Annotated in this window: 48 protein-coding genes, 1 tRNA gene and 3 pseudogenes; 31 read left to right on the plus strand and 21 right to left on the minus strand. The window is 72.7% G+C overall.

Features of this window, described 5'->3' with window-relative positions; all coding sequences use genetic code 11:
* Together ACH4ZA_RS23595 and ACH4ZA_RS23600 are read right to left on the minus strand one after the other, a co-directional pair.
* Positions 1–659: pseudogene (locus ACH4ZA_RS23595) on the minus strand (endonuclease); the annotation flags it as partial.
* Between the two features lie 118 nt (positions 660–777).
* Positions 778–1,287: a DinB family protein gene (locus ACH4ZA_RS23600; RefSeq protein WP_398431447.1), complete on the minus strand. Its 510-nt coding sequence runs from the start codon at positions 1,285–1,287 to the stop codon at positions 778–780.
* Positions 1,288–1,890: 603 nt separating this feature from the next.
* Here ACH4ZA_RS23600 and ACH4ZA_RS23605 point away from each other — a divergent pair.
* Positions 1,891–2,235: a MerR family transcriptional regulator gene (locus ACH4ZA_RS23605; protein ID WP_398431448.1), complete on the plus strand. Its 345-nt coding sequence runs from the start codon at positions 1,891–1,893 to the stop codon at positions 2,233–2,235.
* 33 nt (positions 2,236–2,268) lie between these two features.
* Here ACH4ZA_RS23605 and ACH4ZA_RS23610 read toward each other — a convergent pair whose 3' ends face one another.
* On the minus strand, positions 2,269–3,123 hold the full coding sequence (locus tag ACH4ZA_RS23610; RefSeq protein WP_398431449.1) for a DUF3592 domain-containing protein: 855 nt from the start codon (positions 3,121–3,123) through the stop codon (positions 2,269–2,271).
* A 74-nt stretch (positions 3,124–3,197) separates the two neighbouring features.
* Positions 3,198–3,620, minus strand: a complete 423-nt coding sequence (locus ACH4ZA_RS23615) for a hypothetical protein (protein ID WP_398431450.1) — start codon at positions 3,618–3,620, stop codon at positions 3,198–3,200.
* A 148-nt stretch (positions 3,621–3,768) separates the two neighbouring features.
* Between ACH4ZA_RS23615 and ACH4ZA_RS23620 the strand changes: the two genes are divergently transcribed.
* From ACH4ZA_RS23620 to ACH4ZA_RS23630, 3 genes are all read left to right on the plus strand, one after another.
* Positions 3,769–5,139 carry a hypothetical protein gene (locus tag ACH4ZA_RS23620; RefSeq protein ID WP_398431451.1) on the plus strand — a complete coding sequence of 457 codons (1,371 nt, stop codon included), beginning with the start codon at positions 3,769–3,771 and terminating at the stop codon, positions 5,137–5,139.
* Positions 5,139–6,551, plus strand: coding sequence for a hypothetical protein (locus tag ACH4ZA_RS23625; RefSeq protein WP_398431453.1), 1,413 nt, complete (start codon positions 5,139–5,141; stop codon positions 6,549–6,551). The genes ACH4ZA_RS23620 and ACH4ZA_RS23625 overlap by 1 nt, the downstream gene beginning before the upstream one ends.
* A 112-nt stretch (positions 6,552–6,663) precedes the next feature.
* Positions 6,664–9,612: a hypothetical protein gene (locus tag ACH4ZA_RS23630; protein ID WP_398431633.1), complete on the plus strand. Its 2,949-nt coding sequence runs from the start codon at positions 6,664–6,666 to the stop codon at positions 9,610–9,612.
* A 152-nt stretch (positions 9,613–9,764) separates the two neighbouring features.
* On the opposite strand, the gene ACH4ZA_RS23635 is transcribed toward ACH4ZA_RS23630, so the two are convergent.
* Both ACH4ZA_RS23635 and ACH4ZA_RS23640 read right to left on the minus strand, forming a co-directional pair.
* The gene (locus ACH4ZA_RS23635) at positions 9,765–10,625 is read right to left on the minus strand and encodes an oxygenase MpaB family protein (RefSeq protein ID WP_398431454.1); all 861 of its coding nucleotides are present in this window, start codon (positions 10,623–10,625) and stop codon (positions 9,765–9,767) included.
* A 207-nt stretch (positions 10,626–10,832) separates the two neighbouring features.
* Positions 10,833–11,969 carry a DUF2235 domain-containing protein gene (locus ACH4ZA_RS23640; protein WP_398431455.1) on the minus strand — a complete coding sequence of 379 codons (1,137 nt, stop codon included), beginning with the start codon at positions 11,967–11,969 and terminating at the stop codon, positions 10,833–10,835.
* Positions 11,970–12,281: 312 nt separating this feature from the next.
* Here ACH4ZA_RS23640 and ACH4ZA_RS23645 point away from each other — a divergent pair.
* The 3 genes and pseudogenes from ACH4ZA_RS23645 to ACH4ZA_RS23655 form a co-directional block, all read left to right on the plus strand.
* Positions 12,282–12,443: pseudogene (locus ACH4ZA_RS23645) on the plus strand (GNAT family N-acetyltransferase); the annotation flags it as partial.
* A gap of 318 nt (positions 12,444–12,761) precedes the next feature.
* Complete coding sequence (locus ACH4ZA_RS23650) at positions 12,762–13,253, plus strand: hemerythrin domain-containing protein (RefSeq protein WP_398431634.1); 492 nt, start codon at positions 12,762–12,764, stop codon at positions 13,251–13,253.
* A gap of 213 nt (positions 13,254–13,466) precedes the next feature.
* Positions 13,467–13,994: a hypothetical protein gene (locus ACH4ZA_RS23655; protein WP_398431456.1), complete on the plus strand. Its 528-nt coding sequence runs from the start codon at positions 13,467–13,469 to the stop codon at positions 13,992–13,994.
* A 15-nt stretch (positions 13,995–14,009) separates the two neighbouring features.
* On the opposite strand, the gene ACH4ZA_RS23660 is transcribed toward ACH4ZA_RS23655, so the two are convergent.
* Positions 14,010–14,771: a ZIP family metal transporter gene (locus ACH4ZA_RS23660; RefSeq protein ID WP_398431457.1), complete on the minus strand. Its 762-nt coding sequence runs from the start codon at positions 14,769–14,771 to the stop codon at positions 14,010–14,012.
* A 272-nt stretch (positions 14,772–15,043) separates the two neighbouring features.
* Here ACH4ZA_RS23660 and ACH4ZA_RS23665 point away from each other — a divergent pair, with 272 nt between their 5' ends.
* Both ACH4ZA_RS23665 and ACH4ZA_RS23670 read left to right on the plus strand, forming a co-directional pair.
* Complete coding sequence (locus ACH4ZA_RS23665) at positions 15,044–15,247, plus strand: cold-shock protein (RefSeq protein WP_009192932.1); 204 nt, start codon at positions 15,044–15,046, stop codon at positions 15,245–15,247.
* A 59-nt stretch (positions 15,248–15,306) separates the two neighbouring features.
* Positions 15,307–15,380 (plus strand) — tRNA-Met (locus ACH4ZA_RS23670).
* Between the two features lie 186 nt (positions 15,381–15,566).
* Here ACH4ZA_RS23670 and ACH4ZA_RS23675 read toward each other — a convergent pair.
* Positions 15,567–15,845 carry a GlsB/YeaQ/YmgE family stress response membrane protein gene (locus ACH4ZA_RS23675; protein WP_057577098.1) on the minus strand — a complete coding sequence of 93 codons (279 nt, stop codon included), beginning with the start codon at positions 15,843–15,845 and terminating at the stop codon, positions 15,567–15,569.
* Between the two features lie 348 nt (positions 15,846–16,193).
* Between ACH4ZA_RS23675 and ACH4ZA_RS23680 the strand changes: the two genes are divergently transcribed.
* Positions 16,194–17,021: a class I SAM-dependent methyltransferase gene (locus ACH4ZA_RS23680; RefSeq protein WP_398431458.1), complete on the plus strand. Its 828-nt coding sequence runs from the start codon at positions 16,194–16,196 to the stop codon at positions 17,019–17,021.
* A 28-nt stretch (positions 17,022–17,049) separates the two neighbouring features.
* On the opposite strand, the gene ACH4ZA_RS23685 is transcribed toward ACH4ZA_RS23680, so the two are convergent.
* Positions 17,050–18,150 carry an AI-2E family transporter gene (locus tag ACH4ZA_RS23685; RefSeq protein ID WP_398431459.1) on the minus strand — a complete coding sequence of 367 codons (1,101 nt, stop codon included), beginning with the start codon at positions 18,148–18,150 and terminating at the stop codon, positions 17,050–17,052.
* A gap of 297 nt (positions 18,151–18,447) precedes the next feature.
* Between ACH4ZA_RS23685 and ACH4ZA_RS23690 the strand changes: the two genes are divergently transcribed.
* A complete protein-coding gene (locus ACH4ZA_RS23690; RefSeq protein ID WP_398431460.1) occupies positions 18,448–19,377 on the plus strand; it encodes a UTP--glucose-1-phosphate uridylyltransferase in 930 nt (309 codons plus the stop codon).
* Positions 19,378–19,465: 88 nt separating this feature from the next.
* On the opposite strand, the gene ACH4ZA_RS23695 is transcribed toward ACH4ZA_RS23690, so the two are convergent.
* Complete coding sequence (locus tag ACH4ZA_RS23695) at positions 19,466–19,831, minus strand: STAS domain-containing protein (RefSeq protein WP_398431461.1); 366 nt, start codon at positions 19,829–19,831, stop codon at positions 19,466–19,468.
* A 175-nt stretch (positions 19,832–20,006) separates the two neighbouring features.
* Between ACH4ZA_RS23695 and ACH4ZA_RS23700 the strand changes: the two genes are divergently transcribed.
* A complete protein-coding gene (locus tag ACH4ZA_RS23700) occupies positions 20,007–20,477 on the plus strand; it encodes an ATP-binding protein (protein WP_398431462.1) in 471 nt (156 codons plus the stop codon).
* Positions 20,478–20,689: 212 nt separating this feature from the next.
* Here the strand turns inward: ACH4ZA_RS23700 and ACH4ZA_RS23705 are convergent, their stop codons facing one another.
* Entirely contained in the window at positions 20,690–22,057 is a 1,368-nt protein-coding gene (locus ACH4ZA_RS23705) for a pyridoxal phosphate-dependent decarboxylase family protein (RefSeq protein WP_398431635.1), read from the minus strand.
* Positions 22,058–22,230: 173 nt separating this feature from the next.
* Between ACH4ZA_RS23705 and ACH4ZA_RS23710 the strand changes: the two genes are divergently transcribed.
* Positions 22,231–22,716, plus strand: coding sequence for a MarR family winged helix-turn-helix transcriptional regulator (locus tag ACH4ZA_RS23710; RefSeq protein ID WP_398431463.1), 486 nt, complete (start codon positions 22,231–22,233; stop codon positions 22,714–22,716).
* 36 nt (positions 22,717–22,752) lie between these two features.
* Here the strand turns inward: ACH4ZA_RS23710 and ACH4ZA_RS23715 are convergent, their stop codons facing one another.
* Positions 22,753–23,142 (minus strand): DUF4333 domain-containing protein, encoded by a 390-nt coding sequence (locus ACH4ZA_RS23715; protein ID WP_398431464.1) that lies wholly within the window; start codon positions 23,140–23,142, stop codon positions 22,753–22,755.
* 412 nt (positions 23,143–23,554) lie between these two features.
* Between ACH4ZA_RS23715 and ACH4ZA_RS23720 the strand changes: the two genes are divergently transcribed.
* The 4 genes from ACH4ZA_RS23720 (at position 23,555) to ACH4ZA_RS23735 (ending at position 30,688) form a co-directional block, all read left to right on the plus strand.
* Positions 23,555–24,052, plus strand: coding sequence for a hypothetical protein (locus ACH4ZA_RS23720; RefSeq protein ID WP_398431465.1), 498 nt, complete (start codon positions 23,555–23,557; stop codon positions 24,050–24,052).
* Between the two features lie 145 nt (positions 24,053–24,197).
* Positions 24,198–24,710: a hypothetical protein gene (locus tag ACH4ZA_RS23725; protein ID WP_398431466.1), complete on the plus strand. Its 513-nt coding sequence runs from the start codon at positions 24,198–24,200 to the stop codon at positions 24,708–24,710.
* Between the two features lie 205 nt (positions 24,711–24,915).
* Positions 24,916–26,433 carry an NlpC/P60 family protein gene (locus tag ACH4ZA_RS23730; protein ID WP_398431467.1) on the plus strand — a complete coding sequence of 506 codons (1,518 nt, stop codon included), beginning with the start codon at positions 24,916–24,918 and terminating at the stop codon, positions 26,431–26,433.
* A 265-nt stretch (positions 26,434–26,698) separates the two neighbouring features.
* Positions 26,699–30,688 (plus strand): helix-turn-helix domain-containing protein, encoded by a 3,990-nt coding sequence (locus ACH4ZA_RS23735; protein ID WP_398431468.1) that lies wholly within the window; start codon positions 26,699–26,701, stop codon positions 30,686–30,688.
* 163 nt (positions 30,689–30,851) lie between these two features.
* On the opposite strand, the gene ACH4ZA_RS23740 is transcribed toward ACH4ZA_RS23735, so the two are convergent.
* Positions 30,852–31,964 carry a DUF3533 domain-containing protein gene (locus ACH4ZA_RS23740; RefSeq protein ID WP_398431469.1) on the minus strand — a complete coding sequence of 371 codons (1,113 nt, stop codon included), beginning with the start codon at positions 31,962–31,964 and terminating at the stop codon, positions 30,852–30,854.
* Positions 31,965–32,071: 107 nt separating this feature from the next.
* Entirely contained in the window at positions 32,072–32,941 is an 870-nt protein-coding gene (locus tag ACH4ZA_RS23745; RefSeq protein ID WP_398431470.1) for a hypothetical protein, read from the minus strand.
* A 161-nt stretch (positions 32,942–33,102) separates the two neighbouring features.
* On the opposite strand from ACH4ZA_RS23745, the gene ACH4ZA_RS23750 reads away from it, so the two are divergent.
* From ACH4ZA_RS23750 to ACH4ZA_RS23760, 3 genes are all read left to right on the plus strand, one after another.
* Positions 33,103–33,345, plus strand: coding sequence for a hypothetical protein (locus ACH4ZA_RS23750; protein ID WP_398431471.1), 243 nt, complete (start codon positions 33,103–33,105; stop codon positions 33,343–33,345).
* Entirely contained in the window at positions 33,345–33,722 is a 378-nt protein-coding gene (locus ACH4ZA_RS23755; RefSeq protein WP_398431472.1) for a fic family toxin-antitoxin system, toxin component, read from the plus strand. Before ACH4ZA_RS23750 ends, ACH4ZA_RS23755 begins: the two co-directional genes overlap by 1 nt.
* A 149-nt stretch (positions 33,723–33,871) precedes the next feature.
* Positions 33,872–35,404, plus strand: coding sequence for an MFS transporter (locus ACH4ZA_RS23760; protein ID WP_398431473.1), 1,533 nt, complete (start codon positions 33,872–33,874; stop codon positions 35,402–35,404).
* Positions 35,405–35,431: 27 nt separating this feature from the next.
* Here the strand turns inward: ACH4ZA_RS23760 and ACH4ZA_RS23765 are convergent, their stop codons facing one another.
* Positions 35,432–37,126 carry a dolichyl-phosphate-mannose--protein mannosyltransferase gene (locus tag ACH4ZA_RS23765; RefSeq protein WP_398431636.1) on the minus strand — a complete coding sequence of 565 codons (1,695 nt, stop codon included), beginning with the start codon at positions 37,124–37,126 and terminating at the stop codon, positions 35,432–35,434.
* Between the two features lie 285 nt (positions 37,127–37,411).
* Between ACH4ZA_RS23765 and ACH4ZA_RS23770 the strand changes: the two genes are divergently transcribed.
* Entirely contained in the window at positions 37,412–37,759 is a 348-nt protein-coding gene (locus ACH4ZA_RS23770; protein WP_398431474.1) for a PRC-barrel domain containing protein, read from the plus strand.
* Between the two features lie 156 nt (positions 37,760–37,915).
* Here the strand turns inward: ACH4ZA_RS23770 and ACH4ZA_RS23775 are convergent, their stop codons facing one another.
* From ACH4ZA_RS23775 to ACH4ZA_RS23785, 3 genes are all read right to left on the minus strand, one after another.
* Positions 37,916–39,574 (minus strand): pyruvate, phosphate dikinase, encoded by a 1,659-nt coding sequence (locus ACH4ZA_RS23775; RefSeq protein WP_398431475.1) that lies wholly within the window; start codon positions 39,572–39,574, stop codon positions 37,916–37,918.
* Between the two features lie 121 nt (positions 39,575–39,695).
* Positions 39,696–40,328, minus strand: coding sequence for a transcriptional regulator (locus tag ACH4ZA_RS23780; protein WP_398431476.1), 633 nt, complete (start codon positions 40,326–40,328; stop codon positions 39,696–39,698).
* Positions 40,325–41,530: a TetR family transcriptional regulator gene (locus tag ACH4ZA_RS23785; RefSeq protein WP_398431477.1), complete on the minus strand. Its 1,206-nt coding sequence runs from the start codon at positions 41,528–41,530 to the stop codon at positions 40,325–40,327. Before ACH4ZA_RS23785 ends, ACH4ZA_RS23780 begins: the two co-directional genes overlap by 4 nt.
* Before the next feature lie 347 nt (positions 41,531–41,877).
* On the opposite strand from ACH4ZA_RS23785, the gene ACH4ZA_RS23790 reads away from it, so the two are divergent.
* The gene (locus tag ACH4ZA_RS23790; RefSeq protein ID WP_398431478.1) at positions 41,878–43,167 is read left to right on the plus strand and encodes an acyltransferase family protein; all 1,290 of its coding nucleotides are present in this window, start codon (positions 41,878–41,880) and stop codon (positions 43,165–43,167) included.
* Between the two features lie 229 nt (positions 43,168–43,396).
* Positions 43,397–44,161 (plus strand): beta-glucanase, encoded by a 765-nt coding sequence (locus ACH4ZA_RS23795; RefSeq protein WP_398431479.1) that lies wholly within the window; start codon positions 43,397–43,399, stop codon positions 44,159–44,161.
* A gap of 154 nt (positions 44,162–44,315) precedes the next feature.
* Here the strand turns inward: ACH4ZA_RS23795 and ACH4ZA_RS23800 are convergent, their stop codons facing one another.
* Complete coding sequence (locus ACH4ZA_RS23800) at positions 44,316–45,569, minus strand: MFS transporter (protein ID WP_398431480.1); 1,254 nt, start codon at positions 45,567–45,569, stop codon at positions 44,316–44,318.
* A gap of 138 nt (positions 45,570–45,707) precedes the next feature.
* Here ACH4ZA_RS23800 and ACH4ZA_RS23805 point away from each other — a divergent pair, with 138 nt between their 5' ends.
* The 3 genes from ACH4ZA_RS23805 (at position 45,708) to ACH4ZA_RS23815 (ending at position 48,295) form a co-directional block, all read left to right on the plus strand.
* Positions 45,708–46,643 (plus strand): LysR family transcriptional regulator, encoded by a 936-nt coding sequence (locus ACH4ZA_RS23805; protein ID WP_398431481.1) that lies wholly within the window; start codon positions 45,708–45,710, stop codon positions 46,641–46,643.
* A gap of 166 nt (positions 46,644–46,809) precedes the next feature.
* Complete coding sequence (locus ACH4ZA_RS23810) at positions 46,810–47,745, plus strand: endonuclease/exonuclease/phosphatase family protein (protein WP_398431482.1); 936 nt, start codon at positions 46,810–46,812, stop codon at positions 47,743–47,745.
* A 34-nt stretch (positions 47,746–47,779) separates the two neighbouring features.
* Entirely contained in the window at positions 47,780–48,295 is a 516-nt protein-coding gene (locus ACH4ZA_RS23815; protein ID WP_398431483.1) for a DinB family protein, read from the plus strand.
* A gap of 115 nt (positions 48,296–48,410) precedes the next feature.
* On the opposite strand, the gene ACH4ZA_RS23820 is transcribed toward ACH4ZA_RS23815, so the two are convergent.
* Positions 48,411–48,836, minus strand: coding sequence for a DUF3592 domain-containing protein (locus tag ACH4ZA_RS23820; protein WP_398431484.1), 426 nt, complete (start codon positions 48,834–48,836; stop codon positions 48,411–48,413).
* Between the two features lie 173 nt (positions 48,837–49,009).
* A complete protein-coding gene (locus tag ACH4ZA_RS23825) occupies positions 49,010–49,690 on the minus strand; it encodes a hypothetical protein (RefSeq protein WP_398431485.1) in 681 nt (226 codons plus the stop codon).
* 429 nt (positions 49,691–50,119) lie between these two features.
* Between ACH4ZA_RS23825 and ACH4ZA_RS23830 the strand changes: the two genes are divergently transcribed.
* The 5 genes and pseudogenes from ACH4ZA_RS23830 to ACH4ZA_RS23850 all read left to right on the plus strand — a co-directional run bounded on the left by ACH4ZA_RS23830 (position 50,120) and on the right by ACH4ZA_RS23850 (position 55,891).
* Positions 50,120–53,239, plus strand: coding sequence for an AfsR/SARP family transcriptional regulator (locus tag ACH4ZA_RS23830; RefSeq protein ID WP_398431486.1), 3,120 nt, complete (start codon positions 50,120–50,122; stop codon positions 53,237–53,239).
* A 146-nt stretch (positions 53,240–53,385) separates the two neighbouring features.
* Positions 53,386–53,787 carry a YciI family protein gene (locus ACH4ZA_RS23835; protein ID WP_398431487.1) on the plus strand — a complete coding sequence of 134 codons (402 nt, stop codon included), beginning with the start codon at positions 53,386–53,388 and terminating at the stop codon, positions 53,785–53,787.
* Positions 53,788–53,797: 10 nt separating this feature from the next.
* The gene (locus ACH4ZA_RS23840; RefSeq protein WP_398431488.1) at positions 53,798–55,081 is read left to right on the plus strand and encodes an RNA polymerase sigma factor; all 1,284 of its coding nucleotides are present in this window, start codon (positions 53,798–53,800) and stop codon (positions 55,079–55,081) included.
* A 98-nt stretch (positions 55,082–55,179) separates the two neighbouring features.
* Positions 55,180–55,521 (plus strand): annotated as a pseudogene (locus ACH4ZA_RS23845) (MFS transporter); the annotation flags it as partial.
* A gap of 97 nt (positions 55,522–55,618) precedes the next feature.
* On the plus strand, positions 55,619–55,891 hold the full coding sequence (locus tag ACH4ZA_RS23850) for a DUF3253 domain-containing protein (RefSeq protein ID WP_398431489.1): 273 nt from the start codon (positions 55,619–55,621) through the stop codon (positions 55,889–55,891).
* Positions 55,892–56,042 lie beyond the last annotated feature (151 nt).

Genomic DNA, 56,042 nt, shown 5'->3' on the forward strand with positions numbered 1-56,042 from the left:
TTGGCGGCGGCGAACTCGGCGATGGTGTCGCCGGAGCGGGTGTAGCGGGTGTTGGTGTCGCCCATGACGACGACGGCGTTGCCCGCGGAGTGGGTGGCGATGAACCCGGTGAGCTGGGTGAGGTTGGCGGCGCGGGCGGCGAGGTCGTCGTTGTTGGTGCCGGCGTTGGCGTGCAGGTTGTAGAAGTCGACGTAGACGCCCTCGGCGAGGCGCTCACGCATGAAGGTGAAGCCCTTCGGGGTCAGGCAGTCGCCCGATCCGTAGGTGCAGGTGTTCCAGCGCACCCGCTCGAAGTCGTCGGCGTCGTACGGGAGTTTGGAGAGCGTGTTGAGGCCGCTGCCGATGGCGGCGCCGCCGCTGGTGGGGGTGCGGTGGGCGTGTGCGGTGTCGGCGGCGTAGAGGTAGGAGTGGTAGTTGAAGTCCTCCTGGGCGTGGACGACGTCGTAGGGCGCGATCCGCCGGCCGATGGCCGTGGTGCTGGTGTCGCGGGGCGTGGAGGCGCTGGAGATGATCGCGGGCAGGCCCGCGACGTTGTAGGACAGGACGCTGAAGGCGCCCGAGTCGGTGGCCGTCGCGGCCGTCGCGGGCGGCGCGGTGGCCGCGGTGAGCGCGCCGACGGCGGCGGCCGCGGTCGTCAGGCAGGCGAGAAGTCTGCGCATGGGGGGTGTCTCCTGGGGAGGAAAGCGGTTGTCTTGGCAACACGCCAGAAGTTACCGCCGGTTACCCCAGGTCTGTCGAGAGTGCGGACACGGTTTCCGCAGGGAGTTCCACGTCGGCTCAGGCGCCCACGGTCCCGTCGACGCCTTCGCGCAGGAAGTCCGCGTGCCCGTTGTGGCGGCCGTACTCCAGGAGCACGTGAACCATCACCATCCGCAGCGACACCTCCTCCTCCCATCTCGGCTGGTAGCCGGCCTGGTCCAGGGACTCGGCCGCACGCTCGACGCGGCGTGAGTGCTCCACCTCCGCCTGCCAGGCTCCGAAGGCCTCTTCCCTGGTCGACGCGCTCGCGTCGTAGGCGGCCTGGAAGTCGATCTCGTCCGACCAGACCATGGGGGCGTCGTTGTCCTCGAACACCCGCCGGAACCAGGCGCGTTCGACTTCCGCCATGTGCCGCACCAGGCCGAGCAGAGAGAGCGTGGACGGAGGCATGGACTGCTGCCGCAGCTCTTCGTCGGTCAGACCCTCGCACTTCATGGCGAGGGTGTCGCGGTGGTAGTCGAGGAAGGCCCGCAGGGTGTCTCGTTCGCTGCCGAAGCTGGGTGGTCCTGTGCGATCGTCGCGGGTCACTTGTCGTGCTCCTCGTTCCGCCGGTAGGGAGCGCCAGTATTCACCAGGCGTCGGAGTCCGTGACATGCGGCCGGACCGGCGCGACCGCGGCCCGGAGCGGCCGTCGGGCCGGATGGTGTGACGGCATTCTTCCGGATGTGGCCTGGTCAGAAGACCGGATCAGGTCGAACGAGAAAATCTGCACTGGCGAGAGTAGACATGGCCTGGTCGTCGAGCTACTGTTTCTCTCGTACCCAAGAAGTCGAGAGGGTGCGGCAGACACGAACTGCCGCACATGCGGTCCCCAGCAGGACGCGGCCCGCCGGGTCGCGAGCAGTACCCGCGGTATCCAGCAAGAGCAGTGCCATCGAGTAGCCGAAAGTAAGGAGCAGACGCCATCAGGATCGCCCGGGCGCGGAGGAAGTCCGCCCGGGTACCGCAGACCCCGGATTGGAAGGTGGTCCCCGGTCACGCAGCAGCGATCCCCACAGCCCCGCCCCTCCGGGCGGACCCTGTGGAACAAGGCGCCGGCGCAGTAAGCCGGCAGATGGTGTTGACAGCTCGGGGCCCGGGTGCCGGTACGGCACCCGGGCCCCCCGACGCGTCCCCCGGAAGAAGAGGTCTATGCCCCCACGCAGTACCCGCCCGGTCGCCCCTCTGGACGACGACGACTACCCCGCCTACACGATGGGCAGGGCCGCCGAGATGCTCGGCGCCACCCCCGCCTTCCTCCGCGCCCTCGGCGAACACCGCCTGATCACCCCGTTGCGTTCCGAAGGCGGTCACCGCCGCTACTCCCGCTACCAACTGCGCATCGCGGCGCGCGCCCGCGAACTCGTCGACCAGGGCACCCCCGTCGAGGCCGCCTGCCGCATCGTCATCCTCGAAGACCAGCTCGAGGAAGCGCAGCGCATGAACGAGGAACTGCGCAGCCGGCGCGACGCGCCACAACAGAGGTCCACCGCCTGACCGGGGCGCCGCCGCGTGCAGTGCGCCCCGCTGTCAGAGCAGGACCGCGCCCGCCGCGGTCGCGGCCACTCCCACCGCGAACAGCATGATCATCACGCCGACGGACCTCTCGTTGGAGCGGCGCTCGGCCGCGAGGCCGTAGGTGAACACGGCCGGGTCGGACGGGGCGTAGTGGACGGTGAGCTCGCGGCCCAGGGACACACGGGGTTCGCGGATCCCGTCCCGGGACAGGACGGTGACCTGAGTGCCCTCGTGGGTGGTGAAGCACACGACCGGGGTGTGGGCGACGACCTCCTCGCCCTCACCGTCGGTGTAGACGTCCCTGGCCACGGCCACGACCTTCGCGGGGACGGCCGGCGCCGAGGCCAGCAGGGTGTCGCGCGAGCGCACCGCGCGCAGATCGGGTCCGGCCGCCGTGACGACGGCGAGCAGCGCGCCGAAGCCCAGCAGCGCCCACGGATAGCCCCAGGCGACGGCCGCATGCACGATCAGCCCGACGAGCAGCAGGGCGACCGTGCAGTTCGGGACGGCCCGGCCCGTGTCGTCGTCGGCGGTGTGCAGCGCCAGACGGAACCGCTCCGGCCGCCCCCGCGGGTAGCGCACCGTCACCTCGCGGCCCACCCATGCCTGTTCGACCGGGTCACCGTGTCTGCCCACATTGCGGCGGACGAAATCCCGCCCGGTCGACGGGTCCTGGAACGTGACCGTCACCAGGATCCCCGGGTGTCTCGATGCCCCGTGCACCGGCTGGTGCACCTGGATGATCCGTGCCCGCACCCAGACCGCCCGCTGGGCCGGGGTGAGTCCCGACAGGGACAGCGCGTACCCGAGAATCGCCGATCCCGCGGGAACCGTCCACCACAGCTCCAGCATCGCGTGTGCGCTCACCCGCACCCCTCCTTCAGTGCCCGACGCGACCTTCCGAACGGAGCCGGACGCCGGCGCCGAGTACGCCGGTTCACTCAGGGCGTCACGCCGTCTCCGGCGTAGAGGTAACCGCCCGGGCGGGCGGGGTCGGCCACCAGGAGCACCTGGTCGCCGGCCCGGGGTATGCGCAGCTTGGACACGATGCTCTGAAGCGAGATGCGGTCGGCGCCGCCCGGGAGTCGGAGCACCAGGTCGACGACCGGGTCGAAGTTGACCAGCTTGCCCGTGTCACCGACCGAGACGACGGTGGCCGGCGTCGTCGGCGCCCCCGCGGCGAGCAACTGCGCGACCTCGACGGTGGAGTGGTACGCGCCGATCGACTGCTGCACCCTCGCGAAGTCCGCGCCGCCGAGGAACGCGCGTGTCGTGCGGCCGTAGAAGCCCTTGCCGCTCGCCACCTTGCCGACGATCTCGGCGGCCCGCTCCTCACGGCTCTTGCGCCGTCCGAAGATTCCCATGCCGTTCTTCCCTTCTGACGATGTCGGCGGATGCCGTCCGAGCGGACCGGGTGGCCGCTTCTGCCCGACGGCGTCGACGCTAGGCGGCCCCGAACGCCTACCGATCCCAGGTTCGTGCGCCCGCTTCCCCGCCGCGTACGCTCCTCACATGCCGTCTCCGAGCCAGCCGACCGGCGGGAGCCGCCCGCGTGCCCTGGTCATCGACCACGCCTGGCGCGGCCTCGGGGCCGGGTTGGAGCCGTTGAGCGGCCCCGACGGGGCGCCCTTGACCCGGACGGTCAAACTGATCGTGCTGCCGCTCATCGTCAGACCCGCGCTGCGCCCCGATCTCGCGGCCGACTTTCTCCCACCCGCGCAGGCAGGGGGTCTCGACGCCCTGATCCGGGAGTCCGCGGCCCTCCTCGCGGCGACGGCCCGGTGGTTCATCCTGCTCAAGAAGGCCCGCCGCGCACTCGGCGTCGTCGCCGGAAACCCGCAGGACCTGTACTTCCAGCGCTGCTTCGAACTGGCCGCCGAACACGGAGCGCCCGCGGCCGGTGCGGACGCGACGGCCCGGGACGTGGTCGAGGAGATCGCCCACGCGCCCGGCGGCCGCACCGTTCAGGCGCTGAAGGACCACGTGTCCGACGCCGTACGTCGCTCCCGGCTCGAAGCGGAGCTGGCCACGGCGTGGGGGAGCCGCTCCCCGGCCGACGCGAATGCGGCGCGCACGGCGATCGAGCGGGCCGCCGAGGTGCTGGATGCCTGCGGGGCTCCGGGGCGGGCGAGCGCCTCGCCGTCGTACGCCGCCATGATCGAGGCCGGCCACGGAGAGATGTTCGGCCGGGCCCTATGGGCCCACGCGAGTGGCCTGTGGGGCCGCGACGACCTGCCCGCCCCGCTGGGACTCACCGGGCGGCAGACACCGCCGCGTCCGGAGGTCGGCCGGGGCGCCTCGACCGCGACCCTGCCCGCACCGCTGGACCGCTCGCTCTTCGAACGGCTCTTCGTGGTCCTGCAGACGTCGGCTCACCGGGACGCGCTGCCGACCGTGGCGGAACTCGCCGCCCGCGAGGCCGGCCGCAGCTGCGCACCGCTCGGCCTGCACGACGAGAGCCTGCGCGTCGCCGTCGTCCTCGGCGGCAGGCTCGCGGTGGGCCTCGACCCCCTGGGCGCCGACCGGGGTGACGCCGGGCGCACGGCCGCCCACCGGGCCGTCAACGCCCGCTGGCGAAGGGAGGCTTCGGTCCTGCGCGCCCGCAGAATGACCGTCTCGCCCCGGCCCGACCCGGACGGCGGCGTCCTGGACGCGCTCGCCCAGGACCTGCGCACCCCGTGGACCGCCTACATGCGCCGGCTGTGGGTGCGGTTGCACGGGCGCGACGTCCGCGAGGCGCCCCTGGCCGACCTCGCCTCGGCATGGGCGCTGCTCGACGGGGTCGCCCGCTCGGTGATGATGGACCACCGCGCCCGGGTCCGTGCGGCGCTGCGCACCCTGTCGGCGGGGGCCGATCGGACGGCCGAGCGGAGGAGCGCGTGATGGGGAGCGCCGGCACCGACGTCCGGGTGAGCGGCGGCGAGGACGGCACGATCCGGATCACCGCCGACCGCGAACCCCGGTCCACCGACGCGTACGGCGATGCCGAGGCGGGCGGCGATGCCGGGAGTCACCGCGACCGCACGGCGGACGACCGGCTCGTCGCGGTCGGAGCGGACTTCATGTGGACCGTCCTCGATGTGGCGGGCGCCGTCCTGAGCCGTCCCGTCCTGGGCGCCCCAGGCCCGCCCTCGGCGCGGATCCACGACGTGGGGCGCGCCCAGCACTGGCTGTGGGCGCTCTACGGCGAACGTGTCGCCGCCGCCGTCCACGCACACTCCGCGGGGGAGTCCTCCGCCATGCGGGTGAGAGCGCAGGCCACGGACCTCGGCGGCGCGGCCGCCCGGCTCGGTCTCGGCCACTGGGCGGCCCGTTGGTGGCCGGCCTCGCTCTCGGACGGCATACCGGCGCTCCAACCTGATTTCCTCGGCCTGGAATTGGCCGCGCTCACGCACCGCTGCCAGCAGCTGTTCGACGGCGAGGACGATCAGCCCGACGACTGCGCGGCCGCACTGATCGAGGAGCATCGGACCGCCCTCGACGCGCTCGTCCAGTGGTGGCAGGCGACGCCCGGTGAGTCGGAGGAGGCCCGTCGTCTGGAGGAAGTCCTGCGGCTGATCGACGCGGCGGCGGACAGCACCGGACTGGACGGCCCGGCCCTGCGCATCCTCCGTACGGCCCTGGAGCGGCGCGGCCCGGGCGGCGGGCCGACGGCATCGGGCGGACCGGCGGCAGCGGGGCCGCCGGCCGCCTCCGAGGTTCCGGCCGGCCTCGGCCCACTCTTCGACCGGCGTGACGGTTACGCCCTGGCGGCGGGCGACACGCCCGGCCCGGCGGGCCGGGTGATCGCCCGCGGCCCGGGGACCAACGACTGGCGCCGCTACCCGCCCGGCTTCGTCGACGCGGCCGAGGACGCGGTGTCCTGGACCGCCCGTGCCCTCGGCGCACGGCGGCGCGTCGAGGCGGAGGCCGTCGCGCACCCGGCGGCGCCCTCCGCCGGCGTGATCCTCGCCGCCGAGGTCCACGTGGACGGCGCCGGCCCGTACCGGATCCCGCTCACCAGACGGGACGACGTGTGGACCGGTCACGTCGACCTGACCCCGCAGCTGTCCACCGGGGCGCTGTCACCGAGTGTCGAGGTCGGCGTCCTGCTGCCCGGTTTCGACCCCGGCCGCTCCGGCGCACCGGAGGCGGTGGCCGACCGTGGCCGGCGGGACGCCGTCAGGGCCCTGGCGCGCCGGAGGCTGACCGCCGCGGCGACCTCCTCCGCGGCTCACCACCGACAGCCCCTGGACGACTGCTCTGCTCCTTTCCTCGCCGAGACCGCCGCCGCTGCCACCGATGAGGACTACTGACGTGCCGGACCGACAGCCCCACCACCACGACGAGCGGGACGAGCGGGAACAGGACGGCGACGCGTTCGACGGCGACGCGTCGGACGGGCGGGAGCGGGGCGACGGGGCAGCGGTGACCCGGCTGTACGGGGAGCCCTTCGACAGCGGTCTGGCGCTGGCCGAGGAGCATCAGCGGGCCGCCGACCTCGCCGCCGCGCGCGCCGTGTACGACGAGCTGCTGGCCGCGGCGGAGTCCCTCGAGGACTCGCCCGACGTGCGCTTCCTGCGGGCGCACCTGCACGCCGACGTCGCGAGCGTCAGGCTCACCGCCACCGACCTGGCAGGGGCCGAGGACGCAGTCGAGCGCTCCCGGGGGCTGCTCGACGGCATCGCGTCCGTGCCGATGGGGCCCCGCGGCCGTCAACTGTGGCTGGAGGTCCTGCTGAAGACCGTGCTCGCCAGGGCCGACCTGCTGCGCAGGATGGGACGCCTGGACGAGTCACTGGAGTGCCTCGACGAAGCCGCGGCCACGCTCCACGAGTTCGACGACCCCGAGGGACTGCGCACCACGGAACTGGGCCTGAACCGGGTGCTCGTGCTGATGGACCGCGGTGAGTGGGGGGCGGCCGAGGAGCACGCGGAGGCGTTGCTCTCCACCGTGCGCACGACCGGGATCGAGACCGTGCCACGGCTGCTGACGGCCCTCGGCGTGATCTGCTCCTCGACCGGGCGTTTCGACCAGGCCGAGGACTGCCTCGCCCGCGCCGAGGAGCGCTACCGCGCACTGGGCGACACCGGGGAGCAGCGGTCCATGCTCGCGCACCGGGCTAACGTCGCGATGAACCGGGGTGAACTCGACCTCGCCGAGCGGCTGTTCGCCGAGGCGTCCGCCTTCTTCGAGCAGCAGCGGCGGCACGGCGACCTGGCGGTCTGCGAGCAGGCCCGCTCCTTCCTCGCCGCCCGGCGCGGCGACAGCGCCCGCGCGGGGGACCTCACGTCGGCGAGCCTGTCCCGCTTCGAACGGCTCGGCGCATCGATCGCCGCGGCCGACACCATGCTGCTGGGCGCCCAACACGCCTACGACCGGGGCGACATCGCCGAGATGCAACGGCTGGCCCAGGACGCCCGTGACGTCTACCGGGAACGGGAGGTGTACGAGCGCTGCGCGCAGGTCGACCTCATGCTCGCGACGACCCTCGAGGACAACCTGACCCGGACGGACCACGGCGAGCACGAGAGGCGGTCCGTCGACACCGCGCTCTCCCTGGCCCTCCCCGCCGCGCTGGCGCTGCAGGCGGCCCGCTATGACTTCGTGACCGCCCACGCGCGCCATCAGTGGCTGCGACTCGCCGACCAGGCCATGCAGTTGGCGTTCCGTCTCGCAGTGCGCCGGCAGGATCAGGGGCTGCTGTTCGAGCTGGTGGAACACCGTGCCGCGGGCGCCTCCCTGGCGCTGGACCGTACGCCGCTGCCGGCGCCCGGCGCAGGGCCCTACCGCCCCGCCGAAGCCGACCTGACGGTCTTCCCGCGGGCGGCCATGAAGTCGTACGGGCACGGCGACGGCCCGGCGGTCCTCGGCGGTGCGGCGTCGGAGGCCGCCGCTTCCGCGGGCCTGCGCGTCGCGCCGCCGCCGAAGGTGCGAATGGCGGCGCAGGGACCCGGCCGCGTCGCGCTGCAGGAGTACATCCAGGCGGCGGAGTCCCGGTACCGCCGGCGGATCGTGAACGATCAGGAGGTCCCGTTCTGGATCACCGAGGACCTCACGAGCCGTCCGGTGGTGCAGATCCGGCTGGCCGACGCCGGAGACCTGTTCATGACCTGGACGTGGGCCGGTGGGGCCACGGGATTCGGCACCGGCCACGGCCCGGCCGAGGAAGTCGGCAGGGCCGTGAGGGAGTTGACCGCCGCGCTGCCGGAGGCGGGCCGGGGAGCGGAGGGGATGCACCGTGCGCTCGGATCGGGCGCGATGGCCGAGCACCGGACGGAACGCCGGCTCGCCCGGCTGCTGGCCGAGGCCCTGTGGCCGCAGGGCCTGACGGCACAGATACGCCAGGTGTCGGCACGCGCGGGCCGCCCGCTGGTCCGCATCCAGCCGTCGCCCCGGGTCGCCCAGGTGCCCTGGGAGCTGCTCGCCGTGGACGGCTCGGGCGACGTACGGCTCATCGACCTGGCGGACGTCGTCACCACCGCGCCCGCGTCGCTGCGGCGGCCGGGTCCCACCGCGCACCCGGCGCCGGACGCGGACGCGGGCGCCGGAGCCGAGGCCGAAGAGGGCGCCGCGAGCGGCTCACCCGTGGACGACGCCGGCACGGTCGTTCTCGTCCTGGACCCCCGGGTCCCCGGGTTCCGCGCCGACTCCGGGCTCGGGTCGGTCCTCGGACCGCCCGGCTCGGACCCGGAGCTGCTCACGCTGGTGCGCCGCCGGCTGGACGCGGGCCCCGTCGCACCCTCCGTCGCCGCCCCGGCGGAGGCGTTCCGCCGCACCGACCTGGACCGGGACTGGCTCAGCGGCGTGCTCCGCGGAGGGGCACGCCGACTCCTGTACGTCGGGCACGTCAGCGGCGCGCCCGTCGAAGGCGGTCAGAGCGAGGACGGCACGCTGCACCTGTGCTGCGGTCCGCGGACCACCGGCCTGACGGAGACAGTCCGCACCCACCGCCCGCTCTCCGCCAAGGACCTTCTCCTGGGCACGCTGCCCCTGCGCGCCGACGGTGAGCCGGGCGCGCAGATCTGGCCCGCGCCGCCGCGGGTCGCCCTCATCGGCTGCGAGAGCGGTGGCGACCTCCGTTTCGCCGAGTCGTTCGGCCTGGCGACGGCCATGCTCCACAACGGGGCGGAACTCGTCACCGCCACGCGCTGGACGCTGCCGACCAGTCTCGCGTTCCACCGGCTGGCCGGACTGACCGAGTCCGTACGGCCGCTGACCGAGGCGATCGTCGCCGTCGACACCGCCCATGAGAGCCCCGACCCGGTCGCCCGGCTCGCCCGCTGGCAACGCGAGCGACTCGACCGCTGGCGCGCGGGGGGCGGCATCGAGCACTCGCCGCTGCTCTGGGCGGCCATGACCTGCATCGTCGTATGAGCCGCGCCCATCCGCGCTGATCCGCACCGCGCTGATCCGCATCGATCCGCGCCGATCCGCGCTCGTCTGCACCGATGCGCGGCGATGCGCCGGACGCGGTCGCAGGCGCCCGGACCCGCGAGGGCCGCGACGTCCGGCGTCCGGTGGCGCGCTCACACCGGCCGGGGGCGGGGCGGCGGCGTCATGGCCCAGCGGATGGTCCGGGTCAGGACCTGTCCCGCCGGCCGTACGGCGAACTGCTCGACGACCGGGACGCGGGGCAGCCACAGCATGCCGCGGGCCCAGTCCGGAAGCAGCGCGACGGCGTTCGCGGCCAGTCCGCCGTAGAGCGGCCGGACCGCGAGGGGCAGGGGAGGCTGGAACAGCAGGAAGCGGGCTGCGGCCCTGGCCTCGGGCGTCGCCGTGAGCTCCCGCCGGTAGGAGGCCAGACGGTCGGACAGTGCGCGGCGGTCGCGGGGCGGGTCGTTCACGCCGAGGGCCTCGGCGACACGCGCGGTGTCGGCGACGTACGCGTCGTAGCCGGCCGCGTCCAGCGGACCGGCGCCGTAGCGTTCGTGGGCGCGCAGAAAACTGTCCGTCTCGGCGGCGTGCACCCAGCCGAGCAGATGCGGATCCGCCGCGTGGTACGGCACGCCGTCGGCCGTCGTCCCACGGATCCGCTCATGGATGCCGCGGACGTGGTCCACCGCCCGCTGGGCGTCCGCGGCGGTGCCGTAGGTCGTCACGGCGAGGAAGGTGCTGGTGCGCTGGAGCCGGCCCCACGGGTCGCCGCGATAACCGGAGTGCCCGGCCACCGCCGCCATCGCGAGGGGGTGCAGGGACTGCAGCAGCAGCGCGCTCAGTCCGCCGATGAACATGGAGGCGTCGCCGTGGACGATGCGGATCGGGCGCTCCGGCGCGAACCAGCGCGGTCCGGGGGTGTCGTGGATGCGGGCGCGCGTCGTCGGCCCGTCGGGGCCGGCGACGCGGCGGAACAGGGCCTGCCCAAGGTGTTCGCGGACGGTGGTCAGCACGGTCGGCCTCCCCTCTCCTGCCGTCCAGTGTCCGCGACGCCCGCCCGAACGCGGAAGCGGTGGGAGGCCGAGCCGCCCGTGTTCGCTCGCGGCGGCCGCCTGCGACGCCCGGGCTGTCCGGCCACCCTCCGCGCGCCTTCGAGCACCCGGTGTGAAGGGAGGCGGTTCGTGCGGGGCAGCGCGGCCGATGCGAGAGCGTGTGCCGTCCTAGTCCGCGCCGGGGATCCGCGGCCGGATCTCCTCCACCTGCGGGTGCGAGACCTTGAGGTACTCGACGAGTTTCTTCGGCTGGTAGGCCGGGTCGGTGTCATGGCGTCGCAGGACCGTGTCCGAGACGAACTCGCATCCGTCGCCGGCCTCGCCGATCGGCCGGGGGACCGGCGCGATCCACCGGTACAGCCCTGACCGCGAGTCGTGGAGAGTGCCCATCACATCGGGCTCGACCCTGATGTCCGTGGAGTCGCCGGACGGCGGCGCTCCCGGCTCGGGCCTGCGGAACGCCGTGTCCTCGAACTTCAGGCCGCAGCGCGTCGCCTCCCCGACCATCCAGAGCAGGGGGATGTCGGACAGGGCCGACTCCGCGTAGCCGCCGCCGACGTCGCAGTGCACCCCCGTGAACCACACCTGCTTGAGTTCCTGCGGATTGCCGCCGCGCCGGCGTCGTGCCTCCTCGCTCTCCGTGGCCGTCCCCCGGTGCCACAGCGTGGGAGGGAACGGCGAGCGCTGTTCGTCCACGGCGATCGCGTGGAAGGCGCTCTGCACCCAGCTGCTCAACGTGGTGTCGTGGAACGCCCAACGGCGGTTGAACAGGTCCACGCCCGCGGCGAGCCGGGGCGACGGTGGCATCGGGATGCCCAGGGCTCCGACGGTGTCCCACACACCGATGAAGCGGATGCCCGTCTCGTGCGAGTAGGAGCGCCGGAAGAGAGTGGACGCCGTACTCGTCGGCTTCTCCGTCCGGCTGCGGTAGAGGGTCCAGGCCTCGCCGACCCGATCCCTGTACTCCCGGCGCAGGATGCCGGAGTTGCGTACCAGGCCGGCCAGACTGCGGGCGGTGAACGCACCCCGGCTGAACCCGAAGAAGTACAGCTGGTCCTCGGGTTCGTAGTTGTCGACCAGGAAGCGGTAGGCGTCGACGGTGTTGCGGGACAGTCCCACCCCGAACGCTCCGCCGCGCAACCGCTCCCGTCTGTTCGTGCCGACACCGCTGTGGTAGTAGACGCGTTGCGTCATGTCCCCGTCCTGCGGACGGATGGCCAGGGCCACCTTCGTGACGTTCGTCCTGCTGGGCTGGTCCGCGAAGTTCCATGTGCCGTCACAGCAGACGATCAGACGCTTGGCCATGTGGATCCCTCCTGGAAGGCGAGCGTCCGGGCCGCGCATCATGCGCGAGCATGGCCGCGCCGCCCGTCCTGGGCGCGAAGCGTCTCGATGCCACGACACCGCTCCTCCGGCGTGCACCCTCGACGTCGCAGCAGAGACGGGGGCCTCGCACCCCCTCGTTCCATGGTGGCACCGTCGTACCGGAACGGCCACTCACCGTGGCTGACGAAAGGCCCGGTCGGGAGACCCTGCCGGGGTGCGGTCGGGCGGCGCCCGGGTGGGGACGGCCGCACGCCGACCAGGCCCCGGCGCTCCTGTCCTTCGAGCCGTCCGTACGACTTCGTGAACGGCGCCGCGCAACTCGGCCACCGTGCCGCGCAGAAGGCCGCAGGCCGTGGCGTGGCGACCGCGACCGTGCGGGAGTTGTGCCGGCCGGCGGTCGCCCGCCACGGTGCGCGCACCCTGCGCGCGGCCACGACGTCGAGGAACGGCGCCTGCCGTGGGCGACGGTGGCCCCGGGTGCGTCGGGGCCGTGGTCCGGGCGTGTGCCTGACGCGGTCACGTGCCGCGGCCGCGTTCCTGCCGGGTCGGCGGGAAGAGAACCCCGTGCGCGGCCTCGTCGCCGCCGTCACCGAGCCTGCGACGGCCGTGTACGCGACGACGCCGCCGTCCTGTGCCTGGACCGGCACGGTCCCGACTCCGGAGCCCGCCGCGCGAACGCCGGCGCGGACGTCCGCGTTCCCACTGTTGAAGACGGCGGGCGGGGGTAGTCGGATCCGGCAACGTTCCCTCGTACGAAAGCGAAACCCGTCCATGGCCGAGACACGTGACGTCGTCGAACTCATTCTCCAGGACCACCGAAGGATGGAAGACCTCTTTCGTCTGATGCGCAGCGTCGAAGCCGACCGGGCAGCCGCGCTGCGGGAGTTCGCCGACCTGTTGATCGCCCACGCGCTGGCGGAAGAGGCGAAGGTGTATCCCGCGCTCAAGCGCTACAAGAAGATCGACGACGAAGAGGTCGAGCACGGCGAGGAGGAGCACGAGGAGGGCAACAAGGCGCTCCTCGAACTCCTGGAGGTCGACGAGGTCGGCTCCGAGGAGTGGGACGAGAAGCTCGAAGAGCTCGTCCAGGCCGTCACCCACCACGCCGACGAGGAGGAGCGCACGATCCTCAACGGGGCCCGCGAGAACGCCGCCATGGAGCGCCGCGAGGAACTCGGCGAGGCGTTCCTCGAGGAGCGGGAGCGGCAGCTGAAGGCGGGCTGCGGCGACGTGGACAACGTCCGCCGCATCGTTCACTCCTGACGGCGTGACGGCGTGACGGCGTGACGGCGTGACGGGACGACGGCGGGGACCGGGCCCGGGGGAGGCCCCTGAATTCCGGGTCTCCGCGCAGGTCGGCCCTACCGCACGAATTCATGTGTTTACGCGGGCCCCCGCAGGCGCGATCATGGGCTGACGTCCATCCGGCCGAGGCCGGCCGGACGGCCTGCGACACCGACGGGGGAGGGCCCACGTATGACTCAGCAGCAAACCGACGGGGCGGCACAGGCCGACCCGGCCCGCGCCTATCTCGAGGCGCTCCGGGGACGGCTGGCGACCGACGGATGCGAGGTGACCGCGTCCGCCTGGCGCGACTTCCCTGTGGTGATCGGCAGCCGGGCGGACCGCAAGGCGCGATGGTTCGGCACCAAGGTGGAACTGTTCGTCTTCGCCGCCGCCGTCCCCGCGGTGGACGAAGCGGCGATGGCCCAGTTCACGGGGTGGGCCATGGACTACGCGAAGAGCATCCGCAGCGGTCTGGCCGGCGCCCGCAACGCGGCGATGGTCCTGCCCGCCCTGGTCAGCGGCGCCGTCCAGCCGGCCGCGCGGACCTGGGTCGCGGCGGACGCCCGGATCCTCGGGACGTCCGTGATCGGCCGGCCCCTCACGGTGGAGACCGCCGGCTCCGGGGTGAGCCGGGTCACCATGTACCGGGGCAAGGTCATGTACGGCGGGATGTTCACCGGCCACGTCATGGACAAGGCCAAGCTGTACTTCACCTGAGGCCGGCTCAAGGGGTCAGGCATGGGAGAGGGCGAAGGACACGAGGAAGCCGCTCACGGTGATCAGACCGATGGCCAGATGGGCGTCCTCGAAGGCCTCGGGGATCATCGTGTCCGCGATCATGGCGAGAATGGCCCCCGCGGCCACGGCCGTCACAGCGGCGATCACCGCGGGGGAGAAGGCGCCCACGACCGTGTAACCCAGGACGGCCGACACCGTGCTCGCGGCGGCGATGGCTCCCCAGACACCGAAGACGTACGCCGCGCCCCGTCCCGCCCGCTTCATGCCCGCCGAACTCGACAGCCCCTCGGGGACGTTGCTGATGAACACCGCTGCCACGGTCACCAGGCTCACCGCCCCGCCGTCGAGCAGGCTGACGCCGATGACCGCGGACTCCGGCACCCCGTCGAGCAGCGCGCCCAGGGCGAGTGCCGTCCCGGAACCGGCCTGCTCCGCCTCCGACGGCTGCGCCGTGGTCCGCTCGCCACCCGAGCGCTTGCGGTGCCGGGCGCCCCGGCGGGCCAGCCACACGTTGCCCCCGGTGTAGGCCACGGCTCCGACGAGTGTGCCCAGGATGGTGGGAGCGAGCCCGGCCTCGTCGTAGGCCTCCCCGACCAGTTCGAAGGAGACCGCCGAGATCAGCACTCCGGCGCCGAAGGCCATCACGGTGGCGATCACCTTCTGCGGTACCCGCAGCCCGTAACCCAGCGCCGCACCCAGCAACAGCGCCGAGCCCGCGACGAGTCCCCACAGTCCTGCCTGCACGGCTTCCGTCATGCCATCGTGTCTACCCCGTGCCGATGTGGACCAACGGGGAACGAGAGGCGGGTCCGCCCGGGGGCGTTGCCGTCCGGGCCCACAACCCCGGACTGGGCCGTACGGCGGTCGCCCCCGTCACCCGCTCGGGCACACGACGCGCCGCGGCCGGCGCAATAGTCGGATAACCCCGCCGTCGGCGGGGTAGAACGGAGCCGGGTGCCTCCCGCTCACGGGCAGGCCCCGTACATGGACCAGCCGGGACTCCCGGCGAGAACTGAAGGACAAGCAGCATGGCCAGCGGCACCGTGAAGTGGTTCAACTCCGAAAAGGGCTTCGGATTCATCGCCCAGGACGGCGGCGGACCGGATGTCTTCGCCCACTACTCCAACATCTCCGGCAACGGCTACCGGGAACTGGTGGAGGGAGAGCCGGTCACCTTCGACGTGACCCAGGGCCAGAAGGGACCTCAGGCCGAGAACATCGTCCGCGGCTGACACCGCCGCGCGGTCACGTGCCGCCCCGCCGACGCCACCGTGTAGAGTGGCATCACCGACGCGGGGTGGAGCAGCTCGGTAGCTCGCTGGGCTCATAACCCAGAGGTCGCAGGTTCAAATCCTGTCCCCGCTACGAGAAGAAGGGGCCCGGCGCATCGCCGGGCCCCTTCGCTCTGTCCGTGGCGGGCTTCGCGTCGTGGATCTGCGGGACCGCCGCGCCGGGGCGGGAGGGGCGGGGCCGGACACGCCGACGGCTCCCACCCTGCGAGCACAGGGGGGAGCCGGTCACGCGCCACGGGGCGCGTACGTCATCGGCAGGTCACGCGTGGCGGTGCGAGTGACGGTTGCCGGTGACGAGGCGGTAGAGGGCGAGCAGGATGAAGGAGCCGACGATCGCGGCGATCCAGGTGGAGAGGTCGAAGAACCCGTCGATGGAGTCGACACCGAAGATCACCTTGCCGAGCCAGCCGCCCAGCAGGCCGCCGACGATGCCGATGAGCATGGTGACGATGATGCCGCCCGGGTCCTTGCCCGGCATCAAGGCCTTGGCGATGGCGCCGGCGAGCAGGCCGATGACGATCCACGCGATGATGCCCATTGTGCGTCTCCGCTTCCTCGTATAAGGACAGTGTTAGCTTCTCGTGTGCACCGTCCGCGCCCGAACAAACGTCTCTGTGCGGATTCCTTGTGAGGGTCCTTCACACCTCTTTCCGGCGCCCCTGGTCCGATCGGCTCAGACGCGGCGCGCCTCGTCCGCGCGCATGGCCGTCCGTGCGGGATCGTGAAGCGGCGGCCCCCGGGACGGGCCGCCGCCGCCCGGCACCGCCCATCGCCCGTAAAGAGGCTCGGCCATGAACCCGTTCGACTTCCCGCCCCTGCGGCTCCTCGCCGGTCGGCCCCCGGGACCCGGCAGGGCCTGCGCCCCCGGCCACACTCCGGTCACGACGTGAGTGCCGCCGCGCACGGGGACGCGCCGCACGGCGGGCGCTACGGCGAAAGCGTCTTCCGCCCCGAAGAGGCGGGCGAGGGCGAGCGCATCGACTTCGGCACCCTCGCCTACGACGACATCACCATGGCGCGGCTGCGGGCGCTCGGCGTCGGCCCCGGGTGGGACTGCCTCGACGTGGGCGCCGGCACGGGCACGGTCTCCCGCCGGTTGCTGGAGGAGGCCGGGGTGGCGAGCGTGCTCGCCGTGGACCGGGATGTGCGCTTCCTCGAGTCGCGTCGCATCCCGGGACTCCGCGTGCTGCAGGCCGACGTCACCGCCGCGGGCTCCGTCCCCGGCCGGTTCCGGCTCGTCCACGCCCGGTTCGTGCTGATGCATCTGCCCGAGCACGAACGAATGATCACCCGGCTGGCCGGACTCGTCGCGCCCGGGGGCGTGCTGGTCCTCAGCGACGCCGTCGACCTGACGAACGAGCGGACGCCCGCAACCCCTTACAGCACGGCGATGCGGGCGATGTGGCAGGGGCTGCGCGCCACCATCGGCACCGACGTCTCCTGGGTGCCGTCCTACCCGCACCTTCTGCGCGACACGGGACTCGTGTCCGTCGCCGCCGAGGTCCATGTGCCGCCGCTGCTGCCCGGCGGTCCGCTCAGCCGCTTCTGGGCCGACACGTGGGAGCGGAGCAGAGCGGCGATGCTGGCCACCGGCCTGGTCGACGACGCGGGCGTCGACGCGGCGATGCGGTACCTGGACTCCGGCGAGTGCGCCGCGCTGTCGGCCGGCATGCTCACCGCCTGGGGACGCAGACCCGAGGCGGACGCTCCCTGACCGTTCCGGGACGTGGCGCGGGCCGGACTCACCGGGGAGCGTCGGGACGATTCCGCAGCGCCTGGCGCACCGACCACACGACGGCCACCAGCGGTACGGCGACCACGGCGCCGATGACTCCCGCCGCGACCGCTCCGCCGACGACCGCCAGTGCGACCACCACCGGATGCAGCCGGACGGCCCAGCTCATCACGATGGGATGCAGAAGGTGGCCCTCGATCTGGCCGATGACCACGATCAGGGCCACGACCAGAGCCGCGACGAGGATCCCCTTCGACGCGAGGGCGACGACGGCCGCCACCGCCAGGGCGATCGGCGAGCCGATCAACGGGATGAACGCGGCCAGGAACTCCAGCAGCGCCAAAGGGACGGCCAGCGGCACGCCGAGGGCGAACAGCGCGATGCCCACGAGGACCGCGTTGATCACGGCCACGAGCAGGATGCCGTGCGTGTAGCCGGTGAACGTCCGCCAGGCCGCCTGGCCCATGACGGTGAACGTCCGCCGTGCCCCGTCGGGCAGCTGGTCGCACACCCACTGCCACTGCCGGTCGCCGGAGTGCGTGAAGAAGACCCCGCAGAACAGGGCCAGGGCCAGCACGGTCAGCACCTCGACGAGGCGGCTCGCCCCGCTGAGCGCCGTGCTGATGAGGGTGGCACGGTGACTCGACAGGAGCGAGCCGATCCGGGACTGGAGATCGTCGAACGCGTCCGGGGGAAGCCGGAAGGGAGGGTCCTCCAGCCGCCTCTCGATCCGGTCGATGCCCGCCACGAACTCCTTCTCCAGCCCGCTTCGCTGATCGGCCGCGGTCTCGCCCACCAGCGCCAGCACGCCGAGGACGAGGACGATCGCGCCGACGAGTGCCGTCGCCACCGCGAGCGGACGGGGCATGAACCGGGCGAGGACGCCGACCACCGGGCGGATCACGGCGGTGATGACGAGGCCGAGGAAGACGGCGACGGCGACCCGGTGGAACTGTCCGAGCACGGAGAAGACGACCCGGACGACGACGCCGACGGCGATGAGCCTCCATGCGTAGGCGGCAGCGGTCCGCAGCGGAGCGGGGACGCGCGGCCCGTCGCCGCCGCGCCGCTCGGGCGGAGCGGCGGGCCCATCGGGGGGTGTGGACATCTCATGCCCCTACCACGCGTCGAGTGCCCGATCGCGGCGTCGGACCGGAGTTCCCCCGAAGGCCTCACCGGCCGGGTGGAAGAGCCGGGCGGCCGGCCCGTTCGCGTGTTCCAGACCGGCCACGCGGATCCCGCCGGCGCCTGTCGGGTCGGTGACGTCCGACGGGACCGGCGTCGCGAATGTCCGACGGGACCGGCGTCCGGCGGCGGCGGGCGTCCGGCGGCGGTGGCGGGCGTTGGTAGCGTCGGCTGTGCCGTGCCGGCCGGTACGGTGTGCCGTTCGACCGAGAGAGACCTCATGTCCCCGACGATCCGCAGGGCAGTGATCCCCGCCGCCGGACTGGGCTCCCGTCTGCTGCCCCTGACGAAGGCGATCCCCAAGGAGATGCTCCCGGTCGGCGACAAGCCGGTCATCGAACACACCGTGCGCGAGCTGGTGGACTCCGGGATCACCGACATCACCATCGTCGTCTCCGGCGGGAAGAGCCTCATCCAGGACCACTTCCGGCCCAACCCCGCCCTCGTCGCCCAGCTCCGCGCCGACGGCAAGACCGCCTACGCCGACGCGGTGGAGGAGGTCGCCGAGCTGGCCCGGCAGGGCCATATCACCTACCTCGACCAGCAGGGCCCGTACGGCAACGGCACCCCCGTCCTCAACGCCGCCCGTGCCTTCGGCGACGAGCCGGTCCTGGTGCTGTGGCCCGACGACGTCTTCGTGGCGGACGTGCCCCGCGCCCAGCAACTGATCCGGGCCTACGAACTGACGGGCTGTCCGGTCCTGGCGCTGCTGCCGATGGACCCGGGCGACTCCCAGCGCTACGGCGTGCCCATCGTCAAGGAGGACCTCGGCGGCGGCACCCTGCGCATCACCGGGCTGGTGGAGAAGCCCCTGCCCGCCGACGCCCCGTCGTCCTACGCGGCCATCGGCGGCTACGTCGTGACCCCCGGCATCATCGACGAACTCCGCGAGCAGACCCGCCGCTGGTACGAGCACCGCACCGGCGAGGTCTACCTGACCGACGCGATCAACGCCTACGCCGCCACCCGCGCGGTGTACGGGCAGGTCATCCAGGGGCGCTGGTACGACACCGGCAACCCGGCCGACTACCTCGTCGCGCAGATGGCGTCCGCGCTCGCCCATCCCGAGTACGGGCCGGTCCTGCGGGGCCTGGTCGCCGGGCTCGACGCAGACGGCGCCGCCGGCCGGCGGCCGGAGCGCGACTCCTGATCCTCGACTCCTGGTCCGCGGCTTCGCGCCGGGGCCGCTCGCGCGCGGCGAGCGGCCCGGGGCCCGGCCGGCGGGGCCGGACCGTCGATCAGGCGGTGAGCGCCTGTTCGACGGTGCTGTGGCAGGAGAGCACCGAGTCGAGGCCGACGAGCTGGACGACCCGCGCCACCGACTCCTGGGCGGCGGCCAGACGCAGCCACCCTTCGGCGGCACTCACTTGCTGGTGGACCTGGACGAACACGTTGATGCCGCTGGAGTCCAGGAAGGTCACGCCGCTGAGGTCCGCCACGATCCGGTGCCCCTGATCGCCGTCCCGGGACAGCAGTGCCTCGCTCAGCGCGTCCTTGACATCGTGATCGATCTCGCCGCGCAGGCTCACGACACGGATGTCGCCGACGCTGGCGTGTTCGACGGACAGCCGGTCGGATCGGCCCGTTTCCTGGTTGTCAGTCACCGTTTCCTCAATCGCACCTAGGCTGCCGGGGGCAGCGTCTGTGAGGGCAATTCTGCCGCACGGTGTCAGCCGCACGCTCCCAACCGGCTGTGCCGAAGAACACGGCTCGCGACATGCATGACAACGTGGCGGGTACACGCACACCCGTGAGTGGGGAGCAGAAGGACGATGCCTGGTGGAATCGCGATCCGACGACGGCACGGGGATCGGCGCTGACCTGATCGAGGCGGGGTACGTCCTCTCAGGAGGTGACGGGTGCATCGCGCAGGCCCGGCGCGATGCCGCCGACTTCCTCGCGCGGGCCCGTGACGAACGCGGTGTGGACGTCTCCTCGCGCGCGATGGACCTGACCCAGCTCGTGGTCAGCGAGCTGGTCACCAACGCCCGCAAGTACGCGCCGGGACCGGCGCTGATGCAGCTGCGCGTCACCGGCGCGATGGTGGAGGTCGTGGTCCGCGACAGCGACCCCACGGTGCCGCTGGTGGGCGCCGCGGACCCCGCCCGGATCGGCCGGCACGGTCTCGAGATCGTCCAGGCCGTCGCCCACGACCTCGTCGTCGAGCGGCAGCCGGACGGCAAACGGGTCGTCGCCCGCATCGTGCTCGCGGACCCGCCCGGCCGGGACGCGGAGGCCCGCCGCCGGTGACGATCGCCCCGCACTCCGGGTGCGGAGCCGACCTCTCCCACGCGTCCCCTTCGCCGAAGCCGAAGCGGCGGTCCCCGACCTCCCGGGCCCGGCTCGGCGGCGTTCCCTCCTGTCAGGGTCTGCGGCGTGCGCCCCCGCGCATGTGCGGGCCCTGACCGCCGTCGGCTCGGCGCGCCCTGCCGCCGGCCCGCTGTGCCCGCGCGCCACCGCCGTCAGCGCGGCCGTGCGAGCTGTTCCACTCGGGCGTGGAGACGTTCGACGTGCTGTTCGGATTCCGGCTTCATCAGGACGCTGCGGAGGATGCGCGCGCCGTCGGCGTCCGCGCTGATCTCGGGACGGCGGACCGCGAACGCCTCGCGACCGGCTTTGAGAGTGCTCAGGAACACCGGGTCGCCGTCGTTCATCCCGTCTGTCAGGACCCGCGCGGACGCGGCGTCCACCGCCGACAGGGTGGCCGGTTCCACGGCCGGGAAGTACCCGACGATGTCCAGTTCGGGGCGCTGGTACAGCTCCAGAACGTCGGACTGCGAGATCAGGTCGGCCCATCGCAGGGCGGCCCGGCGGCCGGCCGCGAGCACGCGGCCGAGACCGGACGGGGTGGGCGGGAGGAGGCGGAACGTGAGCCACAGCGCGGCGGCCGAGGCGCCCGCCCGGGAGCACTCCAGGCTGATCTCGCCGAGGTGGAGCTCGGTGGAGGTGAAGTAGGTGTAGGGCGAGTCGTGCAGGTAGAAGCGCCCCACCTCGGGGTCGCGGAAGAGGACGGCCCCGCAGCCGTAGGGCTGGAGGCCGTGCTTGTGCGGGTCGACGACGATCGAGTCGCACCGGGCGATGGCCCGCCAGGGCTCGGGCGGCAGCCCCTCGGGGCCGTCGGCGCCGGCGAGCAGGGTGAAGAAGCCCCCGTACGCGGCGTCGACATGGAGGCGCACGCCGTAGCGGTCCCTCAGGGCGAGCGCGCGGTCGATCGGGTCCACGGCGCCGAGTCCGGTGGTCCCCGCGGTGAGGACGACGGTGCCGACGTCTCCGGCGCGAAGGACGTCCTCCAGGGCGGCGAGGTCCATGCGGCCCCCTTCGTCGGTGGGGACGGGGTGACCCTTCAATCCGAGGACGTGGCACATGCGGCCGTGGGTGTAGTGCGCCTCGGCGCTGTAGGCGACTCCTCGGCCGGGGTGGAGTTCCCGGGCGACGAAGAGGGCTTCGAGGTTGGCGATCGTGCCGCTGGTGGTGAGGTGGCCGAGATGGGTGTCGTAGCCGAACATGGCGGCGAGCTGCGCGACGGCCTCGCGCTCCATCGCCGCGGTCGCCGGGCCACCGTCCAGGGCGTGGTTGTTGGGGTTGATCAGCATGGCGGTGAGGTGGCCGACCACTGCGGCGGGGTGCGGGGGTTTGAGCATCTGGCCGGCGTAGTGCGGGTGGAAGAAGGGGTAGTTGTCCCGCGTCAGCCGGGCGGTGAGCTCCTCGAAGGCGGAGGCGAAACGCCCGTCGTCGACGTGCAGGGACGGGTGCTGCTCGTACGGGCTGAAGGTGTCGGCCCACTCCTGTATGGCGTGGGTGGCCCGGCCGAGCCAGTGCTGCAGGTCCATGGACATGTCCCTTTTCTCCGACTGGTGCGAGGTGGCGGACTCCATCCTAGGAGTTTGCTGACTGCTCAGCAATTGACTGCTCAGCAATTGAGACGTCGGTAGGTGAGCAGGCAGTAAAGTCGGGGGTGGACGGCCTTCGTCGGGGGGCCGTGGACGGGAGAGGACGTCGACAGGTGGATGCGGCCGACCGGCCGGGCGACGAGGCCGCCCGTGCCGCCAACAGCCCGCTCGTGCACGACTTCGGACTGCTGATCAAGGCCGCCACCCGACTGGAACAGCGGATCGACGGCGCTCTCAGGCGGGAGTGCGGAATCAGCCACACGATGTTCGAGGTCCTCATCAGGCTCTGCCGCCGGCCGGACGAAGAGGTCACCCAGCGCGTGCTGGCCGACGACCTCACGCTCACCAGCAGCGGCGTCACACGTCTGATCGACCGCATGGAGGAGGCCGCCGTGGTCCGCCGTGTGCCGTCGCCCGAGGACCGCCGCAGCGTGCTGGTCGAGGCCACCGACCGCGGTCGCTCCGTCTTCCTGCGGGCGGCGGAGGTCCACGCGCAGGTCGTCGAGCGGTACTTCGTCACGCCGGTGACGCCGGGCGACTACGTGCGGATGACCGGCTCGCTCGGCGAGATCCACCGGGCACTGCGCGACGACGACTGAGGGGCGCCGTACCGTCGCCGCGCTGCGCTCGTGGTGTCAACGGTCGAACGTCCAGGTGACCCGCGGTTCGGCGGGGTCTCCCTCGACGCCGGTCACCCGGACGGGAATGGAGATCCGTCCGCCGCCGGACCGTGCCGTGCACGTCTCGGCCGCACCGACCACCGCCTTGAGGTGGAACGGGCAGGAGACGTCGTGGATCTCCCGTCCGAGCCAGGGCAGCGGGTGGTACCAGCCCTGGATGCGCGCCTCGAGAATGGTGTCGGCGATCGCGAGGTGGCCGTCCGCCCGTACGTAGAGCCCCTCGGAGACGGGGTCGATCGTGGTGTGCTGCACATCCGTGGCCGCGCACAACCAGGTGACCACGCCGGCCACGGCGGCCACGGCGACCGCACCGCCCACGGCGCCGACGAGGAAACCGCGCTGCATCTCGTACTCCCAAGTTCGGGTTCTGGGCCTGTGAGCAACAACGATCGAGTGGCCGAGGTGACTGCCTCCACTCTCGCCCACGGACAGGGGAGTGCGCCTCGGCCGTACGGCTGGACCCCCACCCCGGCCACGCCGCCCCATCTCGGCCGATCGGCCGACCCCGCCGCCACACCGACTTCCCGGCCGGTCCTATGGCCGTCGGGGCGGGCTCGAGGACCGGCCATCGGTCGCAAGGGCACCGTGGAGGTGCTCGACGGCCAGGCGTTTCCCACGGCACGGGCAACGGGACAACCCCGGGAAACGCCTGGTCGTCCCGGTCCCGCGACGACAACGTGAGCATCGTCGATCCCCAGGGAGCGCCGTCGCACGGTGCGGCGGCCCCGGGGCCGAACTCACGTAGGGATACGCGCCAGTGATCAGTTGGAACAGTGTTTCGTCCGCCGTACGGCGGTCCGTCCGGGGCCGGGCCCTGTCCACGGCTGCGGCCGCGGCGCTGCTGGCCGGCGGTATGACGCTCCTCGGGCCCGCGGGCTCGGCGCAGGCAGCCGCCTCGGACTGCGAGGGCGGCAGGAACGGGTTCATCGACATCTCCGACAACGCGTACGACACCGCCGCACGGCAGGTGACGCTGTGGAGCGAGGGCATCGAGATCAGTGTCCAGTACGGCAACATCCGTGGCGTCCAGCGCGGTTGGGCACTCATCGCGGGTGACGTGCAGCCGGGCAACCAGGTGTGGCTGGACTGGACCCGGGACGGCGGCCGGACCTGGATCCAGTGCGGGCCCTTCACCTCACGGGGCGGCGAGAACAAGACGAGCGCGGCCCAGCGCACCAGCACCGACGCCAACTGGAAGTTCCGCGCGTGCGGTTCCACCCGGTCCGGCATCCACTGCACGGACCCGTGGTGGTAGGCCGACCCCGGCCGCACGTCCACCGCGCACGTCCACCCCGCGCACCCCGCCCGTCCACCGGCAGGTCCACCCGCTCTCGGGTGCGGTTCCCCACGACCCCCGTCCGACAACCGTGACGAACGACGAAACCCCTCTGGAGATACCCATGAAGAAGTCACGCGCCGTGCTCGCGCTCGCGACGGCCGCCCTCGTGGCGGCGCTGGGCAGTCCCGCCGTCGCCGCGCCGGCCCCCGTCGCCGGCAAGGCCGCCGGGCCGGCCCACTGCGTCCTCGTCCTCGACGAGGTGAAGGCCGGCGAGGACGTCTCCCACGTCAGCCTGCACCAGTGCTTCAGCGGTCCCGACGCCTCCGCCCGGGCGGCGGCCGCCGTACCGCGAGCGGCAGCGCAGACGGAGCTGATGACCTGGGCCGAGCACGCCGACTGGGGCGGCCAGTACACCAAGGTCTACGGCAACGCCGGGCCCTGCGACGCGGCGGGCTACAGCTTCAGCCCGAACAGCTGGTGGTCCACGCACCTGTCGTCGCTCCTGGTCGACGGTGGGTGCACCAAGGCCTTCCTCAGCGGCCCGAGGGGCAACGGCACTTTCGGACGCTCCATTTCCTACGTCGGCGACACGCTCAACGACGCGGTGACGTACGTCAAGATCTGGCGCGGCTGACCGGGACGGAGAGGGCTGGGAGCAGGTCGGATCAGGGGTTTCCCGGTCGTCGCGCCAAGAGGCAACGGGAAACCCCTGGCATTGGAGGCCCATCGAGGCCACGGTGATGCAAGTTCCGCTCCTGAGCCACACGGGGGCCTGATCGAAACGCGGTCCGGACTGTCGGCGCCACGACCACCTGGCACGGCCGCGAGAGGAGAACCGGATGAGAACACTGCGCCGGGGAGCGGGGCTGGTCGCCCTGATGGTGACCGCCCTTCTCCTGGCCCTGCTTCCGACGACGGCCGCCCAGGCGGCCGGCACGGGGGAGCAGAACTGGTGCTCCGCGCAGGGCATCACCTCGCCCGAGGCGCAGCGCGCCATCGACGCGGCCTGCGCGGAATGGCGTGCGCGCACGGTGTACACGTGGGGCGGAGGCCATGGACCGGCTCCCGGCCAGAGCTACGGCACCTGGGACCTCAGCAGCCCGAGCCACTTCGAGGAGACCGCGCTCGACCCCCAGACCCGCGGGTTCGACTGCTCGGGATTCGCGCGCTGGGCCTGGTCCAGGGCCGCGGGGTACGACATCCTCGGCGGCGGGACGGCCTACGCCATGTACGTCAACGCGGGGCGGAGCTACCAGCAGGTCCACGGCGCCGGCGGAGGCAAGCCGGCCGTGTCCGACATGCAGCCCGGCGACCTGGTGTACACAGCGGTCGGCGGTCAGGTGAAGGACATCACCCACATGATGATCTACCTCGGGGACGGCTATGTCGTCGAGGCCTACCAGTCGCAGCTGCCGATCCGCGTGATCGACATCAACTCGCGTATCAGCAACAACCGCCTGGTCGGGGTGACGCGGATGCCGCAGGGCAGCCCGTTCACGGAACCAACGGGCTACGACGGCACGCTGCAGGTGACCTGGGGCACGGGCGTCGCCGTGCGGCAGCACCCCAACCGCTCGGCCGGCCAGGTGACCCTGCTGTCCGGACCGGACATCGTGTACGCCAAGTGCCAGCAGCGCGGAGAGCGCGTCACCGCGGAGGGCTACACCAACGACGCCTGGACGTATCTGTCCAACCGCGGCGGCTGGATCAGCAACATCTTCCTGAGGGGCCCGGCCTGGCTGCCTGAGGTGCCCACCTGCTCAGGGTCCGACTACGACTCGCAGATCGGCCCCGGCGGCGGAGGCAACGCCACCCAGGGCGGCGCATACGGCACGTGGGGCACAGGCGTGGCGATCCGCTCCCAGCCGTCCACCGTCGACGGGACGACGGTCGCCCGGCTCGCCGGTCCCACCTCGGTCGCCGTCAGCTGCCAGATGCACGCCCAGAGCGTGACGTCGGAGGGCTACACCAACGACGCATGGTCCTATCTCCCGCAGTACGGCGGCTGGATCACCAACATCTACATGAAGGGCGACGCCTGGCTCTCCGGCGTCCCGGCCTGCGACGGCAGGGGCACCGCGACCCCCGTCGGCGCGCACGCCTACAGCACGTGGGGAACCGGGGTGACGATCCGCAGCACGCCCTCCGCCGGAGCGGGCGTCGTGACGCGGCTCTCCGGTCCCACGGGTGTGGCGGTCTCCTGCCAGAAGCACGCCGAGAGCGTGACGGCCGAGGGATACACCAACGACACCTGGTCGTACCTGCCCGAGTACCAGGGCTGGATCAGCAACATCTACATGAAGGGCGACGCGTGGCTGGACGGCGTTCGGAACTGCGTGGTTCCGGGCATGAGTTGACCGGCCCCGTCGGCTGACCCCACATCCACCGCCCCGGTAGGCAGACTCACGGGGGGCCCGCGTACCGGGGCGGTCCCATGAACCGGTCGGTGTCCGCATGTGCCGGACACCGACCGGTCTTTGTGATGCTCGTCACTTCCCGGCCTGCCTCGGATTCCGTGTTCGCCTCTCGGCTTACCATCCCCCAGACACACGGTCGCCGACCTGACCAGTCGGCGTCAGAAACGGCGCTCCGCGCACCGTTGGCCTCGGGGGCACACCACTCATGGACCACAGGGACGGCGGGCCGGCGCACCCGCCGGCCGCCGCTCGACAGCGGCCGCAGCACTCGTCGTTCGGCATCGCGCTGCGCGAACTGCGCCTGGAGCGCGGCCTGTCGCTGGCCGACCTGGCCCGGATCACGCATTACAGCAAGGGCTATCTGAGCAAGATCGAGAACGGCCGCAAGCCGGTCAACGCCGATGTGGCCCGGTTGTGCGACGACGCTCTGACGGCCGACGGCGCCCTGCTCGCCCTGCTGCCGCCGGCCCTGCGCGACGAGCCGTCCGTGCAGGGCGACGGCGAGAGCTGTCCGTATCCGGGCCTGTCGGCCTTCGGTCCGCGTGACGCCGGGCGGTTCTTCGGCCGGGAACGGGCGGTCGCCGCCCTCGTCCAGCGCCTCGCCCAGCGGTTCGGGAAGGGGCCGGTGGCCGTCGTCGCGCTGTCCGGGTCGGGCAAGTCCTCGTTGCTGGGCGCGGGCCTCGTCCCCGCACTCGCGGACGGCGGTCTCGTCGTCGGCCCCGACGAGCCACCCCCCGTCGGCCTCGACCTCGGCTTGGATCGCCATCGCGATCACCGCTACCTCGACCGGGTGCCGCCCGCCGACGTCGGAGCCGACGCAGACGCCCATGCCGACGCCGAAGCCGACGCGGGAGCCCACGCCCCGATCGTGATGTGCACGCCCACGGCACGTCCGCTGCCCGCCCTCCTGCACGCACTGCGCGCCGGGCTGCCCGCCGGGGTGCTCGACCACCTCCCCGACGACGGACCGCCCGGTGAACGGGCCGACCGGCTCGTAGCGGCCCTGCGCTCCTGGGCCGTCGCCGCGCGGCGGCCCCACGGCTGCGTCGTCATCGTGGACCAGTTCGAGGAGGTCTTCACCCTCTGCGACGACGAGACGGAACGCAGGGCCTACATCGCGGCGCTCGCCGCACTGGCCGGCGGCGGAGACGCAACCGAGGCGGACGGACCGGCGTTCACCGTGGTGCTGGGAGTGCGCGCCGACGTCACCGGTCGCTGCCTGGAGTACCCGCCGCTGGTCCCGGTCGTCAGCGACGGGCTGTTCGCGCTGGGCGCGATGACCACCGACGAACTGCGGGAGTGCATCGTCCGTCCGGCCACGGCGACGGGCACCTCCCTGGAGCCGGGACTGGTCGAGCTGTTGCTGCGCGACCTGGGTGCGGCCGACACGCCGGGTTCGGTGGGCGACGTCCCGGACCCGGCCGTCCCGATCGGCCGGCCCGGGGTCCTTCCGTTGCTCGGACACGCCCTGCGGGAGACCTGGCATCGGCGCACCGACTCCACCATGACCGTGGCCGGCTACCTCGCGACGGGCGGCATCCACGGCTCCGTCGCCACCGCCGCCGAGGACCTCTTCGCCGCGCTGTCACCGGTCCGGCAGGACGCCGCCCGCCGGCTGTTGCTGCGGCTGGTGCGCGTCGGCGAGGACAACGAGGCCTCCCGGCGGCCGCGCACCACGTCCGAACTGCTCGACGGGCTGCGGGACCCGGCCGCCGCACGCGCCACCCTGGACGCACTGGTGACGGCCCGTCTGCTGACGGTGGACGCCGACCGCGTCGAGATCGTGCACGAGGCCCTGCTGCGGGAGTGGCCCAGACTGCGCACCTGGGTCAGGACGACGCGGGCCGATCTGCTCCTGCACCAGCAACTCGGGGCCGCCGCGCGTGAATGGGACCGTGAGAACCGCGACCCGAGCCTGCTCTACCGAGGCGCCCGCCTGACGGCCGCGAGGGAGTGGGCGGCCGGTCCCAGCGGCCGGGACAGCGTGCCCACGCCCGTGGAGGCCGACTTCCTGCGCGCCTCCGACCACGAGGAGCACCTGCGCCGCCGCCTCGCGCGGCGCCGGGTGCGCCAGCAGCGGACGGGGGTGGTCGTGCTGACCGTCCTGCTGGCCCTCGCGCTCCTGGCCGGTGCGACGGTCTTCGAGCAGCGTACCTCCGCCGACGAACAGCGCAGGACGGCGCTGTCACAGGCCATGGCGGCGAGCTCCGCCCAACTCGCGTTCGGGCGGCCGGAGGCCTCGATGCTGCTGGCGGAGGCCGCCTACCGCACCTCGCGGACCACAGAGGCGCGCAGCGCTCTGCTCAGCACGCAGGCCGACGCCTTCGCGGGCCGGCTCACCGGCCACCACGGAGCGGTGAACTGCGTGGTCTTCGGGCCCGGCCGACGGCTGCTGGCCTCGGCGAGCTCCGACGGCACCGTGCGACTGTGGGACGTCGCCGCCCGACGGCCCGTGGCCGAGCTCACCGGTCATCGAGGTCCCGTGCGGTCCGTGTCCTTCTCGCCGGACGGGCGCACCCTGGCCTCGGCGAGTTCGGACGCGACGATCCGGCTCTGGTCGGTGCCCGACCGGCGTCAGATCGCCGTACTGACCGGACATCGCGGCCCCGTCCGCGCCGTGAGCTTCGCGCCCGACGGCCGTACCGTGGCCTCCGCCGGCCAGGACGGCACCGTGCGCCTGTGGGACACGCGGACCCACGACCAGACCGGACTGCTGACCGGGCACACCGGTGACGTCCTCGCGCTGGCGTACGCCCCCGACGGCTCCCGCCTGGCCAGCGCGGGCGCCGACCGCACCGTACGGCTGTGGAATGCGCACACCCACCGGGACATCGGTGTTCTCGGCGGCCACAGCGGCGACGTCCTCGCCGTGGCGTTCAGCCCCGACGGCCGGGTGCTCGCCTCCGGCGGCGCGGACCGCACCGTACGGCTGTGGGATCCCGCGGGCCGCCGGCAGACCGGCCTTCTGGCGGGGCACGACGACGACGTGAACGGCCTGGCCTTCGGACCCGGCGGCCACACGGTGGTCTCCGCCGGGGGCGACGGCACGATCGTCCGCTGGGACGTCCACACGCGCCGCGCGGTCGACTCGTTCTCGGGGCACACGGACTACGTGATGGCCGTCGCCGTCGCGGAGAAGGGCGACCTGCTGGCCACCGCCGGCTTCGACGGGACCGTGGCCCTGTGGGACCTCACCGGCCACACACTCAGCGCCTACCCGGTCAGCGAACTCTGGAAGGCCGCCTTCAGCCCGGACGGCCGGATGCTCGCCTCCGCGGCGACGGACGGCGCCCTTCAGCTCTGGGACGTGGCGCGCCGCACCCTCGTCCGCACCCTGACCGGCCACAGCGGCGCGGCCTACGCCGTGGCGTTCAGTCCGGACGGCCGGTGGCTGGCCTCGGCCGGGGCCGACCACACCGTGCGGCTGTGGCCCGTCACCGCCGACGGGCGCGCCCCGGTCGTGCTCGGCGGTCACACCCGGGCCGTGTTCGACGTGGCGTTCAGCCCGGACGGCCGCTGGCTCGCCTCCTCCTCCGCCGACCGCACCGTACGGCTGTGGAGGATGTCGCCCGCGGGCGTTCCGGCGGGGACGCGGGCCACGGTGCTCACCGGGCACACCGACTTCGTGAACTGTCTGGCCTTCAGCGCCGACAGCGCCACCGTCGTCAGCGGCAGCGACGACCTCACCCTGCGGCTGTGGAACGTCGCGCACGGCAGTCTCGCCACCGTCCTCACCGCGCAGGGCGGCTCGGTGCGCGCCGTGGCGTTCGCCCCCGACGGCCGCTCCCTCGCCAGCGCGGGCAACGACGGCGTCATCCGGTTGTGGGACGTGGCTGGGGCCCGGGTGACGGGGCAGCTCGGTCAGCACGTCGGCTCGGTGCGGGGACTGGCGTTCAGTCCCGACGGCCGCTCGCTCGCGAGCAGCGGCAACGACCGCACGGTACGGCTGTGGGACCCCGCGCGGCGACGGCTCGTCGCGACCCTGACCGGGCACACCCGAGCGGTGTGGAGCGTCGCCTACGCCCCGGACGGCAGAAGGGTCGCGAGCGCGGGCAACGACGGCACCGTCCGGCTCTGGGACCTGGGCATCACGGATCGCGTCGCGGCGCTGTGCCGTGTGGTGGGCCCCGTCGACCGCGAACGATGGCAGCGGCTGCTGCCCGGATACGCGTACTCGGGAACCTGCGCGGACTGACCCGCCGGACTGGCCCGCCGGACGGACCCGCCCCAGGGGCCCGCCGGAGGGGCCAGGGGGCCGGGCCACTGCCTGACCGGGGGCGCGAGCGCCGGGGTTCGAAGCCGGGGATGCCCCAGCGCCCGCGTCCCGGTCTTCGTCCTCGGCGCGGCCGGACGTCGCGTCAGACGGCGGGCGAGGCCTGGGGCGGGGTCGCGGCCTCGGCGGAGGGCGCGTCGAGGAGCCGCTTCTCGTTCCGCCAGGACGCCGCCCACGCGAGCACCGCGCCGCCCACCGCATAGGCGCCGAGCACCCAGACGGTCGTGGTGACGGCGTGGCCCGAGAAGTACACCGTGTTGCGGACCAGGGTGGTGCCCGCCCCCGGCGGCAGAGCCTGTCCGATCGCGCTCCAGAACGCGGGGAGCAGCGGCGCCGGGTAGACGCCGCCGGAGCTCGGGTTTCCCAGCACCACGAAGAGCAGGATGACCAGGCCGGTGCCCGCGAGACCCAGCAGGGTCTGCAGCGCCAGCGCGGTCGCCGCCGAGGCGAGGACCACCAGGGTGCCGATGCCGCTCAGAGCCCAGAAGTGGCCCCCGAGTGCGTCGAAGACGGGGCCCACGACGGCTGCTCCGGCGATCCCCGACGCGAGCGCGTACAGCACGAGCACGCCGAGACGGATCATGGTGCGCTGCCGGTTGGCGGGGCGTGCGCCTGCTGCCATGCCCATGATCGTGGCGGTGAGATAGCCGCCGATCACCCAGCCGAGCACGAGATAGAAGGACGTCATCCCGCGCCCGTCCCCGGCGTTGGGGGGCCGTATGTCGGTGACGGTGATCTGCCGCCTCTGCCCGGCCTCGATCTTCTGGGCGATCTGTGTGGCGGTCTGCGACACCGAAGGCCCGCCCGCCGAAGCGACCAGGAGGGTGTCCTCGGTGCCCTTCGGGTCGAAGAGGAAGGCGGCGTCGGCCTTCCTGGTGAGAACCCACTGCCGGGCGGCCGCCGCGCTCGGCGCCGCGGTCGCCTCGAGCGGGTCGCCGTCGAGCGCGTTGAGCTGGGCGACGATCTTCGCGGACGCCTGCTGCGGGGCGGCGACCGCCACGGGTATCCGGTGCGGCGTGGGGGAGTGGAAGGCGCCGACGTAGGACACGACGAAGGCGAGCTGGACGAGCAGGCCGCCGAGCACGAGCCCGAAGGCCCGCAGCGTGACGGCGTCCTTGAACTCGGCAGCGAAACCGGACGACTTGGGCTTGAACTCGGCGGGGGATCCGCCCGGAGCGGGGCTGGAGGGTGCGTTCACGGGCGCATGATCCCACAGCCGGGTGAATCTCCTGCTCCGCTTCACCGACGTCCGCAGTCCGGTCCGTCGTGAACCCGATCAGGACGTGGGTCATGCGTGCCCCTGTGTCACCCCTTGCCGATCAGGTCCGCCGGGAACGCCCCCGCCGCCAGCGCGGCCCGGGCGAAGGCCGTGCCGAGCTCCGTCAGCCGGGCGACGCCGTCCGCCCCCAGATGCTCGTACGGCGCCCGGTCCAGGCGGTCCGTCTCCTGCTCGATGTCCTCGCGGAGGGCGACGCCGCGCTCGGTGAGCTCGCCGCTGCCGTCCAGGATCCCGCGGGCGCGCAGTCGGTCCACCGCCGCGTTCCAGTCGTCCCGACTCCAGCCGCGACTGTTCGACACCCACGTCGGAGTCATGCCCTTGCCCGTGGCGGTGTGGGTGACCATGGCCTCCAGCCCGTCCAGACCGGCGGACATCAGGACCGCCAGATGCCCGTCGCCGCGGTGTTCGCGCAGCAGCGTCGCCGCATGCCAGAACGCGAGGTGCGGCGCGTCGGGGACGGGGAGGTCGGCGTGCGCCGAGAACAGCGGGCGGGCGCCACGCCCCCCGGCCTCGGCCGCGCGCAACGCGAGCCGCGCGGCCTCCGCCATCTGCGCGGACGCCAGGACTTCCTCGCCCAGCAGCCGTCGCAGCGTCGCGTCGACGGCGCGCAGGCGGGCCGGGAGGATCTGTGCGGGGGCGGCGACCGACCACACCGCGGGCACGTGCCGTGCCACGACATCGTGCTTGTAGTTGTAGAAGGCCGCCGTCACGGCGCCGGCCCCGACCGGTCCGAGAGCGGCCGCCCGCGCGGCGAAGTTCACGGCCCGGGGATGTGTGATGCCGAGAGCGCCCAGCTCCCGTCCGAGGTCGGGCGAGAAGTAGTGCGCCGCGTGCAGGGAGTTGAGCGGTGCGTGGCAGCGGCGGCCGGCGCGCGGTTCGAGGGTGGCAGTAGTCATGACCGGCACGCTACCGACCGGTCGTTATGCGTCCGCCGTCGGGGGACCGCGCCGAGAGCTCCGGCACGCCCTTGGCGACAGGAGCGATCAGGGCCGACCGGGGTCGGGACAGGGCCGACCGGTGTCGGGACAGGCGTGGTAACGAGTGTTACCATGCCGGTATGGCCAAGACACAGTTGGGTGCACGCGTGGACGAGGACGTGGCGGAGCTCGCCAAGAAGCGCGCCGCCGACCTGGGGCTGAGCGTGGGGGACTACCTCGCCCGGCTCGTCCAGGACGACGCCAGCGGACTGCGGGCCCGCGCGGTGGACGCGGCTGCCCGCTTCCTGGCCGAGCACCAGTCGGTGTTCGACGACGCCGAGGACGCCGCCCGGCAGACGTCTCCCGGAGCGCGCGCCGCCTGATGGACCTGCACATCGACGTCCCCTGGATCCTGCAGGTCGCCGAGGCCGCCGGCGCGGACGACCCGGCCCCCGACGACTACGGCGTCCCCGTCTCGGCGGTCGCCCGGCACCGGGCCGAACTCTTCGAACAACCCGTCTACGACGGCCACTACGCCAAGGCCGCCGCGCTGGTGCACACGCTGGGCCGGTGCCGCTGGCTGGAGCGGTCCAACATGGCGGTCGCCGCCGCCACCGGCGTCATGTACCTCGAGGCCGCCGGAATTCCCGTCAAACCCGCCCGGGCGGACGCCGTCGCGCTCAAGGACCTGCTCCTGGACCCCGCCTGCACCGCCGGACGGATCGCCGCACTGCTGCGGACCTGGCCGACCGCCACCTGAGCCCGGTGCGTCACGCGGACGCGGTGATGTGGCCGCGGTCACCGCATGAGCTGTGTGAAAGAGGGCAGCAGCCTCTATACGCACAGAAGTCACCCAGTGCCTCACGCTGCGCACATGGGTCGCTCACGCACGACGGGTAAGGAACCGCAGTGGCCGACGTACAGACCGACGAGCAGCCCGGAACGACTCGCTCCGGAGAACTCCAGACGGCAGGTCTGCCCGTCCAGGTCCGCAAGGACCTGACGCGCAGACTGAAGCGGAACAAGCGTCCCTTCCGCGACGAGGACGTGCAGGTCGTCGAACGCCCCCTGCTCCGGCGGGCGGTGGGCGCCTCGGCGCTCGGCAACTGCATGGAATGGTTCGACTTCGGCGTCTACAGCTACCTCGCGGCCACCCTCGGCAAGGTCTTCTTCCCCGGGGCGTCGCCCGCCGCGCAGGTGATCTCGTCCTTCGCCACCTTCGCGGCGGCGTTCGTCGTGCGCCCGCTGGGCGGACTGGTCTTCGGCCCGCTCGGGGACCGCCTCGGCCGGCAGAAGGTGCTCGCCACCACCATGATCATGATGGCGGTCGGCACCTTCGCCATCGGCCTCATCCCCAGCTACGCCACGATCGGCATCGCCGCGCCGATCCTGCTGCTCCTCGCCCGCATGCTGCAGGGGTTCTCCACCGGCGGCGAGTACGGGGGCGCGACCACCTTCGTCGCCGAGTACTCGCCCGACCGCCGCCGGGGCTTCCTCTCCAGCTGGCTCGACTTCGGCACCTTCGTCGGTTACGCACTCGGTTCCGCGCTGGTCACCGCGCTGAACCTCGCCCTCAGCGACGCGCAGATGCTCTCCTGGGGCTGGCGGATCCCGTTCCTGATCGCCGGCCCGCTCGGGGTGATCGGTCTCTACATGCGACTGAAGCTGGAGGAGTCGCCCGCCTTCCAGCAGCAACTCGACGAACACGAGCGCAGCCTCGCCAAGGAGTCGGCGGGCACCGAGTTCAAGACCATCGTCAGGGACCACTGGCGTGGCCTGCTCATCTGCACCGGCCTGGTACTGCTCTACAACGTCACCAACTACATGGTCACGGGCTTCCTGCCCACGTACCAGACGGAGACTCTCGGCCGTTCCAGCACGTCCGCGGACGTCCTCGTGCTGATCGGCATGGTCTGGATCGTCCTGCTGATCACCTTCCTCGGCAGGCTCAGCGACCACATCGGCCGACGCCCCCTGTACGGCTACGCGGCGGCGGGCATGATCCTCCTCGCCGTCCCCTCCTTCCTGTTGATCAAGATGGACGGCACGTGGCCGCCGGTCTTCGGTGTGCTGATCCTGTCCACGCTGCTCGCTTGTTTCGCCGCCCCGAGCGCCGCGACGCTGCCGGCGCTGTTCCCGACGGCCGTCCGATACGCCGCGATGGGCATCGGCTTCAACTTCGCGGTCGCGGCGTTCGGCGGCACCACCCCGCTGGTCACCGAGGCGCTCGTGAACCTCACCGGCAACGACATGATGCCCGCCTTCTACCTCATGGCGGCCGGCGTCATCGGGCTGGTCACGGTCCGCTACCTGCCCGAGAGCGCCCAGGTGTCCCTGCACGGCTCCCAGCCCATGGTGGGATCCAAGAAGGAACGCCGCGAACTCATCGCCACCTCGCAGGAGTTGTACCGCGTCGGCCGGGAGAGGGCCGGCCGCCGCTGATCGTCCCGGCCGGAGCGGTACGGCGGCTCAGATCCAGGTGTCGAGCCACATGCGGGCGTGCCAGTCGGGGTACGGGATCGTCTGCCCCGTGTAGATCGGGAAGAAGTAGATGAAGTTCCACGCGATGAGCAGCACCAGCACGCCTGCGGCGACCGTGCCACGGGTGCGCCGTCCTTCGTCCGCGCCCGGCGGACCCGCCAGCGCGCCCAGCATCATCGCCACCGCCAGGCACAGGTACGGCACGAACACGACGGCGTAGAAGGCGAAGACCGTGCGGTCCTGGTAGAGGAACCACGGAAGGTAACCGGCCCCCACCGCGCACAGGACGGCGCCCGCCCGCCAGTCGCGGCGCAGCGCCCACCGGAAGAGCAGATACACCAGCGCGCAGCACGCCGCCCACCACAGGAGCGGGGTACCCAGGGCGAGGACCGCCTGGGAGCAGTCGGACGTCGTCCGGCAACCGTCCTGGCCGGCCTTCGGCGACTGGTACGAGAACAGCACGGGACGGCCGAGGACGAGCCAACTCCACGGATTGGACTCGTACTTGTGGAAGGTGTCCAGACCCACGTTGAACCGGTACACGGCCTGTTCGTAGTGCCAGAGGCTGCGCAGCGGGGCGGGTATCCACGACCATGTGCCGCCGCGGCCGTCCGCCCAATGCCGACCGTAGCCGTCATCGGACAGGAACCAGCCGGTCCAGGTCACCAGATAGGTCACCACGGCGACGGGCACGAGGGAGAGCAGCGACCAGCCGGCGTCCTTGCGCAGCACCGCGCGGTACGGGCGGCGGGCCCCGGCCGTGCGGCGGCCGCCGACGTCCCACAACAGGGTCAGGACGACGAAGAAGACGAGGAAGTACAGGCCGTTCCACTTCGTGGAGGCCGCGAGTCCGAGGAGGACGCCGGCTGCCGACCGCCACGGACGCAGGCCCGTCCCGGCGCCGGCCGCGGCGTCCCCGTCCGGTACGGCGCGGCCGTCCGGCCCCACCGGCAGGGCTGCCGCGAGCCGCGCCCGTGCCCGGTCGCGGTCGATCAGCAGGCCGGCGAAGGCCGCCAGCACGAAGAACATGACGATGAGGTCGAGCAGCGCGACGCGACTCATCACGAAGTGCAGGCCGTCCAGCGCCATCAGGAGGCCGGCCAGGCAGCCCAGCAGCGTCGAACGGAACAGACGCCGTCCTGTGCGGCACAGCATCAGCACCGACAGCGTGCCCAGCATCGCCGTCATGAAGCGCCAGCCGAACGGATCGAGACCGAAGGCGCCCTCGCCGAGGGCGATCACCCACTTGCCCGTCGGCGGATGCGCGACGAACGCACCCGCGTCGGTGAGGGGGACCCTCTGCGGGTCGGCCAGGATGCCCGGGTCGGCGATCTTGCGGTCCGGCCAGGTGCCCTCGTAACCCAGCCGCAGCAGCGCCCACGCGTCCTTGGCGTAGTACGTCTCGTCGAAGACGAGATCGTGCGGCCGGCCGAGGCGCCAGAAACGGATCACGCCGGCGAGGAGGGCGACGAGCACCGGACCCGCCCACCCCATCGCCTTCGCGGCCCGGTACGCCCGTGCGGGGCTGAGACCCAGGCGCTCCCAGACGCGCGTGCCGGGCTCCGGGAAAGGTGGAACCAGACGCTCACGGACGTCGCTCCGGGGCGGCGCCGTATGCCCGAACAGGCGCAGACGGTCGGTCCAGTCACTGGGCGCGGTCGTCGAACGCGTGCCGTCGAGCATGGCGGTGAGGTGGTCCTTCGAGAGGGGACGGTGGCCGTCGACCGGGGGTCGGCCGACGGGACCCGGGGTGAGCCCGGAGGTTAGCAGCACGTCGCCGACGCCGAACCCGTGCACCCCGAACTGCCGCCCTGACACCCGGCGTCGGCGGACGCCGGCGGCGCAGACACCCCGTCGGTGAACCACCGATGGGCGTCGCCGGGATTCCGCCGGCCGGCGGTACGTTCCCGCACGTCTGCCGCGCGCCTCAGTGGGCACCCGGAGGGGCAGGACGACAGGGAGGACATCGTGAGCGAACACGGCGCACACCGCGTGCCGACCGCGGGCCACACCCCGGACGACGACCTGACCGGATACCAGGTGGACGCCACGGACGGTCACCTCGGCAAGGTCAGCAAGTACTCCAGGGACCTGGGCTCGCGGTTCCTCGTGGTGCACACCGGCCCGTGGGTTCTCGGCAAGGACGTGGTGATCCCGTCGGACGCCGTCATGGGCGTCGACCACGACGCCCGCATCGTGCAGTTGTCGAGGACCAAGGCGCAGGGCAGGTCGGCGCCCGTCTTCGACGAAGCCACACACCTGGGCGATCCGCGGCACCGCGACCAGCTGGGCGGTCGGCACGGATCCGGACACTGACAGCGGGCCCGCACCCGCTGGTGCGCGGGGCGGCGAACTCCGCGTCCCGGGTGCCGAAGGAGACGATCAGGGGGTCCTTGGACTGACTGGCCGTCGGGTGATCGGCGGAAGCGACCACCGGCTGACCGTCAGACCGTCGTTCCGCGGTCTTGGAATTCAGGCACTGTCCTCCTCCTGCTCGAAGGCCTCCGTACGCCGGAGGAGCGCGGTTCGCGCAGAGGCGAGGCGTCGGGCTTCGTCGCGGTCCGAGGCACGGCCCGCGATCTCGTCGGCCCAGTCGAGCAGTCGGTGCAGTCGTGGGTCGGTGGCGGCCGTGACGACTCGAGGGTCACCGACGACCACCTCCCCGCCGGTGCCGTCGATGGCGACGAGGGCTCCTTCGGGCAGCGTGCGACCGCCCGCGCTTACGCCGGCACCGTCCTCGACGGTCAGGTTCGCCGCCCCCACCACGGCCGGTTTCCCCATGGCCCGTGCCACGACGGCCGCATGACTCGTCGGCCCGCCTCGGGCGGTGACGACCCCTGTGGCAGCGGCCAGGCCGTGCAGGTCGAGCGGTGAGGTCTCCGGGCGCATGAGGACGACAGGCCCCTGCGCGGCCAGCCGGACGGCGTTGTCGGCCGTCGTCGCCACCCTGCCGACCGCGACGCCGGGGCACGCTCCCAGGCCGCGCGTAAGGACGTCCCGAGCGTCCTCGACCGCGATCCGCGGTGTTCGTACGTGCTGAAGGTGCTGGGGGGAGACCCGCAGGATCGCCTCGTCGCGCCCGATCATGCCGGCGTCGGCGAGGTCGACCGCGACCCGTACCGCCGCGCGTCCCACGAACCTGCCGGGGCGCACCTGGAGGACCCAGAGCTCGCCCTCCTGGTAGGTGAACTCCACGTAGCACGCGTCGCGGTAGTGCGCCTCGAGCCGGTCCAGGGCGTCCAGCAGCCGGGCCCACACCTCGGGTTCCCGGCCGGAGAGTTCATGCAGGGGCCGGGTCAGCGACCGGCCCGCGACGACGTCGTCGCCCTGACGTCCGAACAGGACCTCACCGAACGGAACGCCCTCACCGGTGTTGGGATCACGGCTGAACGCGACACCCGTTCCGCTGCGCCGGTCCCGGTTTCCGTACACCATCGCCTGCACGGTCACCGCCGTGCCGAGGTCGCCGGGAACGGCGTGCAGTTCGCGGTAGGTCTTGGCGCGCGGCGTGTGCCACGAGGAGAACACGGCGGCGATCGCGAGTTCCAGCTGGCGTGCGGCTTCGCCGGGTACGGGCGCGCCGCTGTGCGCCAGGACGAGCTGCTCGACGTCCCGGATCGCCTCGGACAGTACCTCCGTGTCGGTGCGGCGTCCGGCGATCGCACGATCCACGGCGGCCAGGCTCTCCCGTCCGACGCCGAGGACCTCGGAGGCGAAGCCGGACAGGAACCGCAGGCGGGAGTCGAGCGCGAAGCGTGGGTCGCCCGTCTCGTCGGCCAGTGCCGTGGTGGCCTCGGCGGTGAGTCCGAGGTTGAGGACGGTGCTCATCATGCCGGGCATCGACACGCTCGCGCCGGAGCGGACGGACACCGTCAACGGCCGTTCCGCGCCGCCGAGTCTGCGGTGGGTCGCGGCTTCGAGGCCGGCGACGGCGGCCGCCAGTTCGGCATGGAGGCCGCTCGGGAGCCGCCCGTCCCGGAAGAACGCGCGGCACGCCTGTGTGCCGATGACGAACCCCGGGGGGACGGGCAGCCCGAGACGCCTGAGCACGACGAGGCCGTGCGCCTTGCCGCCCAGCACCTGCGCGGATTCCTCGACCTCTGCCGACAGCGGGTGAATCCACGTCATCATGTCGTCGTCTTCTGTGTGGTGGGTGGGGGCGCCGGCCCTCAGCGACGGCCGCGTTCGGGCGCGCACGCGGGTGGGCGCCCGAGTCGGCACGCGGGTCAGTGGAGTGGGTCGGTCACTCGGGTCAGTGGCGTGGGATGTCGAGCGTGGCCAGCAGGTCCTCGTGGAGCTGGAACCACACGCTGTGATACGAGGTCGTGCTGTCCGCCACGTGCTCCAGCTCTCCGCCCTTCGCCCGGGCGAGCGCGTCGGCGAGCCGGACGGGGTACCTCCGGAACCGGAGCAACGCCGCGGACAGCTCCGCGCAGACGGGCTCGGCACGCCGGTGGAAGTCCGTGAACCGGTCCAGGACCCGCGCGTCGTAGGCGGCGTCCGCGTGGTCGTTCATCGTCATGGTGCCGCCGACGCCGCGCATCTGCCATGCCGTGCAGAGGTCGAGCAGTTCGGGATTGAGGACGAGGAACCGCTCGAACGCGGCGCTCACCGCCGCCCTGGCGCCGGCCGACGCCAGCTCGTCGGCGATCCGCTCCGCGTCAGCCGTCCGGCCGGCCTCCGTGAGACCCCATCCGCCGAAGTCGCCCGCGGTATGGGTGACGAGCCCCGTGACGGCGAGGTCGATCAGCTCGGACTCCACGTCGGACTCGGAGAGCCCGGTCACCGCGGCAAGGCTCGCGCGGCCCGAGAAGCCGGCACAGCGAAGGGCGTGGAGCACCAGGAGTTCGGTGTCGGACGGGTGGGAGGAAACGTGCTGCGTCAAGGTGAGGCCCCATCGGGTGCGGTGCGGGAGAGGTACGGGCTTGCGTGGCCTGCGGGTGCGGGTGCGGCCCCATCGGGTGCGGTGGCGGCGGCGTGTCCGGCGCCCCGGCCGTGGGCCCGGGCGACGAGCGTGCCCTGCCGTACGCGCACCGCGTGCTCGGCGGTGTCGTCGGCGTCCGGCACGCCGACGGCGGACGCCAGCAGGCCGCCGTCGTCCAACACGACACGGAGGGGCGGCCATGTGTCCCGGACGAACACCCGCCGCAGGCAACGGGCGAAGTCGTCGATCCGCAGCCGCACGAGGCGTCCGGTCTCCGCCGGGTCGGCCGTCGCCACGGCCACCGTGACCCGGTCACCGGTCCGTGCGGCACGGACGCTCTCCTCGACGGCCTCCAGCCGGTGGCTGCCGAGGACCACGACCACACCGTCCTCGCCGAACCCGGCCGGACGGCCGGTGAGCAGATCCCGCAGCCCCTCAGGCGGGGTCCACGGGTCCCGGCAGGTCCGGGCCGCGGCGATGTAGGGCAGGTGCGGGGGATCCCAGGTGTCGGCGAGAGCGAGGCCGCCCAGATGCGCGCAGGCCTGGGCGATGTCGAAGGGATCGCCCGACCCGAGCGCCGGATCGATCGACGCGCCTGGCCCGTCCAGCAGCCGCAGCACCAGTTCCGCCCGGCGCACCTGCCGGACGGGGCGCGGCCCGGCAGGCGTCCGCGACTCCATCGCGAGTGCCAGCAGCAACGCCTCCAGCCGGGTCACCTGCCCGAAGGCGGTGCGGATCGGCTCGTCGTCGAGCACGCCGGCCAAGGAGCGCAGCTGCGCCCGACCGAGGTCCGGTGCGTCGCCGGCCAGGGGGAGCCCCTGGAGGCGGGCACGGGCGAACGCGCTGAGCGCCTCGGCCAGGGACGCGTGAGAGGGCGGCGTCGCAGGCGCGACCTCATCGGTGTCGCCGAACCCGGCCGGGTCGGGCACGTGGGTCACGTCGGTCACGTGGGCCATGTCGGCGTTGTCGGCCAGCACCGCCAGATAAAGGGCGCGCTTGCTCGGGAAGTTCGAGTACACCGCGCCACGGGTCAACTCGGCCCGCTCGGCGATTCCGTCGACCTTCGCAGCCGCGTACCCGCGCTCGGTGAACTCCGCTCTCGCCGCGGCCAGCACGGTCGCACGCGTGCGCGCCTGCTGCTGGGCCCGGGACAACCGGACCATCGGCAGACTCCTCCCGTCGTCGGATGAGGAACGATACCTTGAACATCCCGATGATGAGAGCATCTGAATGGGGCCCCGCTCACCGTTGAACGACTCGGCGCGACCCCGCGTACCAGTTCACTGCGGGGGCGCTGTGTCGCCTCGCGCACGGGAAGAGCGGGCCGGGGACGTCCGCCGGCCGCGCCGACGACGTCGGGCGGCGACGGCGGGGCATCGCCGCCGGCGCGCGACAATGCGGTGTCCGAGGAAAGAGCCGAAGGATTTCAGTGGATTCGAGCCGTGCGGTCCATAGCGCTCCCGCCCAGGCCGCCCCACCGGGGCGCGAGCAGAAGGAGAGCGGGGCGCCCGTGCGCCGGCAGGTACAGGGCCTTGACGGACTCCGCGGGTTGGCCGCCCTGTACGTGGTGCTCTTCCACTGCTGGCTGTACACGTTCCCCGGCTATCCCGACAGCTCGGCGCCCCGATGGCTGGACGGGCTGATGTACGGGCGTCTGGCCGTCGTCTTCTTTCTGGTGCTGTCCGGTTTCTCCCTGGCCATCTCCCCGGCGCGGCACGGTTGGCGGTCGGAGGGCGTCGCCGAGTACCTGCGTCGGCGCGCCTGGCGGATCCTGCCCCCGTACTGGGCGGCGCTGTGCCTGAGTCTCGTCATCGCCTGGCTCGTGGTACCGGCCTCGCATGCCGGACCGCCCACGGGTGGGTCGATTCTGGTCTACGGTCTCCTCGGCCAGGACATCTTCACGGAGCCGACGCCGAACGGCGCGTTCTGGTCGATCGCGGTGGAGGCGGAACTGTATGTCGTCTTCCCGCTCCTCCTGTTCGTGCGGCGGCGCTCGAGCGCGGCGGTTCTGGTCGGCCTGGTGACCCTCCCGGTGGTGGTCCGCGGCTTGATGGCGCCCGGCGGGACCCCGGCGGAGGGCGACAACTGGCTCACTCCGCATCTCGCGCCGGTGTTCGTCGCCGGAATGGTGGGCGCCGGAGTCGTCGTCGCGTCGGACCGGATCCGACGTCTGCCCTGGGGATGGTTCGCCGTTCTGGCCGCCCTGCCCGTTCTCGCCCTCGGCGTCGTCCAGGGTTCCGTGTGGACGCTGACGCACTACTTCTGGGTGGACCTCGCCGTCGCCCCCGCCATGACCCTGCTGATCGCTGCCGTGGCCACCGGCAGACCCGCCGTTCTCGTACGACTGCTGACCGCGCGCCCCGTTCGCAGTCTCGGCGAGTTCTCCTACAGCCTCTACCTGATCCATCTGCCGATCGTCCTGGCCGTGATCCGGCGGGTGGCCCCGCGTTACGTGGCGCCGGGCCTGCCCACCTTCTGGTTCACGCTCGTCGTGGCCCTGCCGGTTTCGCTGCTCGCGGCATGGCTCTTCGCCCGGCTTTTCGAGCTGCCCTTCAAGCGGAACAGATCCTGGAAGTCCATCGTCGGGACGGGGCGCTCCCGCCGGTCCGGCACCAGTGCGGGAATCCGCCGGCGGCTGCCCGACGGGCAGGCTCGCGAGAGCCGTGGATCCGACGAGGCCGAGAGGAGCGGCACTGGTCCGGCTCGTCCCCTGGCCACCGTGCAAGCCCCGGGAACGAGCGCTTCGGAGAACCGTTCCCAGGATTCGCCGTACCGTTCCCGGCATTCGCCGCAGCGGTGACACCGCACCGAGGACGACCCGACGGGGTGCCGGCGATGTGTCGGGCCGGCGATCTTTCGGGCCGACGAAACCGGGCGGGCGCCCGGGCGGGTTCCCTACGTCAACGGCGGGAGCACCTCGGGGACGGAGATCCGAGGTTCAACCGCGTTGTTCACTCGTGGGAGTTGTCATTCCCGCGGGATTCCCCGCCACCCGCATGCCGACGTCATATGCGGAGCACCATCCGCGCATGGACAATCCTGCATGCGACGGAACGCCGTCGGCAGAGGGGATCCGGTCCGGACCCGAGATCGTCTTCACGGCGGACTTCACCTCCACCCGTCAATGGGTGGCGGGGCGTTCGTGGGCGTATCCGGACGGTGGACCGGTCAACCCCGGCGACAACAAACTCGATCACCTCACCGCCGATCCCTCCTACAGCCGCTCCGGCACCTTCCGTGCCACCCGCCGCGCGGACGGCTTCTGGAAGACCGGCCTGCTCACCACGGAGGGCAGTGACGAGGACTTCATGGTCCGGGCGGGTGACGTGCTCGAGGCGCGCGTCAGGCTGCCGCGCGAGGTCGGTGCCTGGCCGGCCATCTGGACCTGGCGGGACGGCGACCAGGAGATCGACGTCTTCGAGTACCACCCCGACAATCCCGATCTCCTGGAGCTGACCAACCACGTTCGCGGCGGCAACCTCTACTACCGCGACCCCGCTGTCGGCCCCGGCGCGTGGATCGACCTGCGCGTCGAGTTCGGTTCCCGGTCCGTGGTCTGGTGGGTGAACGGCAGCCGGGTGTTCGCCGACCGCCGCGGCGTGGGACGCACCTGGCACGCCTACCTCATCGTCAACCTGTCCGTGTGCGCGGGCCGTTATCACCCCGCGCCGGCTCCGCACCTGAAGGAGATGTCGTACGAGGTGCACAACCTCGTGGTGCGGCGACCGGCCACGCTCGTGGAAGAGCAGTCCGACGAACCCGAGGCGATGGCCGGCGGCGACGCGCCGTCGTGACGCGGACCCGCATCCCGCAGGCGGCCGGACGCGCCGCCTGCGGCGCTGCCGTGAGCCCGCGATCGGTCACCGCCGCAGCGCGCCCGGGAGTCGGCCGGGTCGGCGACGATGGACAGGACGGCGCGCTGCGGGTCGAGGGGCGGGTCGTGGTGCCTCATGAGTTCTTGTTGCGGGACGGTTCCGGCTGCTCGTGCCGCGACGACGCCCGGTCCTGCCGGGGGAGCAGGAGGGGTGTCGTCAGGATGAGCGCTCCTGCGACCGTGAGTGCGGTGCGCGGGCCGGTGACGTCGGCGAGCAGCCCGGCGAGTGCGGTGAGGACGGCGATGGACGCCTGCTGGCCGATCGACCAGGCCGTCAGGGTGCGGGCGACGAGATGCCCGGGGGTGTGTTCCAGCCGGTAGGCGGCGAGCACCGGGTTGTACAGGCTCATGTTGACGATGATCGCCAGCTCGACCGCCATCACGGTGACGAGGCCGACGACACCGGGACGGACGAAGGCCAGGCCGATCAGCCAGACGGCGCGCAGGGCGCCGACGGTCCGGAAGACCCGGTGCCGGCCGAAGCGCGCCACGACACGGGGGGCCAGCCGGGAGCCGATGAGTCCGCCGAGGCAGGGGGCGGCGAAGGCGAGGGCGTACTGCCAGGGCGGGAATCCGAGCCGGCGGAGCAGGAGCACGGCCAGCAGCGGCTCGGTGGCCATGATCAGACCGGCGACGAGCATCTGGTTGAGGTAGAGCGGCCGCAGACCCGGGTGGCCCATGATGTGCCGCCAGCCGTCGAGCAGTGCGCCCGCCCTGACCGGGCTCCCGCCGGCCGGTCGCGGCGCCTCTTCCCGGCCGCGGATCGCGGTGATGCCCAACGCCGAGAGCAGGTAACTGAGGGCGTCGGCCACCACGGTGGTGACGGGCCCGAACAGACCGATCGCCGCCCCGCCCAGCGGCGGCCCCACCGAGATCGAGGTCCAGTTCGTGGACTCGAACCGCGCGTTGGCCACGAGCAGGTCGTCCGGTCGGACGAGGGCCTTGAGGTAGGCGCCGCCGGCCGCGTTGAAGGCGATCTTGGCTGCCGCCGCCACGGCGGAGACCACGAGCAGCTGGACGAAGCCGAGCCGTCCGAGGGCATAGGCGACGGGGATCGACGCCATGGCCGCGCACCGGACCAGGTCCATCATGATCATGACCGGGCGCTTGCGCCGGAACTCCACCCACGGCGCGAGCGGCACCGCGAGCAGAGCACCCACGGCAGGCCCCACCGCGGACAGGGCGGACACCTCGGCGGGTCGGGCGTGCAGCACCAGCACGGCGATCAGCGGCAGCGCCCCGAACCCCAGCCCGGACCCGTAGGCGCTCACCGCACAGGACGCCCACAGCCAGCCGAACTGCGGGCCCAGCCGTCTCCTGCCCACCACGCTCAGCGCACCCCCTTGCTCCGCGACGCACGAACAAACCGGCGTTGACCACTGAGAGACAAGCGGCACGAGAGCAGCAGGTCAAACAACCGACATGCCCCAAGTCCACAACCAGCAGTTGTTCACTAGGGTGGCGACGTGGATCTCGAAGCAGTGCGCACCTTTGTCGCCGTCGCGGAATCGGGTCGGTTCCAGAAGGCCGCCGCCGACCTGTCGATCACCCAGCAGGCCGTCTCCAAACGCATCGCCGCGATGGAGCGCACCCTCGGCGTGCGACTGTTCACCCGTGCCCCACGCGGCGCTGAGCTCACCATCGACGGACAGGCCTTCCTGCCCCATGCGCGCGAGCTGCTGCGCGTCGCCGAGCGTGCCCTCGCGTCGGTGCGCCCCGGGCGCCGGCCGCTGCGCGTCGACGTGCTCGCCTCCCGCAGCGCACAGTCGGGCCTGATGCGCGGATTCCATCGAGCGCACCCCGACGTCGAGCTCGACGTGATGATGCTCTTCGACGTCGAGACGGCGGTCGCCGCCCTTCGGTCCGGCGCCATCGACGCGTCGTTCCGCGCGGTCGCCGTGCCCGGCCGGCCCCTGCCCGACGACATCGAGTCCGTCAGGGTGCTCGACGAGCCGCTCCAGCTCCTCACCGGCCCCGCGCACACCCTCGCGGGCGCCAGATCGCTCACCGTCGCCGAGCTCCGCGGGCACCGCATCTGGATGCCCGGCATCGTCCCCGGCACCGAGTGGGCCGCCTACTACGACGACCTCGTGGCGCGGTTCGGCCTCACGATCGAGGCGACCGGCCCCAACTTCGGCTCCGACGCACTCCTCGACACGATCGCCGACACCCCGGCCCTGGCCACCTTCATGGGCGGGCACACCCGCCTCGTCTGGCCCGCCGGCCACGGACTGCGCCGCATCCCGGTGACCGACCCGACACCCGTCTACCCGCACTCGCTCCTGTGGCGCCGCGACAACCCGCACCCGGCGCTGACCACTCTCCGCGCACACCTCGCCGCCACGGCGACCGGCCACGACGCGGCCGGAACCTGGACGCCGGACTGGGTGGTGCCGCGTTGAGGGCCGCGGTCAGGCGGGATCCGCGGTCAGGCGGGCGGGATTCGCGGGCGGGCGGGCGGGATTCGCGGGCACGACCCGGGGTCCGGTCGAAGACCACCAGCAGGTGGGGTGCTCGGCGCTCACAGGCGCGTCCCCTAACCTCGGTCGTGCAGACGTCAGTTGAAGGATGATCGAGGTCGAGGAGGCGCGGGTGTTCGCAGGGGGCGTGCGATGGCTCGCGGGCGCCATGACGGTGGCCTGCGCGATGCTCGTCGGCCCCAGCGCACCGCGTGACGCCCTCGTCGGAGGGGCGCTGCCCGCCGACGCCGTCCGGGAGGTCGTGCCCCACCGGGTCATGACGTGGAACCTGTGCAACCCCTGCGAGGAGAGCAACGTCGACCGGGCTGCGGAGATCGCCGCGTACGCGCCCCAGGTCGTCGGCTTCCAGGAAGCGTGCGCGAGTGACGTGGCGAGGATCCGAAACGAGCTGGAAAGGCGTTACGGGCTCGTCTACCACGTCGCGTACGGAACCGTTCTCCAGGACTGGGGCCGTTGCGGGGGAGTGCCGTGGAGCCCGGACGGATACGGCCAGGCGCTTCTGTCGGCGGGGCCCATCACCGGCCGCATCAACGTGGAGTACCCCGACGGCGGATCCGAGGACCGCGGGTACATGGCGATCACCACCTCGGTGGGCGGCCGATCCGTCCGCGTCTTCAACACACACCTCGCCGAACGACGTCAGGAATCGGTCCGGGCGGACCAGATCGGCGTGCTCGCCGCGGAGGTGGCCCGGCACGACCGCGCGATCGTCCTCGGCGACTTCAACGCCGTGCCGGACGCGCCCGAACTGGCCCCGATGTGGGCACTGGCCGTGGACACCGACCCCCAGTGCCACCCCGCGCCCGCGGACGGCTGCCAGACGACCACCGACTGGCACAGCAAGTTCGACTACGTCTTCCTGCGAGGCGTCACCGCGCTCGACCACCATGTGCAACCTTCGGCGTACTCCGACCACCACATGCTCGACACCGATCTGGACGTGACCCGAGGCGTCGCGCCGACTGCCGGAACTGCCGGAACTGCCGGAACTGCCGGAACTGCCGGAACTGCCAGTAAACGATGAGCGAGGTGCGTCGGATGTCGTTACTGTCGACGCCATGATCCTCCCCTCCCGCACGCGTCCCGCCTACGATGCCGACGAGCGGACCCAGCTGATCGCCTGGCTGAACATGCAGCGGGCGCTCATTCACTGGAAGTGCGAGGGCCTTTCGGCAGACAACGCCCACCGGGCGGTGATTCCGACATCGCCGCTGATGACGGTCGCGGGCCTGGTCTCCCACATGCGGTGGGTCGAGCACTGCTGGTTCGAGGTCATGCTCATGGGGCGTCCGGCCACCGGCCCGCAGTTCGACAAGTCCGTCGAGGACGCGGACATGCGCGTCGAGGGCGTGCCGCTGGAGCAGTTGCTGCGCGAGTACGCCGAGCAGTGCGCCGTCTCGGACGAGATCATCGCGAGCCGTCATCTGGATGACGCGGGGCGCCAGAAGGAGTTCAAGTCCGGAGCCGCGACACTGCGCTGGGTGCTGATGCACATGATCGAGGAGACCGGCCGGCACGCCGGCCATCTGGACATCGTGCGCGAGCTGATCGACGGCGACAAGGGTTACTACTGAGCCGTGGCGGAGATCGGGCGCCGGCGGTTCGCCGCCTTCGAGGCCTACCCGCCGCCGCATCTCCCGGCGCGGGACGCTCGACCGTTGCGGTCCGTGTCTCCACGGGCCGAAACCGTCAGAGGGTGAGCAGTCGCACCAGCAGCGCGAGCAACGTGCCGGACATGAGCAGCGATCCCACGACGGCGAACACCCGGTCGACCGTCGTCGTCTCCCAGCCCTGGATCGCGAACCGGCGAGGGTCGTCCCCGTCGTACCGCACCACTACAGCGGCGCCCACCCCGAAGGCGCCCGCTGTCGAGCCGCGCCCGAACCTGGACGGGTACTCGCATGCCGAACCGTCGTGGGCCGTCCAGGCCGCGACCGGATGGTAGTAGGTGGCTCCCTCGTCGCCTCGGCTGACCTCATGACGGACGATCCGCCCGGGAGCGGTGAGACCGGTGCGCCGGAGTGCGTCGGCGCGCCGGAGTCCGTACGCGCCGATGCAGAGAAAGGCCGCTCCGAGCGCGAGCGGGACGAGGGAGAACAGCCATGCACGTTCCATGTCAGGTGTGACGCGTGCGCCGGGGCGCCGGTTGCGCCGGCCGACTGATGGAACGTCCCAGGTCGTCGGCGATCCGCAGGGGCGCCCGCGCCCCCGCGCGATGCGCGCGCCGCACTCGGACAGGGACGTGACCGAGCCCCGTTTCACGGGCTGTTTCAGAGCGTTTCAGCGTGTTACGGGGTGAACACCTCGTCGAGGCGGTCGATGGCCCCGTCGTCGCCGAGGTGGTAGGTGAAGACCAGCCCGGAGTCGGGGTGGGCCTCGAGCCAGTCGAGGAACTCCTGGACGCCGATGGGCTGATTCTCGGTGCTCTCGACGATGGGGTTGGTCACGGTGATGTCCGCGGCCTGGTCCATCGGGATGTAGGTCTCCTTGCCCACCGTTTCGAAGGGCGCTCCGTCGGAGTCGGGCGTGCCGCATCCCCAGTTGCCGTGTCGGACGATCAGGCTCAGGGAACCCCCTTCGGGGGTGTAACGGTAGACCGCGACCTCGTCGGGGGAGATGGGCATCTTGTGGTCGCAGCCGTCGTCGCCGCCCGGCGAGCTCGCCGCGGGGGAGACCGGGGGCTTGGGGGCGGGCGGGACGGCGGTGGGGGACTTGACGTCGCCGCCCGCGCCCGAGGACGCCGTCGTGGCGGGCTTCGCGGCCGGTGCGCCGGCACCGGCGCTCGCCGTCGCCTTGTCCGCCGTGTCGCCCGCCGTCGTCGCACTCGGTGCCGGGGCGCTGCCGGCATCCGCGGTGCCGCCGCCACCGGAGCAAGCCGAGAGGCCCAGCGCTGCTGCGGCGCATACGCCTGTCAGGACCGCTCGGGCCGAACCCGGTCTGCGGCGGCTCTTCCTCGGCTTCAGATGCATGCTGCGTCCCCCGTCTTGTGGGCTCGAGATCTCCATGAGCCTGATCAGCTCGAGCGAGTGTACGAGTTTCGGCCGTGGATGGTTGCGTTCAGGCCAGATTTCGGGACGGCGTTTCCGGGCAGGGGCGACACGCGGCGGGAACGGCATACGGGCACGCCGGAGAGCCATGGCACGTGGATGCCACCGTCCTCCGGGGTCGTCCCGGTCAGCACGGGCCGCGGGCGTCCCCGGGGGACCCGACGCCTGCCGTGATCCGCCTGACGGCACGTGAGATGAGGATCTACGGTGAGCCTTGCGAAAAACTTGTGACGGCCTTCCTGTGACGGCCCCGGAGCGATGACGGAGAGCTGCGTGGAGTCCGCTCCCGCCAGGCGGACGAAGTCCCCGCCGAAGGCGGGCCGTTCCACCACCTGTTCCGCGTGAGGCACGATGAACCTTCACCTGCTCGGCCCCCTTGAACTGCGCATCGCGGGGAGTGCGGTCGACATCGGGCAGCCACGTCGGCGGGCCGTCCTCGCGGCGCTCGCCGCCGACGCCGGCCGGCCCGTGTCCGTGAACACGCTGGTGGACCGGGTCTGGGACACCGCGGCCCCCGACGGGGCCCGGTCGGTCCTGTACTCGCACATCAGCCGTCTGCGCCGGCTCCTCGACAGCCCGGGATCCGCGGCAGTCGGCGCCGACGCGGAAGCGCCGCAGGGGCCGCTTCGCATCCACAGGACCGCCGGTGGCTATGTCCTGGAGGGGGACGAGCACACCGTCGACCTGCTCCGCTTCCGCACGCTCGTCGCCCAGGGACGCGAGCCGCACCTGTCCGACGCCCGCCGCGCACAGGTCCTGGACGAAGCACTGCGACTGTGGCGCGGTGTGCCGTTGGCCGGGCTGCCCGGCGCGTGGGCGGAGCGCACCCGGGACGCCTGGACCCAGGAACGCGTGGAGGCGGCGCTCGCCTGGGCCCGGACCCTGCTGCGCCAGGACAAGCCCGAGGAGGTGCCCGCCGTCCTGCAGCCGTTGCTGGCGGATCACCCGCTCTGCGAGCCGCTCGCCGCGGCGGTGGTCCGAAGCCTCGCCACCGCCGGCAGGGCCGCCGAGGCCGTGCACACGTACACCGTGATCCGACGGCAGCTCCGTGCGGAGCTGGACGTGGCTCCGGGCCCCGAACTGCAGGCGGTGTACGAGGAGACGCTGCGCGACGCCGGACGGGCGGAGCCGCCCGGTACGGGTCCCGCCCCTGCCTCCGCCGGCCCGCCCGCCCCGGCCGCCGGCGCGCAGGCCGTACCCATACCCGCCCAACTTCCTATGGCGACAAGCCACTTCAGTGGCCGGGAAGAGCAACTGGCCGAGCTCACACGGTGCCTGCTCGGCAAGGACGCTCCGAACGAGGGAGGGGCCGGGGCGGCCGTGGCCGTCTCCGCCGTGTCCGGCACCGCGGGCGTCGGCAAGACCGCGCTGGTCGTGCGCTGGGCGCACCAGGCCCGCCAGGCCTTCCCCGACGGACAGCTCTACGTCGATCTGCGAGGCTACGATCCCGACGAGCCGGTCTCCGCCGCTCAGGCCCTCGCCGGGTTCCTCACCGCCCTGGGCGTGTCCGGCCAGGACATACCGCTCAGGCTCGACGAGCGGGCGGCGCGCTACCGCACGGCCGTCGACGGACGGCGTCTGCTTGTCCTGCTCGACAACGCCGCCTCCGCCGCGCAGGTACGGCCGTTGCTGCCCGGGAGCCCGACGTGCAAAGTGGTCATCACGAGCCGGGACTCCCTGGCGTCCCTGGTGTCGGTCCACGGGGCGCACCGCGTGGTCCTCGACGTGCTCGCCCCGCACGAGGCGCACGCCCTGCTGCGCGCCCTGATCGGACCGCGCGCCGACACCGACCGCGCCGCCGCCACCGCCCTGGCGGAGCAGTGCGGATCACTGCCCCTGGCCCTGCGCGTGGCCGCCGAACTGGTGTTGTCACGCCCGGAGGAACCCCTGGCCCACCTGGTGGAGGAGCTGCGGGACCACCGCCGGAGGCTGGACGTGCTGGACTCCGGCGACGGAGATCCCCGGGCGGCCGTGCGAGCCGTCTTCTCGTGGTCCTACGACCGTCTCCCCGAACCCGAGGCGCACCTGTTCAGGCTGCTGGGCCTGCACCCGGGCCCCGACACGGACGCCCACTCGGCCGCCGCCCTGGTCGGCGAGACCGTGGAGCGGACGCGGCGGTCCCTTGCGGCCCTGTCCCGTGCGCACCTGGTGCACCGCAGCGGCCCCGGCCGCCACGGCATGCACGACCTGCTGCGCGCCTACGCCGCGGACCTCGCGAGCCGGCACGACGGGGCGGCGGAGCGCGCCGCCGCCCTCACCCGTCTCCTGGACCACTGCCTCGCGGCGGCGTCGGCGGCCATGGACGTGCTGTATCCCGCCGAACGGCATCTGCGTCCCGTCGTCGGGGCGCCCGGCACCGCTCTGCCGCCGCTGCGCACGGCCGACGAGTGCCGGGCCTGGCTGCGTGCCGCTCAGCACACCCTGGTGGCGTTGTGTTCCAGGACCGAGGAGCCCGGTCCCTCCCGGCACACCGTCCGGATCGCCACCACGCTCCATCGCCACTACGAGCGTTCGGGGCATTTCGCCGACGCGCTGACCGTGCACACGCATGCCCTGCGGGCGGCCCGGGCAGTGGGAGACGTCGTCGGAGAGGTCGACGTCCTGGTGTGCGTCGGCGCGGTCCACCGCCGGCTCGGGGACTACGAGAGCGCCCACCGGCACCACGCCGACGCGCTGGCGCTGTGCCGGCGGGTGGGATACCGGGCCGGGGAGGCGCGCCATCTGACCAACGTGGGCGTCCTGCACGAGCTGCAGGGCCGGTACCAGGACGCGGCCGACGACCACGAGCAGGCGGTCGAGCTGTTCCGCGAGGTCGGTGACGTCCACGGCGAGGCCGACGTGCTGAACAACCTGGGCATCGTCCACGAGCTGCTCGACGACTACCAGGCGTCCGTCGAGCGGTACCGGCAGGCGTTGGCGCTGTACCGGCAGACGGGCCACGCGGTCGGGGAGGCCAGTGCCCTCGGCAACCTCGGGATCGTGCTGGCGCGGCTCGGCGACCACACGGCCGCCGCCGGACGCTTCGAGCAGGCGCTCGCGGTCTTCCGGCGGCTCGGACACACCGGCGGAGAGGCGCACGCCCTGTCCAACCTCGGGGACGCGCTGTGCCATCAGGGCGCGTACGAGGAGGCCGCCGAGCACCAGCGGCAGGCCCTCGTCCACTTCCGGCGGACCGGGGAACCCTACGGCGAGGCGGGCGCCCTCAACGGGCTCGGCGAGGCTCTGCACGGCGCCGGAGCGCACACCGAGGCCCTGGAGGCTCACGCCTCGGCACTGGAAGTGGCCTGCGGAATCGGCGAACAGGAGGAGCAGGCCCGCGCGCACATCGGCACCGCGCTCGTCCGGCAGGACCGCGGGGAGCCAGGGCAGGCCGCCGACCACCTGCGCCAGGCCGTGTCCCTGTACACCGCGCTGGGCTCGCCGCGCGCGGAGGAGGCGCGCAAGCTGCTCCTGTCCGTGACGTCGGACTAGCGCGTCTCGTTCCGGATCATCCGTTCGTGGGTCCGCGGAAAGTTTTTTCGCGGAATCCCGTCGAGGATGTCGAAAACGCCGGGCGTGCTTCTACCTGCCTGTGACGGCCCTCCGCCGGGCGGGCACGACGATCGAGGAGCAGAACGATGAAGTACATGCTGCTGATGCAGTTCAGCGAGAAGAACGTCGACTTCCCCAAGCTCGACGAGTGGAGGCCGGAGGAGATCCAGGCCCACATCCAGTTCATGAAGGAGACCAACGCCGGCCTCGCCGCCGCCGGCGAACTGGTCGACGCCCAGGGCCTGGCCATGCCGGAGACCGCCCGGATCGTGCGCTCCCACAGCGGCGGCGCGCCGGTCGTCACCGAGGGGCCGTTCCCGGAGTCCAAGGAGTGGGTGGCCGGCTGGTGGATCGTGGACTGCGACAACGAGCGGCGGGCGATCGAGATCGCCGCCGCCGTCTCCGCGGCCCCCGGCCCGGGCGGGCGGCCGCTCGACATGCCGATCGAGGTGCGCCAGGTCATGGCGGCCCCGCCCACGGAGCTGTGAACACCTTCCTGTGACGACTTTCGAACCTGCCGCCGACGACCTGCTGCGCACGCTCGCGCCGCAGGTCGTCGGCGTGCTCACCCGCCGCTACGGCGACTTCGCCGCCGCCGAGGACGCCGTCCAGGACGCCCTGCTGGACGCCACGAGGCAGTGGCCGGCCGAGGGCGTGCCGCGCAATCCGCGCGGCTGGCTGATCCAGGTCGCCACCCGACGGATGACCGAGCAGGTCCGCAGCGAGCAGGCCCGCCGCCGACGCGAGGAGCTGGTGGCCGGACAGCTCCCGGCCGACCGGCGGTCCGCACCCGGAGCCGACGCAGGGGACCAGGGCGCGCACGACGACACCCTCGCGCTGCTGTTCCTGTGCTGCCACCCCGTGCTCTCGCCCGCCTCGGCGATCGCTCTCACACTCCGTTCGGTCGGCGGGCTGACCACGGGGGAGATCGCCGCGGCGTTCCTCGTCCCCGAGGCCACCATGGGTCAGCGCATCAGCAGGGCCAAGCATCGGATCAAGGCCTCCGGGGCGCCTTTCCGGATGCCGGACAGCGCCGAGTGGCCGGCCCGCCTGGACGCGGTGCTGCACGTTCTCTACCTGATCTTCAACGAGGGCTACGCCAGCAGCACCGGCGCCGAGCTGCGGCGCGTCGAACTGTCACGGGAGGCGATCCGCCTCACCAGGGCCGTCCATAGGCTGCTGCCGGACGACGCCGAGGTGGCCGGCCTGCTCGCGCTGATGCTGCTCACCGAGGCGCGCGGGCCCGCCCGCACCGGCCCGGACGGCGAACCCGTCCCGCTCGCCGAGCAGGACCGCGGCCGATGGGACGCCGCCGCGATCGCCGAGGGCGTCTCGCTGATCACCGCCGCCCTGCCGCGCGGTCCGGTCGGCCCCTACCAGGTGCAGGCCGCGATCGCAGCCGTCCACGACGAGGCCCCCACCGCCGCGGAGACCGACTGGCCGCAGATCCTCGCTCTGTACGGGGTGCTCGCCCGCATCTCCGAAAACCCGCTGATCGTCCTGAACCGGGCGGTCGCCGTCGCCATGGTGGACGGCCCTGCCGCCGGCCTCGCCCAGCTCGCCGACCCGCCGCCCGCGCTCACCGGCCACCACCGGCTGTACGCGGTGCGCGCCCATCTGCACGAACTGGCCGGGGACCGGGAGGCCGCCGTCGCCGACTACCGCGCCGCCGCGCGTCGTACCGCCAGCCTCCCGGAACGGCACCATCTCAGCCTGCGCGCCGCCCGACTGGCCGCGCAGGCGGGCGGGGAGCCGAGCCGCTCAGGCCAGGACGGTCACTGACGTCGCCCTGACGTCGGCGGACCGGGCCGCCCGGGACACGGCGGACCGGCGGGCCGTCCTGTCGCAGCCGGCCAGGCCGGGATCGCCGGCCCGGCAACTCGTCCAGGGCCCCGCTCGCCGGCGTCGCCGTACTGCTCTGGGGGCTGGGCGCCTCGCTCGGATTCCCCCTCGCGCTCTCCGCGGCAGGGGAGTCGGGCCCCGACGAGACGGCCCGGGTCGGTCTCGTCGCCACCATCGGATACGTCGCGTTCCTCGTCGGTCCTCCCGGCCTCGGGACCCTCGCGGACCATGTCGGACTGCGCCCCGCCCTGCTCGTCGTCCTGGCGTGTGTGGCCTGCGCGGCCTTCCTCGCCCCCGCTGTCGACACCGGCGCCCGCGCCTCCCACGGCGCAGGGGCCGCGTCCGCGCGTGAGGGCGCCGCCGAAGCGGCCGGCCGCTGAGGGGACGCCCCGGGCCCCGAAGGACCGCTGCACGGCCGTCGGCCGCACGGCCGCTCCCCCGCTGTCCTGCCGCGCGCCGACGGCGGACAATGGCGGTATGACGGACAGCGAACGGCACGACGACCGTCGTGTGGAACGGGTGATCCTGGAGCTGCTCGAGAGGCGCGGTCCGACGGCCTCCATCTGCCCCTCCGACGCCGCACGGGCGGTGTACGAAGGGGACGACGACGGCTGGCGCGAGCTCATGGAACCGGCCCGCCGTGCGGCCCGGCGGCTGGTCACGGCCGGCGAGGTGGAGATCACGCAGGCCGGCCGTCCCGTCGCGCCGGCGCAGGCCCGCGGCCCGATCCGCATCCGGCGCGCCCGCTGACGGACCCGGGTCCCGGGAACCGGGCCGTCCTGGGGCGGGCACGCCACCGATGGTCCGGCGTGCGGATCATGTGTGTCGCCCTGGCGGGACCGGGACGGTTCCGCCAGGGCGGGCCCGGCCGGCACGTCCTCCTGCGCGGCCGACGGCATGA

It is taken from the genome of Streptomyces sp. NPDC020597, assembly GCF_044335095.1.
Classification (GTDB): Bacteria; Actinomycetota; Actinomycetes; order Streptomycetales; family Streptomycetaceae; genus Streptomyces.

Coding starts and splice junctions, on each gene's coding strand:
- ACH4ZA_RS23730 (WP_398431467.1), top strand. CDS start 24,916: ATGAGAACACTGCGCCGGGGAGCGGGGCTGGTCGCCCTGATGGTGACC.
- ACH4ZA_RS23750 (WP_398431471.1), top strand. CDS start 33,103: ATGGCCAAGACACAGTTGGGTGCACGCGTGGACGAGGACGTGGCGGAG.
- ACH4ZA_RS23795 (WP_398431479.1), top strand. CDS start 43,397: ATGGACAATCCTGCATGCGACGGAACGCCGTCGGCAGAGGGGATCCGG.
- ACH4ZA_RS23620 (WP_398431451.1), top strand. CDS start 3,769: ATGCCGTCTCCGAGCCAGCCGACCGGCGGGAGCCGCCCGCGTGCCCTG.
- ACH4ZA_RS23675 (WP_057577098.1), bottom strand. CDS start 15,845: ATGGGCATCATCGCGTGGATCGTCATCGGCCTGCTCGCCGGCGCCATC.
- ACH4ZA_RS23745 (WP_398431470.1), bottom strand. CDS start 32,941: ATGACTACTGCCACCCTCGAACCGCGCGCCGGCCGCCGCTGCCACGCA.
- ACH4ZA_RS23755 (WP_398431472.1), top strand. CDS start 33,345: ATGGACCTGCACATCGACGTCCCCTGGATCCTGCAGGTCGCCGAGGCC.
- ACH4ZA_RS23715 (WP_398431464.1), bottom strand. CDS start 23,142: ATGCAGCGCGGTTTCCTCGTCGGCGCCGTGGGCGGTGCGGTCGCCGTG.
- ACH4ZA_RS23820 (WP_398431484.1), bottom strand. CDS start 48,836: ATGGAACGTGCATGGCTGTTCTCCCTCGTCCCGCTCGCGCTCGGAGCG.
- ACH4ZA_RS23775 (WP_398431475.1), bottom strand. CDS start 39,574: ATGATGACGTGGATTCACCCGCTGTCGGCAGAGGTCGAGGAATCCGCG.
- ACH4ZA_RS23850 (WP_398431489.1), top strand. CDS start 55,619: ATGACGGACAGCGAACGGCACGACGACCGTCGTGTGGAACGGGTGATC.
- ACH4ZA_RS23725 (WP_398431466.1), top strand. CDS start 24,198: ATGAAGAAGTCACGCGCCGTGCTCGCGCTCGCGACGGCCGCCCTCGTG.
- ACH4ZA_RS23765 (WP_398431636.1), bottom strand. CDS start 37,126: ATGCTCGACGGCACGCGTTCGACGACCGCGCCCAGTGACTGGACCGAC.
- ACH4ZA_RS23655 (WP_398431456.1), top strand. CDS start 13,467: ATGACTCAGCAGCAAACCGACGGGGCGGCACAGGCCGACCCGGCCCGC.
- ACH4ZA_RS23735 (WP_398431468.1), top strand. CDS start 26,699: ATGGACCACAGGGACGGCGGGCCGGCGCACCCGCCGGCCGCCGCTCGA.
- ACH4ZA_RS23785 (WP_398431477.1), bottom strand. CDS start 41,530: ATGGTCCGGTTGTCCCGGGCCCAGCAGCAGGCGCGCACGCGTGCGACC.
- ACH4ZA_RS23810 (WP_398431482.1), top strand. CDS start 46,810: ATGATCGAGGTCGAGGAGGCGCGGGTGTTCGCAGGGGGCGTGCGATGG.
- ACH4ZA_RS23835 (WP_398431487.1), top strand. CDS start 53,386: ATGAAGTACATGCTGCTGATGCAGTTCAGCGAGAAGAACGTCGACTTC.
- ACH4ZA_RS23705 (WP_398431635.1), bottom strand. CDS start 22,057: ATGGACCTGCAGCACTGGCTCGGCCGGGCCACCCACGCCATACAGGAG.
- ACH4ZA_RS23815 (WP_398431483.1), top strand. CDS start 47,780: ATGATCCTCCCCTCCCGCACGCGTCCCGCCTACGATGCCGACGAGCGG.
- ACH4ZA_RS23665 (WP_009192932.1), top strand. CDS start 15,044: ATGGCCAGCGGCACCGTGAAGTGGTTCAACTCCGAAAAGGGCTTCGGA.
- ACH4ZA_RS23640 (WP_398431455.1), bottom strand. CDS start 11,969: ATGGCCAAGCGTCTGATCGTCTGCTGTGACGGCACATGGAACTTCGCG.
- ACH4ZA_RS23615 (WP_398431450.1), bottom strand. CDS start 3,620: ATGGGAATCTTCGGACGGCGCAAGAGCCGTGAGGAGCGGGCCGCCGAG.
- ACH4ZA_RS23825 (WP_398431485.1), bottom strand. CDS start 49,690: ATGCATCTGAAGCCGAGGAAGAGCCGCCGCAGACCGGGTTCGGCCCGA.
- ACH4ZA_RS23685 (WP_398431459.1), bottom strand. CDS start 18,150: ATGTCCACACCCCCCGATGGGCCCGCCGCTCCGCCCGAGCGGCGCGGC.
- ACH4ZA_RS23625 (WP_398431453.1), top strand. CDS start 5,139: ATGGGGAGCGCCGGCACCGACGTCCGGGTGAGCGGCGGCGAGGACGGC.
- ACH4ZA_RS23650 (WP_398431634.1), top strand. CDS start 12,762: ATGGCCGAGACACGTGACGTCGTCGAACTCATTCTCCAGGACCACCGA.
- ACH4ZA_RS23830 (WP_398431486.1), top strand. CDS start 50,120: ATGAACCTTCACCTGCTCGGCCCCCTTGAACTGCGCATCGCGGGGAGT.
- ACH4ZA_RS23690 (WP_398431460.1), top strand. CDS start 18,448: ATGTCCCCGACGATCCGCAGGGCAGTGATCCCCGCCGCCGGACTGGGC.
- ACH4ZA_RS23605 (WP_398431448.1), top strand. CDS start 1,891: ATGCCCCCACGCAGTACCCGCCCGGTCGCCCCTCTGGACGACGACGAC.
- ACH4ZA_RS23660 (WP_398431457.1), bottom strand. CDS start 14,771: ATGACGGAAGCCGTGCAGGCAGGACTGTGGGGACTCGTCGCGGGCTCG.